Source organism: Streptomyces sp. NPDC005004 (assembly GCF_053600675.1).
Genome location: NZ_JBSGAH010000010.1, coordinates 113408 through 170403 on the forward strand (window position 1 = coordinate 113408; position 56996 = coordinate 170403).

The window sequence follows — 56996 nt, forward strand, 5'->3', positions numbered from 1 at the left end:
CACCGTCACCTGCTTCTTACCCTGCAAAGTAGCCTGCGAAGACACGCCGGCAACAACATGACGATGTGTGAGCCCAAGCTCGTCCGGCAACGCCGCACCGTACTTATTGTCACCCGTCACCATGTCATACGACACGATGAAAGAAACGTCGTTACTCACGGCTTTCTGCAATGTCTCAGCGAAAATTTCACGCGTGAGCCCTTTGAGATATCGGTGATCCGGGACGTCACTTGTTCCCTGATAAGGAGGATCCATATACACGAGATCATCGCGGGTCGCGCCTACCAGGGACTCCTCGTACGAGCCGGTGCTGATCTCTGCCGCACCCATAAGTCGCGAAGTAGCAAGAATGCGCGCCAGCATCACCTTCGGCCGGGCGCCCAGTCGTCGATGATCGGCCCCTTGGTTGAATGCTCCAGATTTACTGTATCGCACAGCCGCCTTGACGCATCGACAAAGGAGGTACAAGAGAAGGTCCGGCTGTTGCGTTTTGTTGAATTTTTCCCGGGCTTCCAGATAGTACGAACGCGGATCCTCCTGCTGCTCATGCCACATCTGCGTGTACGAAGCAATCAGCTCCTCCGGGTGCTCGGCAATCATCCGCCAAAGTCCCATTAGAGGTGCATTTACGTCAGAAATACTCACCCGGTCAGCAACACCGTAGTGACGAGCAGCCACCGAGATAGCAGCAGACCCAGCAAACGGCTCCACCAGTCGCCCAACTTTCCCGTCGGGGAAAAGCGAAAGAATCCGACTGGCCAAAATGCGCTTGCTTCCCTGATAGGGGAATGCCTGAGGTACGGTGCGCGGGCCATCCGTTTTCCAAGGTGCTTGCGGAGTATCCAGAGATGCCAGGGTCATGGACCGTAGTGTACCGTGCGGGCCTGGCCGGTTAAGACTAAACCGCTAAGGTCGCCAGCGCCCGCCCAATAACCAATCGGTTTGCGTCCAGCCTAAAAGAGCTGGACAGTCCCGGTCACCTGCTCAGCGCGACCGCATCGCCAAGCCGGTCCGGCTGGTGCGCAGTAACACCCAATTCGATTCAATTGATAACAGCTTGAGAGAATGTCCGCTAAACGCAAATACAACATTCTGCCCAAGTGAACCAAGTAGCTTTCCACTGGCGCATAGACACCGTTAGACCGTTAGACCGTGTCCTACTCGGTGATACGGACGAAGGGCTGTCCCGTCACTCCAGGCTACGGGGGTGTGGGGGCTGGCATGATGGCGGTCATGACCGCATACCGAAAGGCTGATGCCGCGTAGACGGCCTGGCGCCCTGCGCGCCGAGCGCAGGCGTTCCCGCCTCGGGGAGGGACCGCCGCCGGTGCGGATCCATGGGCTCTCGACTCGCACCAGCCTGGCGATAGCTTGCGTGGAGAGGCTCGGGGACGACTACTACGTCTACCCCGGTGCTACCGCACGCGCGTTGCGCAGATATCGCGAGTTCCTCGAACCACCAGGGCGTCGGCCCCTGTATCCCGAGGACTCCGAGTGTTCTTGCCGCGGCTGTTCCTTCGACGATGTGCGACACGCCCGCGACGTGCTGAAGGAAGTCCTGCAACGGTTGCCATACCGGGCTCGCGCTGAGCTGAAGCGTCAAGTGGTGTGCCTGGACGCCGTGTACCGCGCGCGCACTCTGCCTGATCCGTTTGCCGATCGTCGGCAGTGGCGGCCCGACCTGTGGTGGCACCGTCGTCTTGAGGGAGGCCACACGGCTGGGTGAAGGACGCTGCGATGGAGTGACTACGGCGTCGGAGCCGTCATGGATAGCTCCTTCAGCGGGTTGAGCCCGTGATGCTTCGGCAAGTTGGTCATGGCGCCGAGAGACGAACAAGCGGCACCACACCCGCCCGTGCTCGCCGCCTCCGAGAGGGTTACGGGTCAAGCCGGAGTCGCTTGTAGGGCAGCAGAGTGCTGCCCTGAGTCCGAGAAAGGCCAGGTTGTTGCACGGCTAGCGGAATGGCGTTGGTGCACGCCGTCACTTTTCAGTGTGCAGTGGCGGAAGACCTTCCGGCCTTTCATGCGGGCCAAGGGGTGCTTGAAACGGACTCTGACCTGCTTGTGCGAGCGGCTGCGTTCCCGCTTCTCGAAGTCTGCGGCGGACCCGGATCACCGACCAATCGTCCTTTCGATCACCCAGCGGTGGCGGCCTGATCGTTCGCTGCGGTGGGGCACGTCGTAAGCCTTGTCCGCATGGGTGGGCTGAGCCTTGAAGTGTCGGCAGCGACAGGGGTCGCTTCTCGTGTGGAGACCGGCCACCGTCGGCTTCAGACCCTGGCTGTCGTGCGGGTTCGCGGCGGAGACGCCGACGACCAGGGGCAGGCCGTTGGCGTCCGACAGGACGGGCATCTTGGAACCCGGTTTGCCTCGGTCCACAGGGTGGGCGGTCGACCTCGGTATCCCGAAGCAGGCGGGGAAGCTGGCATCAGGCACGACCGCTGACCGGCACGTAGATGATCTCGGCAAACAACGTCGCGTCAGGCGTGTCCTACGTCCCGCCGCCCTGCGGCCGCACCCGTGGGGGGGGGCAGAATCAACGATTTCGGACCAGGGCGTGTCAGGACTCTAGAAGAACTGATGCCTCGGCTAGCAGCCCGTTCTCCGCGGCTTGGACGGCTGCTTCGGGTCGCTGGCCGGGGATGTGGTCGTCCACCACCGGCTTGCCCATCGCCGCGGCGATGTGGTCCTGGAGCGCCTTGCGTCGTTCCTCGAAGAAGGCGTCGAAGTCGTCGGCCCGCATCAGGCTGGGATTCGCGAGGTGTGTCCGGACGCGCTGCTCGACACCTTCCGGGCTCGTCTCGGCCGCGTGGGCGAGCCGCTGCAGGTAGTCGGACGGTGCGTGCCCGCCAATGATCCGGTTGGTGCGTGCCGTCAACGGTGCCTTGTTGACGATGGAGTTGTAGACGGAGCGCTCATAGCCGTTCTTCTGGCACCAGGTTTGCGGGAAGATGTGATGGATGTCCATCGCCTCGTCGAAGTAGACGCTGACTTCCGCCTTCTCGCCTGTCCGCCAGTCCGCGGCGCCCGCCTTGAGCAGGAGCGCGTAGATGCCCTTGTACGCGGCACTCTGTCGGGTTCGCAGGGTCAGCAGGCGGCTCGCCGCGAACTGCGCCTGCGTGACCGTACGGGGTTCCTGTGCCGACCCGTGAATCCAGTCGACGACGTCGGGGAGGTCGAGGTTGAACCGGGTTTCGGTCGTGCCGCCGTACAGCTCACCGAAGACTCCGCACCAGTACCAGCGGGCCAGCTTCTCCTGGGCGCCCGCCGTCTCCGCGTCCTTGCCGGCGAGGGCGAAGATCGCGGCCAGCGGGATGAGTTGTGTGCCGTACGGAAGGAAACGCGTATCGAAAACGAACTGCTGCCGCAGGAATTTTGCGGCGGCCTTGAAGCCCGCGACGACGTCGGGGGCGTATCGCCGGTAGTCCTCCAGGCTCAGCGCGAGCATGTCTTTGCGCTTGCAGCCAATACGCGGCAGACGTTCCTCGTCCGTACCGGCCCTCTCTTCTCGGCGCCGCCGGTCGGCCGTGGCGAGTAGGGTGACCGCCTGAAGGAAGTCCGTGTTAGATACATCCCGCAGGATGGCGTATTCCGGCGCTTCCCAGGCGGAACGGCACTCGTGCCAGTGATGCCGCAGGTCGAATTCGTCAGCAGCGTACGTCGCTGTCAGCAACTCGAAGACGGTGAGAGTGACTCCCCCCGTGTTGACCTTCTCGAAGACCTGGCAGACTGCCTGCCGAGGGGTGTCCTTGCCGAGCTCGATGACCGGAAAGTGGTAGAGGTCGAACGACCGGATGAAGCCATCCCGGAAGCCGTACCAGAGCTCCATCGCATCCGGTGTGAAATCCCAGTGGCGGGCGAAGCCGTCGCCCCAGGAATTGTCGAAGAGACATCGCAGCGGGAAGACGCGGTGCTCGTACTCCAATTCCCGCGTCGAATAGTCCTCCAGCACCTCACCTCGGAAGTTGGCCACCTTCCGTGAGGGTGGGATGAATCGGATCGCGTCTTCACGGTCCTCGTTCTCGTCGAGTGCCTTGACCATGTCGACGTAGAACCAGCCGCTCACCCGGCGCTTGCGCTCGTCCTGGGTCTCCACCGGCTTGTCCATCGCAAGCGACTGGAACAGGGAAGTGAGCCGCTGCTGTCCGTCGAGGACCAGCGACTCCGGTCGTACCTGTCCGCTCGGCACTGCCCCTTCGATCGGACGGTACTTGAACCGGACGTCCCCGCCGCCCTGGAGCAGCATCACCGTCCCGATCGGGTAGTTCAGGGACACCGAGGCCAGCAGACTAGCGATGTTCGGCCAGGGCCAGACCCAGCCGCGCTGGAACTCGGGCAACTGAAGCTTCCCCGCCTCCACCTGCTGCAGCAGATCTCTCAAGGGCCGCTTGTCGATGCTGAACGTCTCGGTCGCCACGTCTCCTCCTTGTGCGGCACAACGCTTCCGTCGGTGCTGGTCACCGGGCCCGAACGGATGGACGCGGCTCCGACGCGCTGCCCGGCCTCGGGCGCCATAAAACTAGCAACCAGGCGTGATCCCTCCCGCCGGCGTCACTCGGTCTCATGCGCCGAAACACGCAAACGACGCCCACACCGAAGGCGCGACCCCGTCGGCATGTGCCCTCCCGATCGCCCGGCCCAGTGCTGCCGTGGCGGATGAGCCGACCAGCGCGCGGTGTGTGTCCGTCATCAGGTCAACCGTCGCCGGAGTGTCCGGCACGGGCCACAGGGCGCCGATGACCGAGCGCGCGCCGACCGCCAGCAAGGCGGCGGGGAAGCCCAGTTGTTCGTCTGGAAGGTCTCCTGTGATGCTGGCCAGTTCGCAGGCGGAGAGGATGACGGTGGCGCCGGGGTGGAGGTTGTCCTTCAAGATGGTGGTGAGGGGGAGAGGGGCGCCCAGGAGGAGGGCGGAGGACAAGGGGGCGTCGGAGCGGAGTTCGCCGTGGCAGGCCAGGTGGATGAGGGTGGCCTCGGACAGCCGGGCGGCGATCTCGGGGGCGGGGGTGGCATGTTCTGCGGGGGCTTTGCCGTTGGTCGTGCGGAGGGGATCGGCGCCTTCCCGGCTCTCCGGCTCATCCGCTGTTCGGAACAGCTTCGGCTCCACCCCGTGCACCGCCGCGATCGCCTGTGCTTCCGGCACCGTGCGTGGGATCGACTGGAAGCCGTCGCCGTCGTACCAGGGGTCCGCCGCCACCAGGGTCTTGCCGTTCGGCGCTGGTTGCCAGCCGGCGGAGAGGAGAAGGGCGCGGGCGGAGGGGGCGAGGGTCAGGTCCAGGGCCGCGCAGGCCGGGGTGTCGTCCACCAGGGCCGTGTAGAAGGGGAGCAGGGCTGCCTCGCCCAGGGGAATCAACGCGATCGGGGTCGTGCGGAGTTCGGGCCATGCCGCCAGCAGCGGGATCCAGAAGGCGGCCGTCACCTGGTCCAGGGCCTCGCGGATCAGGCGCGACAGGGCCTTGCGGCCGAGTTCGCCGCGAGCGGCTGCCGCGTAGGTGGTGCGTACGCGGTCGACCAGGGCGCGGACCGTGAGGAGGTCCAGTGCGGGGAGTTCGATGCTTTCGCATATCTCGCGGTCGCCGGGCGGGTAATTGAGGCGTATGGCCGTGGCGCTGTGGGGTGCGGGAGCCAGATAGATCAGAGTGCGGCCGCTGGCCAGGGCGGCACGGGCGGAGGCGACCGCGTTGGGGGACGTGGCCAGTCTGGTGGTGCCGTCCGCCGTGTCGTACGTGGCGAGGTCGGCGAGGAAGCGCTCCCTCGTGGCTTCCTGCAAGGAGGCGCCGGTCGCTTTCGGCCTGGTCGAAGACCGGCGAGCCGACCGCAGTTCCGCGGCGGCTGTCCGGCGCATCTCCGCCAACTGGTGTCGCAGAGTGGACATGCCGCCTTCGGTGGCGAGGGTGGCCGCCGTCTCACGGGTGATCATGCGGTCCCCGAGGGTCAGGGAGGTGATGGCTTCCGCAGTCATGACGCCGGCGAGGGGAACGCCGCAGCGGTGGGCGACGTAAGCGGAGCCGAGAGCCATGCCACGCATCTCGCGTAGCAGGGGTGCGGGCATGGGTTCGTCACGCGCATCGCTCACGGTGTCGAGGACGCAGCACGCGGTGGAGAAGGCGAGGGCGGACATCGTCGCGCGGGTCCAGTCCACGCCGGTGCCGAACTCGATGAAGAACGACAACCGGGCGGCCGAGAAGAGCGGGCCGGCCACCGCGGTGTGGCCCTTCACCACGTCGTCGAACAGCTTCAGTTGGAGTTCCCACACGTCGTCGCGGACGCTTTCCAGACTCGTGCGAGCCCGCATCGCGGCGTTGTAGCGGTCCTGGATGCTCTTGTACGCCTGCGCTGCTGCCCGATGCCGGTCGGCGGGCGAGGGCGAGCGGCCGAAGAGTTTCATCCTCCGTTTTCCTGGCCGGAGTTGACCGCGGAGTTCAGCAGCCGGGTGAGCAACTCGGCATCCACCTCTGCCGTTCCCCTGTGGGTGATCGCGACGGTGGTCTCGTCTCCGCCGGCCCGGACCGTCAGGTTCACTACTGTCTCGGCGGGACTCCCCGCCGTCCCGCGCCTGCCCGTCCAGCGCCTCACCTGTTCGACGAAGGAGGTGATGGCGTCCCGGCCGAGAAGCACGGTGACGAGATTGGCTCCCATGCCGAGCCCCTGGCCGGCCGTGGTGACGACCGCGTGCGCGACGTCGGCCCACTGGTCGGCTCCCCGAAAGGAATCCAGCGAGTCGAAGTCGGCCTCGTCGAGGCACTGCCAGAGATCTTCGGGGACCTGGACGTACATCTGCGTACCCACAAAAGGACAGTAACAGCGGGTATCGGCCGGATGAGGCGGTTCCGCCAATCCCGAGCTCCCGATCCGACGCGTCAGTCCGGCAGTTCGTGGAGTGTCTCCTCCGGCTCCTCGTTCGCCGCGTACGGATGCACCCGGCATTCCTCCGTGAAGGGGGTGAACCAGGATTCGGGGGATTCGGGGGTGGGGTGGGAGGTGGGGGTGTTCAGGGTGGTGGCGAAGTTTTCGAGGGCCCTGGCCACTTCGTCGGTCAGGAGGCCGTAGAGGTCGGCGGTGACCTCCGCCTGGGAGAGGAGGGAGCCCAGGAGGAGCTTCTCGGCTACGCAGGTCGGGGGGCCGAAGGGGGGCCTGGTGAGGCGGGAGGTCAACGTGATCGCCGTGACGGTGAGGCGGCGCGTGAAGAGGACCGTGTATTCGTCGGCCAGGTGCGGGGGGAGGTCGTCGAGGATCATGAAGGTGGCGTCGCTGCGGGCGACCGTGGGGCCGTCCTCCTCCAGGGCGGCCAGGTCGGTGAAGAGTTCGTCCACCAGCAGGTCGATCGCGTAGATCAGGGCGCCTGCGGCGATCTCCGCCGCCTCCTTGCTCACCGTTCGGGTCGCTTCGCCGGTCCGCGTTCGCGTCCCCTCGCCGTCCGTCGGCCCGGTTGGTCCGGTGCTCAGCAGCCCGACCGGCTCGCCGCTTCCGGCGCCGCCCCGCTCGGTCGGCTCGCCCTTTCCCGCTCCGGTCGGCTCGGGGTTCCCCGCCTCGACCGGTTCAGGGCTCCCGGTCGCAGCCGCCTCGCCGCTCGCCACCCCCATCGGCTCTCCGTTCCCGGCACCGCCCGCCCCGGTCGGCTGCCCGCCCGCCGGTCCGATCGGCTCGCCGCTTCGTACCCCGGTCCGCTCGCCGCTTCCCGCCCCGGTCGGCTTCCCGCTCGTCGCCCCTGTCGCCTCGTCAGCCGTCACGCCTATCGGCTCCTCCCCCGCGTAGCCGAAGGCCGTCGGTGGGAACGACGTCAGGAGCGGGGCCAGTTCGCGCAGGCGTATGCGCATCGCTTCCGATTCCGTGGGGGCCGGGGTTCCCCCGGGCAGGGGCTGCCCGGGGTCGCCTGCCGCGTGGCGGCGGGCTCGTTCCGCGGGGTCGGCCGGCGGGGCGTCGGGGCCGTCTGCGGCGTCCAGGCTTTCCTGGAGGAGTTCGGAGTTGAGCTCGACGGCACAGCGGGTTATCTGCCAGTCGGCGAGGTGTTCGGAGGTGTCGAGGAGTTCGGTCACCACCTCGCGGGCCGCCTCCTCGGCGAATTCCAGGGCGGGCGCGTCCACGAAGAGTTTCAGGAGGGCGCCGCCGGGGTGGACGGCGATGAGGTCGTCCATCAGGTCGACCTCCATACCGTCCGGTCCCTCGATGGCCTCCAGGGAGTCGAAGCCCTTGCGCAGCAGGAAGAGGACGCCCTCCCGTTGCAGCGCGTCCAGGTCCGGCGTGCCCTCGGGCGGCGTCATGGTCACGGTCACCACGTATGTCACACGTTCATCGTGCATGAGGGGAGCCAGGGAGGTAGCGGAATCGGGGGGAGTCCGCCCGGGGGGAGTCCGCCCGGGGAGGGAAGGTCACGTCGCTCGTCACGGCATGGCGCCATGCCATCGCACGGCGCCATGTCGTCGCACGCCGGTCAGCCAGGGCATGCCGCCCCCTCGCGGCACCGCGCCGCGGCAAGGCCCGCCGCCGCCTCGGGGCAACATCCCACCCCTCACGCCGACCGCTTCCGCGCCCCCGCCTTCTTCGCGGGCGTCTTCTTCGCAGCCGGCTTCTTCGCCGTGGCCGTGCTCTTCGTCGTCCCCCGCTTCCCGGACGGCTCCGTCGACTTGGACGTGGACTTGCGGGCGGCGGCCGTCTTCTTCGCCGGGGCCTTCTTCGTCCCGGCGGACGCCGTCGACTTCTTGCCGCCCGTCTCCTTGGGGGTGCTGCGGCCGCGTGGGAGGGTACGGACCTCCGCCCCCTCGCCCGGTTCCCCGGCGCCGCGCGACTCCCGCGCCTCCCGCACGCTCTTCTCCAGTGCCGCCATCAGGTCGAGCACCTTGCCGCCGGTGGCCGGGGCGGGGGCCTCGGGCGGGGCCTCGCCGGCCGCCTTGGCCGCGATGACCTCTTCGAGCGCCTCGCGGTACTCGTCGTGCAGGTCGGCGAGGTCGACCTCACCGAGGGTGTCCATGAGGGCGTCCGCGAGGTCGAGTTCCTTGTCGCGGACGGTGACGTCCACGTCGGGGGCCACGCCCTCGGGCGCGCGCACCTCGTCCGGCCACAGCAGGCCGTGCATGACGATGACGTCCCCCACCACGCGCAGCATCCCGAGCCGCTCGCGGCCGCGCAGGGCGAACTTGGCGACGGCGACCTTGTTGCTGCGCTTGAGCGCCTCGCGCAGCAGGGTGTACGGCTTGGCGGCGGTGGCTCCGGCGGCGGCGAGATAGTACGCGGCGTCCATCTGGAGCGGGTCGATGCGCTCGGCGGGCACGAAGGCGACGATGTCGATGGTGCGGGCGGTGGGCAGCGGCAGATGGGAGAGATCGTCGTCGGTGATCGGGATCATCTCGCCGTCCGGCGCCTCGTACGCCTTGCCGATCTCCGCCTGGTCGACCTCGCGGCCCTCCAGCTCGCACACCTTGCGGTAGCGGATGCGGCCGTTGTCCTCGGTGTGGACCTGACGGAAGGAGACCGCGTGGCTCTCGGTGGCGTTCACGACCTTGATCGGGATGCTGACCAGGCCGAACGAGATCGCGCCGTTCCATATGGATCGCACGTGCCGCGCCCCTTCCGTACGGTTCCAATGTGTCCCATTCGCCCCGTTTCTGGGATTGTCATCCTATGACGCCAGTGACGGAGGTGGCGGGGCGGCGGGTCACGCTCAGCAACCTGGACAAGGTGCTGTATCCGGAGAGCGGCTTCACCAAGGGCGAGCTGGTGCACTACTACGCCACCGCCGCGGACGTCCTGCTGCCGCATCTGCGCGACCGCGCGGTCTCCTTCCTGCGCTACCCCGACGGCCCCGGCGGCCAGGTCTTCTTCACCAAGAACGTGCCGCCCGGTACGCCCGACTGGGTCACGACCGCCGAGGTGCCCCGTTCGGAGGGTCCCGCCCGGATGGTGGTCGTGCAGGACCTCCCCTCACTGGTCTGGGCGGCGAACCTGGTCACCGAGTTCCACACCCACCAGTGGCTGGTCCAGACGCCGGACGAGGCCGACCGGCTCGTCCTCGACCTCGATCCCGGGGCACCCGCGACGGTCGTCCACTGCTGCGAGGTCGCCCTGTGGCTGCGCGAACGGCTCGCCGCCGACGGCATCGAGGCGTACGCCAAGACCGCCGGGTCGAAGGGGCTCCATCTGCTGGCCGCCGTACGCGGGGCCTCCCCCGAGGACACGAGCGCGTACGCCAAGGCGCTCGCGGTGGAGGCGGAGGAGGCGCTGCCGGGTCTCGTCACCCACCGCATGACCAAGAGCCTCAGGCCCGGCCGGATCTTCGTGGACTGGAGCCAGAACGCCGCCCGCAAGACCACCGCCGCCCCCTACACCCTGCGCGCCCGCCACGCCCCGCTCGTCTCCGCGCCGGTCACCTGGGACGAGGTCGAGGCGTGCCGCGTCCCGGCGGACCTGGAGTTCCTGGCCGACGACATCGCGCCCCGGGTCGAGGAACACGGTGACCTGATGGCAGGACTCCTGGACCCGGAGCGGGCCGCGGAGCTGCCGTAAGCCGAGCTGCCGTAAGCAGAGCTGCCGTAAGCCGAGCCGCGGCCGTGCTACAGCCCGAGCCACGTCCTCCGGTCCCGCGCCATCGCGTGCAACGCCTCCACGTCCCCCGGCTTCAGCCGCCCGCCGAGCCGCGCGAGCCCCGGCAGCTCCTCCTCCCGCAGAATCCGCACCGTCCGCGGCGCGGCAGTGATCAGCACCTCGGCCGGGCCCGCGACGGCGAGCACCGGGCGGACCTCGGCGGTCAGGGCGTACGCGGCCCGGTCGGCGTCGGCGCGCAGCCGTCGTAGCAGCGGCTCCGGGGCGCGGCGGCCCACGGCGACCATCGGGTCGGCGACCAGGACCCGCTGTCTGCGGGCGTGGAGGGAGCGGACGGCGAAGAGGCCCGCGGGGCCGATGAGCAGGTGGTGGATGCGGTCGCCGCCGGGGAGCGGTACCGAGTGCAGGGTGTGCCAGCCCGCGCCTTCGAGGGCGTCCAGGGCGGCGCCCACCGTCTCCTCGGCCAGCAGGGCGCGCCGGCGCGGGTCGGGGCGGAGCCGGCGGGCGGGCTCGCGGTCGAGGGCGACGAGCAGGGACTCGCCGGGGCGGTTGGGGGCGAGGTCGTCGTCGGGGTGGAGGGTGAGGCGGGCGAGTTCGGCGGGGGTGGGGGGCGGGGGCGGGCCCACGGTGACGGGGCCGGTAAGGAAGGGGCGCAGGACGGCGAGCACGTCCTGCCGACGGTCCTCGGCGAGGAGACTGATCCGGGCCGTCTCGCGGTCGTACCAGGCGACGTTGTGCCCGTCCGTACCGCAGACGTACAGCCGTTCGCGGCCGCGGAGCCGGGTCGGCACCACACGCAGTCCGCTCATCCGCCATCACCCCTCGACCATGGGACCAGGCGGGAGCACCCGGTGCAAGAAGTCCCGCCCGGGGACCGGTCTCCCCTGTCCGAAGGGGCACGACTGTCCGACGGGCACGACCCGGGGCTGACCATCGCGCGGGGGCAGGCCGAGGCGCTGGGCGCGCGGCCGGCGTTCGCGATCGCGGCGGACGGCGGCGCGGTGGCGGCGGACGGCGAGCAGCCGGCCGAACGGAACACGGAACACCTACGGCCCGGACCCGTACGGCCGAGCGCACCCCCGGCCCCCTGCCCCCCCAACGCCCCCGGCGACCCCGGCACCCCCCTCCCCGATGGCCCACTGCGGCGCGCAGCCGCCGGGGGGCGCTCCTAATGTGGCGATTAGTCAGTTGCACGCACCTTCGGAGGTGTTCCATGTCCCTGCGTTCCGCCCTCACCCGCGGTGTCGCCCTGGCGGCGGCGACGGGTGCCCTGCTCGCCGGTGCCGCGGCCGTCCCGGCCGGTGCCGACGACGGCAAGGGCGACGGCGCGTCCGTCGCCGCGCCGTCGAACGGCGGCCCCCATGGTCCGGGCGGCGGGCGGGGCGACCGTGACCCGCGCCGCTACCAGGGCGTCGTCAGGGCGCAGGACGGGCTGTGGCTGCGGGACCGCCCGGACCGGAGCACCCGCAAGGTCCGCTTCGCCGAGCACGGCGCGAAGGTCTCCGTCTACTGCAAGGTCAAGGGCTCCGCGGTGGGCGGCAACCCGCTGTGGTACCTGCTCACGGACGGCACCTGGGCGTGGGGGTCCGCGCGGTACATCGCCAACGTCGGGGCCGCGCCACGCTGGTGCTGACCTCCCGCGAGAGACCGCGTATTACCTCACTTATGTGTAGGTTCCGGACATGACCAAGGCCGGAATCGCGGTGGCCGCCTCACGGACACCGGCTTCCGCCGTGCCGCTCGCCCGGCGGCGCGGCGTCGAACTCGCCCTGCTGGTGCTCGCCGTGCCGCTGTGCGTGTTCGGCTACTGCGCGGTGGGCATCGCGCGCACGGGCGCCGTACCGCCGGGTGTCCTCGGTTACGGCGCCGGGCTCGGCGGGCTCGCCCTGGCCGCGCATCTGGCGGTGCGGCTGCGGGCGCCGTACGCCGATCCGCTGCCGCTGCCCATCGCGGTGCTGCTGAACGGGCTCGGTCTGGTGCTGATCTACCGGCTCGACCTCCAGACGCCGGGCGACCGGGCGGCCCCGGCCCAGCTCGTGTGGTCCACGCTCGGGGTGGCGCTGTTCATCGTGGTGGTCCTGCTGCTGCGCGACCACCGGGTGCTCCAGCGCTACTCCTACGTGTGCGTCGCCGCCGCCCTGGTGCTGCTGCTCGCCCCGATCCTGTTCCCGGCGGTCAACGGCGCCCGCATCTGGATCAGGTTCGCCGGGTTCTCCATCCAGCCGGGCGAGTTCGCCAAGGTGCTGCTCGCGGTGTTCTTCGCCGCCTATCTGGCCGCCAACCGCAACGCGCTCGCGTACACCGGGCGGCGGCTGTGGCGGGTGCAGTTGCCGACCGGGCGGGTGCTCGGGCCGATCGTGACGATCTGGCTGCTGAGCGTCGGGGTGCTGGTCCTGGAGCGGGACCTGGGCACCTCGCTGCTCTTCTTCGGGCTGTTCGTGGTGCTCCTGTACGTCGCCACCGGGCGCACCGGCTGGATCGCGGTCGGGCTGCTGCTCGCGGTGCTCGGTGCGATGGCGGTCGGCAGCCTGGAGCCGCACGTGGGCGGCCGGATCGAGGACTGGCTGCACCCGTTCGCCACCATCGAGGCCGGCGAGGGCCCCAACCAGCTCGCCCAGTCGCTGTTCGCCTTCGCGGCGGGCGGGATGCTCGGCACCGGGCTCGGGCTCGGCCACTCCCCGCTGATCGGGTTCGCCACCAAGTCGGACTTCATCCTGGCCACGGCCGGGGAGGAACTGGGCCTGGCGGGACTGGCCGCGCTCTTCCTGCTCTACGCGCTGCTGGTGGAGCGCGGTTACCGGGCGGGCCTGGCGCTGCGCGAGCCGTTCGGGCGGCTCCTCGCGGTGGGGCTCGCCTCGATCGTGGCGCTCCAGGTGTTCGTGATCGCGGGCGGGGTGACCGGGCTGATCCCGCTGACCGGCATGGCGATGCCGTTCCTCGCGCAGGGCGGCTCGTCGGTCGTCACCAACTGGGCCATCGTGGCGCTGCTGATCCGGGTCAGCGACTCCGCCCGCAGCCAGTACGACGGCAAGGAGGCGCCGTGAGCCAGGACGGGCGGGACTACGGTGGCGGGCTGCCGATGGCCAGGTACATCCGGCGCGCCTCGGCGCTGTGCGGTCTGCTGCTCGCGGCGCTGCTGGCCAACGCGGCCCGGGTGCAGGTCGTCCAGGCGGGCTCGTACAACGACAACCCGGCGAACCGGCGCGCCTCCATCGCCCGCTATCAGCAGCCGCGCGGAGACATCCTGGTGGGCGGCGCGCCGGTGACCGGTTCGGCGGACACGGGGGAGCAGTTGCGTTACGAACGCACCTACCGGGACGGCCCGTTGTACGCCCCGGTGACCGGCTTCGCCTCGCAGCTGTACGGCAGCACGTTCCTGGAGCACTCCGAGGACGCGCTGCTCTCGGGCACCGATCCGGCGCTGTCGTCGTTCACGCTGTGGCGGGACGTGGCCCGCAAGCCCGCTCCCGGCGGCGACGTCGTCACCACGCTGGACGAGAAGGCGCAGCGGGCGGCGTACCGGGGTCTGGCCGGGCGCAAGGGCGCGGTGGCCGCGATCGATCCGACGACCGGGCGGGTGCTGGCGCTGGTGTCCACCCCGTCGTACGACCCGGCCGTGCTGTCGGGCAACGGCAAGGCGGTGTCGGCGGCCTGGGCGCGGCTGAACGCCGATCCGGACAAGCCGATGCTCAACCGGGCGGTGCGGCAGACCTATCCGCCGGGGTCGACCTTCAAGGTGGTCACGGCGGCGGCCGCGCTGGACGCGGGGGTGATCACGGATGTGGACGAGCCGACGGACTCCCCCGATCCGTACCGGCTGCCGGGCACCACGACCTGGCTGACCAACGAGATCGACGGTTGCCGGGACGCCTCGCTGCGGCAGGCGTTCGCGTGGTCCTGCAACACCGTCTTCGCCAAGCTGGGCGTGGACGTGGGGCTGAGGAACATGGCGGCGACGGCAGAGGCGTTCGGCTTCAACGACACCTCGCTGCGCATCCCGTTCGCGGTGTCGCAGTCGACGTTCGACACGGTGGTGGACCGGGCGCAGCTCGCGCTGTCCTCGATCGGGCAGTACAACACGCGGGCCACTCCGCTCCAGATGGCGATGGTCGCGGCGGCCGTGGCGAACGGCGGTCAGACGCGGGCGCCGTATCTGGTGGAGCGCACCGCCCGGCCGGGCGGCGAGACGGTCCGGGGCGCGGACACGCATCCGCTGATCCAGGTGATGCGCCCCTCCACGGCGGTCCTGCTGCGCGAGCTGATGACGGACGCCGTGGAGCGGGGCACCGGCGGCAACGGCGCGATCCCGGGTGCCACGGTCGGCGGCAAGACCGGCACCGCGCAGCACGGCGTGGACAACTCCGGTGTGCCCTACGCCTGGTTCGTCTCCTGGGCGCAGGGCGACCACGCTCCGCAGCCCGGGGTCGCGGTGGCCGTGGTGGTGGAGGACGCCGCCGCCGACCGGGGCGAGGTCAGCGGCGGCGGCGACGCGGCACCGATCGCCCGTGAGGTGATGCGGGCGGTGCTGGGACGGTGAGGGGGGCTCAGCCCACCGGCCGGAGCATCTCGGCGCGGACCTTCAGGGTGTCGCGGGCGGCGGCGTCGAGGTCCACGTCGGCGGGGTCGGAGGCGGCCAGGCTCACCGCGGCGACGTCGGCACCGGTGTTTCCGTCGGCCCAGGCGCACACGGGGTAGATCAGCTCGACCGTCCCGGCCTTCTGCTTCAGCACCTCGCAGCTCACGGTGGTGTCCGCGCCGGCGGGGGTGACGTCCCGGGCGGGCTCGGCGATGGTCACTCCCTGGGCCTCGGTGGCGCCGCGGAGCATGTTGCGGCGCACTCCGGCGGCGTGTCCGAAGCGGCCGTACAGACCGGAGACCAGCAGGACGCCCTTGCTGCTGTCGCCGTCCTGGTCGTACTGGCCGACGACCGCGTGGATGCCCTTGACGTCCCAGGCGCCGTCGGCCTCGTCCTCTATCTTCTTGCCCTCGGTGCCGGAGAGGTCCTGGGCCAGCTCGTACTTGTCGTCCAGCAGGTGCCGAGGCAGCGTCAGCTTGTGCCTGGCCTCGGGGAGTCCGCTGTCGACGGCGGCCTTGCCGACCATGGCCAGTCCGACGACCGCGATGACGCCGAGCGCGAGGACACCGCCGACGATGCCGAGGATCAGTCCGGTCCGCCGCTTCGGGGGCGGGGGCATGAGCGGGGCACCCCAGGCGGGGTAGGGCTGCGGGGCTCCCGGGGGCGGCTGCTGCCCGTACGGGGCCGCGTACGGGCCGGGGTTGCCGTAGGGGCCGGGGGCACCCTGGGGTCCGGAGGCGCCGTAGGGACCGGGCGCGCCGTACGGGGGCTGGGAGGGCGGCTGGGACGGGGGCTGCGGAGGCATGGACACGCCAGCACGGTACTCCATTCGGACATCCCGGCCGTACGGCCAGAGATGCCGCCAAGGCGGCCGACGCTCCGTCAACAAGTCCCGCGCGGGGGATTGACGACCCTTGCTGACACGCAGTCTTATAAGAGGCGGACGACGTACCCCTGGGTGACGAGGTGAGTGAGCCATGACGACCGTGACCGAAGCGGACGCGCTCGAAGGGCTGCGCGACGCGCTGGGCCTGCTCAAGGACCGCGAGGAGGTGGCCGAGCGGCTGCTCGTCTCCTCCGCCAAGCACTCCTTCGACCCCGACAAGGAGCTGGACTGGGACGCGCCCTTCGAGGAGGGCAAGTGGTTCTGGCCGCCGGAGCTGGTCTCGCTCTACGGCACGCCGCTGTGGGAGAGGATGAGCGAGGAGCAGCGCATCGACCTCTCCCGGCACGAGGCCGCCGCGCTCGCCTCGCTGGGCATCTGGTTCGAGCTGATCCTCATGCAGCTGCTGGTCCGGCACATCTACGACAAGGCGGCGACGAGCGCGCACGTGCGGTACGCGCTCACCGAGATCGAGGACGAGTGCCGTCACTCGAAGATGTTCGCGCGCCTGATCTCGCGCGGCGACACGCCCTGGTACCCCGTCAGCCGGGCCCACCAGAACCTCGGCCGGCTGTTCAAGACCATCTCCACGACCCCGGGTTCCTTCACGGCGACCCTGCTCGGCGAGGAGGTCCTGGACTGGATGCAGCGGCTGACCTTCCCGGACGAGCGGGTCCAGCCGCTGATCCGGGGCGTCACGCGCATCCACGTCGTGGAGGAGGCCCGGCACGTGCGGTACGCCCGCGAGGAGCTGCGGCGCCAGATGGTGACCGCGCCCAAGTGGTCCCAGGAGTTCACCCGCGTCACCTCCGGCGAGTTCGCCCGCGTCTTCTCCGTCGCCTTCGTCAACCCCGAGGTCTACACCAACGTCGGCCTCGACAAGCGCGAGGCGATGGCCCAGGTGAAGGCGAGCGCCCACCGCCGCGAGATCATGCAGACCGGTGCGAAGCGGCTCACCGACTTCCTGGACGAGATCGGCGTACTGCGCGGCACGGGCCGACGCCTGTGGAAGTCGTCGGGACTGCTGGCGTAGGGGGCGCGGCGGGGGCGGTGCCGCCGGGTGCCGGAAGCCCCCGGTCCGGCGGGGTGCCGGGGCCGCAGGGATTACGCTGCCGGGCATGAGTCCGCAGGCCCCCTCTCCCGCCTATCGACGCCTGAGCGTGGAGCAGCGTCGCAGTCAGCTTCTCGACGCGGCACTGTCCCTCTTCGCGCACCGGGCGCCGGAGGACGTCTCGCTGGACGACGTGGCGGAGGCGGCGGGAGTGTCGCGGCCGCTGGTGTACCGCTACTTCCCCGGCGGCAAGCAGCAGCTCTACGAGGCCGCGCTCACCTCGGCGGCGGACGCGCTGCGCCAGTGCTTCGACGAGCCGCGCGAGGGCCCGCTGGTGCCCCGGCTGGGCCGCGCCCTGGACCGGTACCTGGCCTTCGTCGACCAGCACGACACCGGGTTCAGCGCCCTGCTCCAGGGCGGCAGCGTGGTGGAGACCTCCCGGACGACCGCCATCGTGGACGGGGTGCGCAGGGCCGCAGCCGAGCACCTCTTCCGTCACCTCGGAGTGGCCGAGCCGGGCCCCCGGCTGCGGATGACCGTACGGATGTGGATCGCGGCGGTCGAGGCGTCCTCCCTGATGTGGCTGGACGACGGCAAGCGGCCCCCGACGGACGAGCTGCGCGACTGGCTGGTGGAGCAGTTCACGGCCGTCCTCGCGGTGACCGCGACCCGCGACCCGCAGACGGCGGCGCTCCTCGGTGACCTCGCCGGGGATGACCGAGACTTGGGCGCGTGAAGAGTCAGGACACCCCCTTCGAGGGCGGCCCCATGGACGGCCGGGTGCTGCCCGTGCTGCTCGGCCCCACCGGGCACCCCCCGAAGACGTACCGCATCCCCGTCCCCGACGCGGCCGGCGGCCCGCCCACGGTGCTGTACTACCGCCGCGAACCGCTGGGTCACACCAAACGGCTGGGACTGGTGCGCGGCTGGAAGTACGTCCACGACCCCGAGGGCGAGCGGAGCGGGGACCGGCCGCGCTGGCCGTGGTCCAAGCCCCTCCGGCGGCCCACCGACGACACGGCGCCGGGCAACACGCCGGACGGCAAGCCGGACGACCCGACCGGGTGACAAGGTTGCGCCGGACCGAGCACGTCCGGCGCGCGCGTCTCGCGACAGGCACCCGATGCTCGCGGTACGGAGGAGGCGGGAGGTCCGCAGCTCCGCACCGGAGGTGATGGCGTGTCAGGAATGCTTCTGCGTCTGGCCTGTACGGCCGCGGTGGCCGCCCAGGCCACCCTCGCGGCCGCGCCCGCGGCGGCCGAACCGGTTCCGCCGCGCTCTGCTTCCCAGTTGCTGACGGATCTTCAGCGGCTGTACCGGCAGACCGAGCAGGCCACCGAGACCTACAACGGCACCTCGGAGAAGCTGACCCGGCAGCGCGCCGTGGTACGCCGCCTCGACGACGAACTGGCGCGCGCGAGGCTGGCGTTGAACGACAGCCGGGGCGACGCCGGACGGCTGGCCCGCGAGCAGTACCAGAACAGCTCGGGCTTCTCGCCCTACGTCCGGCTGCTCCTCGCGCGCGATCCGCAGCAGGCACTCGACGAGGGGCACGTCATCGGACGGCTGGCGAGCGCGCGCGCCCGGACGCTGGACCGGCTGACCGGCGCCGAGAAGCGGGCGGACACCGTGGCCCGGGCGGCGCGCAAGGCGCTGGACGCCCAGGAGACCCTGGCGGACAAGCAGAAGCGGGACCGGGACGGCGTGACGGCCCGGCTGCGGGACGTGGAGCGGATGCTCGCCGCCCTCACCCCGGCGCAGCTCACCCAGGTGAACCAACTGGAACAGGACGGAGTGACCGAGGCGCAGAATCGTCTCGCCTCCTCCGGCGCACTGGGTCCGAACCGGCCCGCGTCCACCGCGGGCACCCGCGCGCTCAGCTTCGCGATGGACCAGATCGGCAAACCGTACGAGTGGGGCGCCGAGGGCCCGTCCGCGTACGACTGCTCGGGGCTGACCTCCCGCGCCTGGGCCCGCGCGGGCACCCCCATCCCCCGCACCAGCCAGGAGCAGTGGGCCTCCCTGCGCCGCATCCCCCTGACCGAGCTGCGCCCCGGCGACCTGGTGATCTACTTCCCCGAGGCCACACACGTGGCGATGTACATCGGCAACGGCAGGGTCGTCCAGGCCCCCCGCACCGGCGACCACGTCAAGATCTCCCCCATCGCCGCCAACCCCATCCTGGGCGCCGTCCGCCCCGATGCGCCCCCTCGCCGCCTCTGAGCGCCGGAGCGAACCCGACTTCGCACGCCCGCCCTTGCGTCGAGCGCCGCCCCTTCGGCCATGGACGCCGGGGTCCGTTACCGGGAAGTCTGGGCCGCTCCGGACCGAATGGATGAAAGGCTGGAAATGCGAAAATTCCTGGCGCCCCTTGCGGCCGCCCTGCTCGCGGGGGCGGCCCTGACGACCTTCGCGTCCCCCGCCCAGGCCAGGCCCTACCGCGACTGCCCCTACCCCTACGTCTGCCTCTACGAGGGCGCGTTCTGGAACGGCGCCAAGCTCGTCCAGTACCGGGACACCTATCAGCAGAGCCTTCCCGCCAACCGCCGGGACAGGGCGGACTCGGTGGTCAACACCCGCAACGACGACTCGGTCCTGCTGATCGACAGCCGCGGCTCCGACAGCCGCTATCTGTGCGTCCCGGCCAACACCCGGGTGAACCTCGGCGACTACGCCCTCAGCGGCTGGCGCAAGAACACCTGGGCCAACGACGTGGACGCGATCCGCATCCGCGACGACAACGGGCTGTGCGACGGGACACGGCACGTGACCCAGGGCAAACTCCGCCCGGCGGGGTGACGACCTGGCCACAGTCGGTCTTCGCGACTCCGCAGCGCCCCGGACCAGGAACGCCGGCGGCCCCGGAGAAGAGCTCTCCGGGGCCGTCCGCGGGCCGGGAACGGCCGGTGGATCGCCGGCCGGAAGCAGGGTCAGGCTCCGGTGACCGAGCCCAGGTACGCCGCCGTCTTCTCCGGCTCGTAGAAGAAGTTCTCGAAGTCGGCCGGGTTGTCGAAGCCGTTGGCGAAGCGGTCCGCGACCGGCTGGAGCTGGCCGGCGGCGCCGATGAGGTTGAGGATGTGCTCCGGCGGCGGGGCGAGCATCGCGTTGGTCCACTTGGTGACGTGCTGGGCGGTGGCCCAGTAGCGGTCGAAGGTGGCCCGCATCCACTCCTCGTCGAAGGGCTCGTCACCGCGCTCCAGGATGGAGGCGAGGTAGGCGGCCGCGCACTTGGACGCGGAGTTGGAACCCTGGCCGGTGATCGGGTCGTTGGCGACGACCACGTCGGCCACGCCGAGCACCAGACCGCCGCCGGGGAGGCGGCCGACGGGGTTGCGGACGGTCGGCGCGTAACGGCCCGCGAGGGTGCCGCCGGCGTCGGTCAGCTCGACCTTGGTGGCGCGCGCGTACTCCCAGGGCAGGAACTTCTCCATCAGCTCCAGCGTCAGGGAGAGGTGCTCGGTCGGGTCCTTGATGCCGTTGAAGACGTCGAGCGGACCGCCGGGTATGCCCTCCCAGAACAGGATGTCGGCGCGGCCCGAGGTGGTCAGCGTCGGCATCACGAACATCTCACCGACGCCCGGCACCAGGTTGCAGCGCACGGCCTCGAAGTCCGGGTGCTCCGGACGCGGGCCGAGCCCGTGCACATACGCCACCGCGAGCGCGCGCTGCGCCTCGGTGTACGGCGAGCGCTCCGGGTCGCGGGCGAACATCGACACCAGCTCGCCCTTGCCGGCCGAGACCAGCACGAGGTCGTAGGTGCGGGAGAAGTAGTCGAGGTCGCCGACGGCCGCGCCGTGGATGACGAGCTGGCCGCCGCGCTGGGCGAAGGTCTCCATCCAGCCGGCCATCTTGACCCGCTGGTCGACCGACTGCGCGTACCCGTCCAGCTTGCCGACCCAGTCGATGGCCCGCTGGGAGGGGCCCGGGTCGAAGGAGCCGGGGGCCGCGACGGACACGCCGAGGCCCTCGATCTTCGGGGCCTGGGACTCCCAGAAGTTGAGCTTCAGGTCCCGCTCGTGCCCCAGCGCCGTGTCGAACATGCACTGCGTCGACATGACCCGGCCGGAGCGGATCTCGTCCGCGGTCCGGTTCGACATGAGCGTGACCTCGTAGCCGTGCGACTGGAGGCCGAGGGCGAGCTGGAGTCCGGACTGCCCGGCTCCGACGACGAGTATCTTGCGCATACGAGGGTGTCTCCTACGGGGGCTGGGACTACTCGGGGGTGACGTCCAGCGCGTGGCCCACCAGGGCCAGCAGCGTCTCGATGGCCGAGATCCGGCGCCGGGCGTCCATGATCATGACAGGGATGTGCGCCGGAATAGTCAGCGCCTCCCGCACGTCCTCCGGCTCGAAGATCTCCGTGCCGTCGAAGTGGTTCACCGCGACCACGTAGGGCAGGCCGCAGCTCTCGAAGTAGTCCAGCGCCGGGAAGCAGTCCTTGAGCCGCCGGGTGTCGGCCAGGACCACGGCGCCTATCGCGCCGCGCACCAGGTCGTCCCACATGAACCAGAACCGCTGCTGGCCCGGCGTGCCGAACAGGTAGAGCACCAGGTCGTCGTCGAGCGTGATGCGGCCGAAGTCCATCGCCACGGTGGTCGACGTCTTGCCCGGGGTGGCGGTGAGGTCGTCGGTGTCCTCGCTCGCCTGGGTCATCAGGGCCTCGGTCTGCAGCGGGGTGATCTCCGAGACCGCCGTGACCAGGGTGGTCTTGCCCACGCCGAAGCCGCCCGCCACCACGATCTTGGTGGCGACGGGGGCCCGGCTGCGGTCCTGCTGCCAGGACTGCAGGTTCTCGTCGGGATCGGGGGTCCCGGCGAGGGCGGAGACGGTGGAGACGTTCCCGACGGAGGCGGTGGCGTCAGAGACGACGGAGTCCACTCAGCACCCTTTCCAGCAGAGCGCGGTCCGGACGGCCGGTGCCGTGACCGGTTCCGGTGCCGTACACACGGATCTTTCCCTGGTCCGCGAGGTCGCTCAGGAGCACGCGGACCACGCCGAGCGGCATACTCAGCAGCGCGGCGATCTCGGCCACCGTGCGCATACGGCGGCACAGTTCGACGATGGCCAGCATCTCGGGCATGACCCGATTGCCGGAACCACCTCCCCCACCGCTCAACGCGTGGGTGGTTCCCCCGGTCAGTTCCTTGCGCTCCTCGGGGGCGTCGATGGCCGCCGTGGTGGCCACGAACGTCTCCACCAGGAGCACGTGGCCGAAGCGGGTGCGCCCGCCGGTGAGCGAATAGGGGCGTACGCGGGCGGCCTTGCGGTCGCCGCCGCGCACGGGAAGCTGCCCCTTCTTGGCCGTGTTCCTCGTCTCCGTCCTGCTCATCGGCCGCTCCCCGTCGTCTCGGACTCCAGCGATTTCCTCAGCTCGCTGCGGAGTTCGGGCGTGAGCACGTGTCCGGCACGGCCGACGAACAGGGCCATGTGGTACGCCACGACGCTCATGTCGCACTCGGCGGAGCCGTGCACGCCGAGCAGCGAACCGTCGCTGATCGACATGACGAACAGGCTCCCCTCGTCCATCGCGACCATCGTGTGCTTGACCCCGCCGGAGTCCATCAGCTTGGCGGCGCCGACGGTGAGGCTGCCGATGCCGGAGACGATGGTGGCGAGGTCGGCGGCGGAGCCGCGCGGACCCTTGGCAGGGCGTGCCTGCCGGGACTCCTCCGCCCGCTCGGGGTCGGAGGACAGGAGCAGCAGGCCGTCGGAGGAGACGACCGCCACGGACTGGATGCCGGGTACTTCCTCGACCAGGTTGGTCAGCAGCCAGTGCAGGTTGCGGGCTTCACTGCTCAGTCCGTAGGTACTGGGCGTGGTCAACTGCTTGCCTCCTCGGCTGGGCCCCCCGTGGCTTCTTCGACGTGTTCGCCGGTGGCGGGCCGCTCGTTCTGGCCCGTCTTGTCGGCGATCTCCGCTTCGACATCCCGGTAGCCGGCCTGGGCTCCGCGACGGAATCCGCCGAGCCTGCGGCGCAGGGCCTCGGCGTCGACGCTTCCGCCGCGCGGGGCCGCCGGCGCCTCGGGTGCGGTGATCTTGGGTGTGCGCTTGGGGAGGCCCTTGGCCGTCAGCCGGTCCTCCGTCTCCGTCTCGTCCGCCGCGCGGTCGTGAGCGGTCCCCTCCCCAGGGGCGTCACCGGACCTCGGGGCGGGGATACGGGCCCGCGTCGCGGGCTCCTCGCGTCCGCCGCTCCGCTCGTGCTCGCCGCCCGAGTCCCCGGCGCCGGACGACGCGGCGGCCGCGCCGGGCCAGTCGTCGTCCTGCCCGCGCCGGGCGTCGCGGACGGCGGAGGACGCGGCGGCGGTGCCGGACGGCTCGTCCGACGCGCCGGGCCAGTCGTCGTCCGGAGCGGACCGGGCCGGGCGCGGCACGGACGGCGCGGCGGCGGTGTCCGACCGCTCGTCCGACGCGCCGGGCCAGTCGTCGTCCTCGCCGGAACGCGCGGCGCGCGCGCCGGAGGGCTCGGTGGCGGCTCCGCCGGGCCAGTCGTCGGCGCGGGCGGCCCGGGCGGCGAGGCGCTGGGCGCGGGCGATGCGGCCGGAGCCCTCGCCCGGCGGCCTGGCTTCCTCGGCGGGCCGGCCGGCGTCGGCGTCGGTGGTTCCGGCATCAGCGGACGCGGCACCGGCACCGGAGTCCGAGACGCCGTCCTCGGTGTCCGTCTCCGGGAGCAGCAGCTCCATCGTGGTCTCGGTCACCAGCGGCGGCACGCGCCCGGCGGAGGTGTCCCGGACCTCGTCGTCCGGCGCCTCCTCACCCCGCTGCTCGTTCTCCCGTACCGCCTTCTCCGCGAGGGCGACCAGCGGGTCGGCGCCCTTGTCGCGCCCGCGCAGGACGTTGGAGTTGGCCTCCGCGTCGGCGCCGGGCAGCGAGAAGGACTGGGTGACGTCGCGCCGGGTGGAGGGGTGCGGGATCGCGGCGACCGGGGTCTCCGCGAGCAGCGCCTCGGGCAGGACGACGACCGCCGCCACTCCCCCCTGCTTCTGCTCGCGCAGCTTCACGCGGATGCCGTGCCGGTGGGCGAGCCGGGCCACCACGTACAGGCCGAGGCCGAGACCCTCGGCGCCCTCCTGCTCGTACGGCGACTCCGGGTCGAACTCCGCCAGGCGGGCGTTGAGCCGGTCCATGCGCTCGCTGGTCATGCCGATGCCCTCGTCCTGGACGGAGAGCATCACCTCGCCGGACTCCAGCATCCAGCCGGAGACCTCGACGGGCAGGTCCGGCGGGGAGAACGAGCTGGCGTTCTCCATGAGTTCGGCGAGCAGATGGGAGAGGTCGTCGGCGGCGAACCCGGCCACGTGGGCGTGCGGGGGCAGCGCGGCGATGCGGACGCGCTCGTAGCGCTCGATCTCGCTGACGGCCGCGCGGACCACGTCGACCAGCGGGACCGGGCCGGGGTGCGGCAGGACGTGCTCGGTGCCGGAGAGGACGAGCAGGTTCTCGCTGTGGCGGCGCATGACCGTGGCGAAGTGGTCCAGCTTGAACAGCGTGGCCAGCCGCTCGGGGTCCTGCTCGCGCTCCTCCAGGCCCTCGATGACCGAGAGCTGGCGCTCGACGAGGCCGAGGGTGCGCAGCGCGAGGTTGACGAAGGTGCCGCCGATGCTGGTCCGCAGCCGCTCCAGCTGGTCCGAGGACTCGGACAGTTCGGTGCGGAGCTGCTCGCGCGCGTCGGCCATCTTCTGCCGCTGGCCGACCAGGTGCTTGCGGTCGGTCTCCAGTGTGCCGACCCGCTCGTGCAGCGTGACGGCGTGCGCGTGCAGGGCGTTGACGGAGCGGACGACCTGGGCGAACTCGTCGTTGCGTCCGGTGAAGGCGATCGGCTGCTCGGTCGTCGGGTCCTCGGCGCCGGCCAGGCGGGCCGAGCCGCGGCGCAGCACGGACAGCGGGCGGGTCAGCGTGCGGGCCATGCCGGTGGCGATGCCGACGGCGACCAGCATCAGCACCCCGAGCACCGCGACGCGGAGCTCCAGCGCGCTGACGTCTTCGTCCCGCATCCGGGCGAGGTCCTTGGTGCGCCGGTCGTAGAGGGACTGCTCGGCGCCGCGCATCAGGTCGACGCGGGCGGAGAGCGTGGCGTCCAGCTTCTTGGGGCTGGTGTTCAGCTCGCTGTCGCCGAGGGTCGGCTGGTCGGTGAGGGCGGCGAGGTACTTCTCGGCGGAGTTGACCTCGGTGCCGGTCACCGTGGAGTCGAAGGAGGTGACCGCCTGCTTGGTGCCGGTGGCGCGGAAGTCCGCGAGGGAGGCGTCGGCGCGCACCCGGGCCTGCTGGGCGGCGGCGGTGAGGGCGTCGCGCTGCTTGCGGTCGGCGTCACTGGTGGTGCGGGTGGTGACGGGCAGACCGGTGACCGGGCTGATCACCGTGCGCGGGGTGGAGGGGACGCTGAGCGCGGCCAGCAGCAGGCCGCGGGCGGCGGCGGACTGCTGGACGGCGGTGTCCAGTTCGGCCAGCGCGTAGCTGCCGGTTCCCGCGCGCGGGGGCATCTTCTCGGCCAGCTCCGTGGCGAGCCGGTGGAGGTCCGCGATGGTGGCCGAATACGCCTGCTGGGTCTGGAGCGCGTCCGTCCTGCCCGTCAGCGCGGTGCGGCGGACCGCCGCTATCCCGTCGAGGTCGGCGCGCAGCCGGGAGGGGATGCCGGTGTCGGCGCGCAGGTCCTCGACCTGGCGGTCCACCCGGGCGCCGCGCTCCTCCGAGGGCGCCTTGGACCGGGGACGCCCGGCCGCCACGTAGGCGGTGACCTCGTCGCGCTCGTCGGCCAGGGAGTGCGCCAGCGCGAGGGCGTCCTGGGTACGGGCGGACAGGGTCGCCAGTTCCTGGGACTCGCTGAGGTCCTGGGACGCGCCGAGCAGCGCGGGCGCGCCTGCTCCGGCGATGGCCGCGGCCACAACCGCCACCGCGACGATCAGCCGGGTGCGCACATGAGTGGGGCGTCCGGCGCCCACGGGGGTCTGCTCGGCGGCCCCCTCGGGGGCCGTCTGCCTGCCTGTGCGCCGAGGCCGCTTCTTCTGCACCGGTGCTCGCAATCCTGAACTCGTCTACCGAAGGGCCCGGGTGGCGCCCCGCCGTCTCGGTGCCAAGTGGTGCGTACACCCGGTTCGTACGGTTCCCGACCCTCCCAGCGCCGGTGGGCAGTGGCCGCGCATCACCTGACCCGCCACCCGAAGGAGTGAACATCGGAGGGGAGTTGGCGGGCAAGTTCCGCCGGGCCGTCCGACACCCCTGCGCGGCGGGCCGGTTGGACGCACGCGGCAGCCTTTGGCAGTATTCGCCGCCACGTCTTGCCGTAGTACGTCAATTGCCCTCAAAGCAGGCGCCGATGTGAGCCTGAGGGCTCAAATGGGCCATGGTCGACGAGGTTTGGCGATTTCTGTGGAGGGTTCGTGCAGACTGGGCCGGTGCGCACCGAACTCGTCTCGGAACCCGGCGACCCGGACCGCCCCAACGAGGACTTCGCCGGGGTCGGACTACCCGCCTGCGGTCAGGGCGGTTGCGTGATCTTGCTCGACGGTGTGACGCCACCCCGCGACGGAACCGGCTGTGTGCACTCGGTCCCCTGGTTCACGGCACGGCTCGGCGGGGCGCTGACCGAACTGACCGTTTCCGACCGACATCTGACACTGCCGGAGATTCTCGCGCAGGCGATCGACCGGACCCGTTCCGCGCACTCCCAAACCTGTGACCTTTCTCACCCGCGAACGCCGCAGGCCACGGTCGTTCTGGCCCGCTGGTCGGCCGACCTGCTGGAGTACCTGGTCCTGTCCGACTCGGCGCTGCTGCTGCGCGGACCGGACGGGGCGGTCACCCCGGTCCTGGACGACCGTCTGGCCCGGCTCCCCCGCGAGGCGCTCGCCACCGACGCGCTGATCGACGCGAACCTGCGCAACAAGGAGGGCGGCTTCTTCACAGCCGCCGCCGACCCCTCGGTGGCCGCCCGCGCGGTCACCGGCAGCGTCCCGCGCGCGGGGGTCCGCGCCCTGGCCGCGCTGACCGACGGCGCCACCCGCTGGACGGAGAAGTTCCACGAGGGCGACTGGACGGCCCTGTTCGACCTGATCGCCGAACAGGGCGCCGACGCGCTGGTGGCCCGGGTGCGCGAACTGGAGGAGAAGGACCGCGAGGAGCGGACCTTCCTGCACCGCAGCAAGACCCACGACGACGCGTCGGTGGTCCACGTCGCCTTCTGAGCCGGGCTACTTCTCCGCGAGACCGTTCAACTGGTGCAGCAGCCGTGCCAGTTCGGCGACCTCGCGGCGGTCCCAGTGGGCGAGCTGGCTGACGTAACGGGCGCGGCGGGCCTCGCGCACGGTGCCGACCCGGCGGCGGCCCTCCTCGGTGAGGGTGACGAGCCAGGCGCGGCCGTCGGCGGGATCGGGCTCGCGGGCGATCAGCCCCAGCTCCTCCAGGGCCCGCAACTGGCGGGACATGGTGGCCTTGCCGACCCCGATGTACGCCGCCAGCTCGGTGGCCCGCCGGCCACCGCACTCGTCGAGCCGGATGAGCAGGCCGTACGCGGAGGACTCCAGGTCGGGGTGGACCTCGCGGGCCATCTCCCCCTGGCTGGCGCGGGCACGCCGCAGCAGCACGGTCAGCTCGCGTTCCAGCGCCAGGAACTCCTGGTCCGCGCAGCGCGGCACCTCCTGGCCGCCGGCGCCGTGCGCGCCGCCCATTCCGTCCTCGTGCACGTCAGCACCCCTGAATCGGTTTCGCGTCCTGAAATTTTCTGCCGAACCCCGTCATCACCGCAGCTCCGTCAGTATTTCGCAGGCGTAGACCAACGGCGGCATCGAAGCCCTCTTCCACGCGCTCATCTACGTGCGTAGCTTCAATGACCGGGCCCGACATGACAGACAGGCCCGACAGTTCCCGTGACATGACCACGATCCCCCCACTTCTCCTCGGATCGCCCAGGAGGTACGTCATGCCCGTGCACAGACCCGGCTCCCGCCGTCCCCGCTCCCCCGGTTCCCCCCCGGGGCTCGCCCTCGCCCTGCTGACGGCGCTCGCGCTCGCCGTCCTCTGCGCCGTACCCGCCGCCGCCCGCACCGCCGCCGCCCCCGCCCGGGGCTCCGCCCACCTCGGCATCGGCGTCCTCGCCCACGACGGCCGCTCCGGCACTCCCCCCACCGTCGCCGCCGCCGTCCAGACCGAGGGCGTCGACGTCTCCGGCCACCAGGGCAGCGTCGACTGGGCCACCCTCTGGAACAGCGGGGTCCGCTGGGCCTACACCAAGGCCACCGAAGGCACCTACTACACCAACCCGTCCTTCGCGCAGCAGTACAACGGCTCGTACAACGTCGGCATGATCCGCGGCGCGTACCACTTCGCCACCCCGGACACCACGACCGGCGCCACCCAGGCCAACTACTTCGTGGACCACGGCGGCGGCTGGTCCCGCGACGGCAGGACCCTGCCGGGCACGCTCGACATCGAGTGGAACCCGTACGGCGACGCCTGCTACGGCAAGACCCCGGCCGCGATGGTCTCCTGGATCGCGGACTTCCTGAACACCTACAGGGCCCGCACCGGCCGGGACGCCGTGATCTACACGGCCACGAGCTGGTGGACCCAGTGCACCGGGAACTCCGCCGCCTTCGCCGCGAACAACCCGCTGTGGATCGCCCGCTACGCCGCCGATCCGGGCACTCTCCCCGCGGGCTGGGGCTTCCAGACGATGTGGCAGTACACCTCGTCCGGCCCGACCGTCGGCGATCACGACAAGTTCAACGGCGCCCTGGACCGGGTGGTCGCGCTGGCCAACGGCTAGCCGCCGTCCCGCCCCCTTGCCGGACAACCCGAAGGCCCGGGTTCCCCGCGGGAACCCGGGCCTTCGTACGCCGCTTCGCGCGGCCGGTGCGAACGCCGCTCGGCGCGCGGCCGTCACGCGGCCACGGACACCTCGGGCGCCACCGCCCCCGCCGGGGCCAGCGCCAGCTCCAGCACCTGGCGCACGTCGGTGACGGCGTGGACGTCCAGCTTCTCCAGCACCTCGGCCGGGACGTCGTCCAGGTCGGCCTCGTTGCGCTTGGGGATGATCACGGTGGTCACCCCGGCGCGGTGCGCGGCGAGCAGCTTCTGCTTCACGCCGCCGATCGGCAGGACCCGGCCGGTCAGCGAGACCTCGCCGGTCATCGCCACGTCCGTGCGGACCAGCCGCCCGGAGAGCAGGGAGGCGAGAGCGGTCGTCATGGTGACGCCCGCGCTCGGCCCGTCCTTGGGGACCGCGCCCGCCGGGAAGTGGATGTGCACGCCCCGGTCCTTCAGGTCGGCCACCGGCAGCTCCAGCTCCGCGCCGTGACTGCGCAGGAAGCTCAGCGCGATCTGCGCCGACTCCTTCATCACGTCACCGAGCTGACCGGTGAGGGTGAGCCCCGCCGCGCCCGTCTCGGGGTCCGCGAGGGACGCCTCGACGAACAGCACGTCGCCGCCCGCGCCGGTGACCGCGAGTCCGGTCGCCACACCGGGCACCGCGGTACGGCGCTCGGCCGGGTCCTGGGCGGACTCGGGCACGTGGTGCGGCCGTCCGACCAGACCGCGCAGGTCCTCCTCGCGGACCGTGAACGGCAGCTCCCGCTCGCCGAGTTCGTGCTGGGCCGCGACCTTGCGCAGCAGCCGAGCCACGGTCCGCTCCAGGGTGCGCACGCCCGCCTCACGGGTGTATTCACCGGCGAGCTTGCGCAGCGCGCCCTCGTCGATCACGACCTCCTCGCCGGTCAGACCGGCGCGCTCCAGCTGGCGCGGGAGCAGGTGGTCGCGGGCGATGACGACCTTCTCGTCCTCGGTGTAGCCGTCCAGGCGGACGATCTCCATCCGGTCGGCCAGCGCCTCCGGGATCGCCTCCAGGACGTTGGCGGTGGCGAGGAACACCACGTCGGACAGGTCGAGTTCGACCTCCAGGTAGTGGTCCCGGAAGGTGTGGTTCTGCGCCGGGTCGAGCACTTCGAGGAGGGCGGCGGCCGGGTCGCCCCGGAAGTCCGAGCCCACCTTGTCGATCTCGTCCAGGAGCACGACCGGGTTCATCGACCCGGCCTCCTTGATCGCGCGGACCACGCGGCCGGGCAGCGCGCCGACGTAGGTGCGCCGGTGTCCCCGGATCTCCGCCTCGTCCCGCACACCGCCGAGCGCGACGCGGACGAACTTGCGGCCCATCGCGTGGGCCACGGATTCGCCGAGGCTCGTCTTTCCGACGCCGGGCGGCCCGACCAGCGCGAGCACGGCACCGCCGCGCCGCCCGCCGATCACACCGAGGCCGCGCTCACCGCGCCGCTTGCGCACGGCGAGGTACTCGGTGATGCGCTCCTTGACGTCGTCCAGACCGGCGTGCTCGGCGTCCAGGATCTCCTTGGCGCCCTGGATGTCGAACGCGTCCTCGGTCCGCTCGTTCCACGGCATCTCCAGGACGGTGTCCAGCCAGGTGCGGATCCAGGAGCCCTCGGGCGACTGGTCGGAGGAGCGCTCCAGCTTGTCGACCTCCTTGAGGGCGGCCTCGCGGACCTTCTCCGGGAGGTCGGCGGCCTCGACCCGGGCGCGGTAGTCGTCGGACTCCTCGGCGGAGTCGGCGCTGTCGCCGTTGAGCTGGCGCAGCTCCTTGCGGACCGCCTCCAGCTGGCGCCGCAGCAGGAACTCGCGCTGCTGCTTGTCGACGCCCTCCTGGACGTCCTTGGCGATGGTCTCGGCCACGTCCTGCTCGGCGAGGTGGTCGCGGAGCTGCTGGGTGGCGAGCTTCAGCCGGGCCACCGGGTCGGTGGTCTCCAGGAGCTGGATCTTCTGGTCGGTGGTCAGGAAGGGCGAGTAACCGGAGTTGTCGGCGAGCGCGGAGACGCCGTCGATGGCCTGGACCCGGTCCACGACCTGCCAGGCGCCCCGCTTCTTCAGCCAGGTGCTGGCCAGCGCCTTGTACTCCTTCACCAGCTCGGTCACCTGACCGGGCAGGGGGTCGGGCAGGGTCTCCTCGACCCGGGCGCCCTCGACCCACAGCGCGGCGCCCGGACCGGTCGTACCGGCGCCGATGCGCACGCGGTCGCGGCCCCGGATCAGCGCGCCGGGGTCGCCGTCGGCCAGCCGGCCGACCTGTTCGACGGTGCCGAGGACACCGGTCCTGGCGTAGGTGCCGTCGATGCGCGGCACCAGCAGCACCTTGGGCTTGCCGGACTCCGAGCGGGCGGCGGCCTGCGCGGCCTCCACGGCCGCCCGCACCTCGGCGTCACTCAGGTCCAGCGGTACGACCATCCCCGGCAGCACGACTTCACCGTCGAGCGGCAGCACGGGCAGGACGAGCGTGAACGCCGTGGACTCATCAGCCATGATCTCCCCTTTGACAGTCAACTTGAGTAACACTGACTCAATGCTCGTGAGCCCCGGAATGTTCCCCGCCCCTTGTTCACTCTGAGCGAACAAGAAGGGGCGATCGCGTCGCCGCAGCTGGGACCTGGTTCCGCGAAACCCGCGGGTTCCGTGAAACGCGTGGTCCGGTCCCGGCCGGTCCAGCAGGATGAACCGCATGACCACGACGCACGACAGCCCCGTAGTCCTGGACCGGCGCGACGGGCCGTACGGCGAGGTGGTCCTGCGCCGGCACGGCGGCCTGCTCCAGATCATCGCCAACGGGTGTTTCCTGATGGACACCTCGGACGGGCGCTCGGAGCGGCTGCTCGTGGACGCGGCGCGGGCCGCGCTCGACGGCCGCCCTTCGCCGGACGTGCTGATCGGCGGCCTGGGGGTCGGTTTCTCACTCGCCCACGCGGCGGCCGATCCGCACTGGGGCCGGATCGTCGTGGTGGAGCGGGAGCCCGCCGTGATCGGCTGGCACCGGGCCGGACCGCTCGGGGAACTGTCGGCGGAGGCGCTCGCGGACCCGCGCACGGCCGTGGTCGAGGACGATCTCGTCTCTTACGTCAATGAGACATCGGACACGTTCGACGCGCTGTGCCTCGACATCGACAACGGTCCCGGCTGGACCGTCACCGAGGACAACGACGGTCTGTACACGAAGCCCGGACTCGCCGCCTGCGCAAGGGTGTTGAGGCCGGGCGGAGTGCTGGCGGTGTGGTCGGCCCAGCCCTCTCCGGAATTTGAAGGAACCTTGCGGAATGCCGGGTTCCGGCAGGTGCGTACCGAAGAGGTGCCCGTTGCCCGTGGCGTTCCCGACGTGGTGCATCTCGCCGTCCGCCCTGGATAGCGACGGCGCGGCGTGTCCCCGTAATGTGCTGCCCTGGCGCCGATCATCGGCGTCGATCGCAGTCATGGGATCACCCCACGGATTCCGGAAAGCAGCAGGGGCGGGCGATGGAGCAGACACAGACCTCCCAGACCGGTGCGGCGAGCACGACCCAGGGCGCCCAGCGCCGGGTGCTGGTCGTCGAGGACGACCCCACGATCGTCGACGCCATCGCGGCCCGGCTGCGCGCGGAGGGTTTCCTCGTGCAGACCGCGAGCGACGGCCCGGCGGCCGTCGACACCGCCGAGGCATGGCAGCCCGACCTGCTGATCCTCGACATCATGCTCCCCGGCTTCGACGGCCTGGAGGTCTGCCGCCGGGTGCAGGCCGCCCGTCCGGTGCCGGTGCTGATGCTCACCGCGCGCGACGACGAGACCGACATGCTGGTCGGCCTGGGCGTCGGCGCCGACGACTACATGACCAAGCCGTTCTCGATGCGGGAGCTGGCGGCCCGGGTGCACGTCCTGCTGCGCCGCATGGAGCGCGCCGCCATCGCGGCCACCACGCCCCGCTCCGGGATACTGCGCCTCGGCGAGCTGGAGATCGACCACGCTCAGCGCCGGGTGCGGGTGAAGGCCGAGGACGTGCATCTGACGCCCACCGAGTTCGACCTGCTGGTGTGCCTGGCCAACACCCCGCGCGCGGTGCTCTCCCGTGAGCAGCTCCTGGCCGAGGTGTGGGACTGGGCGGACGCCTCCGGCACCCGGACCGTGGACAGCCACATCAAGGCCCTGCGGCGGAAGATCGGCGCCGAGCGCATCCGCACGGTGCACGGCGTCGGGTACGCGCTGGAGACGCCGACGCCGTGAGCGGGGGACGGGAGGCCGCACGGAAGGGCCCCGGGGAGGACCAGCCCTGGGGCGGCGTACGCCCGTTCTCGATCAAGACCAAGCTGGGTGCTCTGGTCGTCATCTCGGTGCTGATCACCACCGGTCTGTCGATGATCGCGGTGCACACCAAGACCGAGCTGCGCTTCATCACGGTCTTCTCGATGATCGCCACGCTGCTGATCACGCAGTTCGTGGCGCATTCGCTCACCGCCCCGCTGGACGAGATGAACGCGGTGGCCCGCTCCATCTCGCACGGCGACTACACCCGCCGGGTCAGCGAGGGCCGCCGCGACGAACTGGGCGACCTGGCCGTGACGATCAACGTCATGGCCGACGAGCTGGAGGCGCAGGACAGCCAGCGCAAGGAGCTGGTGGCGAATGTCTCGCACGAGCTGCGCACCCCAATCGCGGGATTGCGCGCGGTGCTGGAGAACATCGTCGACGGCGTCACCGAGGCCGACCCCGAGACCATGCGCACCGCCCTCCAGCAGACCGAGCGCCTCGGGCGGCTCGTGGAGACCCTGCTGGACCTCTCCCGGCTGGACAACGGCGTCGTACCGCTGAAGATGCGCCGCTTCGAGGTGTGGCCGTATCTGTCCGGGGTGCTGAAGGAGGCCAACATGGTCGCCTCCGCGCGCGCCGGCATCGCCTCGGGCTCGGGCACCCACACCCGGACCGACGTGCATCTGCACCTGGACGTCTCCCCGCCGGAACTGACCGCCCACGCGGACCCCGAGCGCATCCACCAGGTCGTCGCCAACCTGATCGACAACGCCGTCAAGCACAGCCCCGCCTACGGCCGGGTGACGGTGAAGGCGCGGCGCGGGGCGCAGCCGGAGTCGCTGGAGCTGGAGATCCAGGACGAGGGTCCGGGCATCCCCAGGTCGGAGTGGCACCGGGTCTTCGAGCGGTTCAACCGGGGCGCGGTGACACGCCCGCACGGTCCGGGCAGCGACGGCGGCACGGGGCTCGGCCTCGCGATCGCCCGCTGGGCGGTGGATCTGCACGGCGGCCGGATCGGCGTGGCCGAATCCGAGCGCGGCTGCCGGATCATCGTCACCCTTCCGGGGCTTTCCGCGTAGCCGAGTTGACGTAGAGTTCACTCCGGAAGACCAAGATCACCGATGATCCGCTCCGCCGGACCCGTGTGATCAGGTCCGGGCCCACGCAGGTCGACGAACGACCGCGTCCAGGGGCCTGGTTCCTCGCACCCTCACCCTCGCTCTGACGTGCGGAACCACGCTTGTTTCCCGCCATTTCCGGCCCCGAAACGCGGTTCCCGGTGTGACTTACGCGACGATGAACGGGCCCGACCTGACCTTCCCGCTCCGGGAGGCGTAGCCTTTATTCCCGCTGTCCATCACCTTGTGAAGCGGAAGAGGGCGGTTGCCGCCGTGTCGCCACAGTCCCCCAGTAACTCGAACCTTTCGACCGACGACCAAGCCGGGAAGAACCCCGCCGCGGCGTTCGGCCCGAACGAGTGGCTCGTCGACGAGATCTATCAGCAGTACCTCCAGGACCCGAATTCGGTTGACCGTGCCTGGTGGGACTTCTTCGCCGACTACAAGCCGGGGGCTCCTGCCGCCTCGGCTCCGGTGAGCGCCACGGCCGCGGGGGCCGCGGGGACCACCTCGGCCGCCCCGGCCCAGGCCGCGCCCGCCGCGCAGCCCCCGGCCGCCGCGAAGCCCGCCGCCGCTCCGGCCCAGGCCCCGGCTCCGGCCCCGGCGGCGAAGGCCGCCCCGGCCCCCGCCAAGCCCGCGCAGGCCCCGGCCGCCGCTCAGCCGAAGGCGGCCGCTGCGGCCGCCGAGGGCCCCGAGCTGATCACGCTGCGCGGCCCGGCCGCCGCCGTGGCCAAGAACATGAACGCCTCGCTGGAGCTGCCGACGGCCACCTCGGTCCGCGCGGTCCCGGTGAAGCTGCTGTTCGACAACCGCATCGTCATCAACAACCACCTGAAGCGCGCCCGGGGCGGGAAGATCTCCTTCACGCACCTGATCGGCTTCGCCATGGTGCAGGCCATCAAGGCCATGCCGTCCATGAACTGGTCGTTCGGCGAGAAGGACGGGAAGCCCACCCTCGTCAAGCCGCCGCACGTCAACCTCGGTCTCGCCATCGACCTGGTCAAGCCCAACGGCGACCGCCAGCTCGTCGTCGCGGCGATCAAGAAGGCCGAGACGCTGAACTTCTTCGAGTTCTGGCAGGCCTACGAGGACATCGTCCGCCGCGCCCGCGAGGGCAAGCTGACCATGGACGACTTCACCGGTGTCACGGTCTCCCTGACCAACCCCGGCGGCCTCGGCACCGTCCACTCGGTCCCGCGTCTGATGCCCGGACAGTCGGTCATCATGGGCGTCGGCTCCATGGACTACCCGGCGGAGTTCCAGGGCACCAGCCAGGACACCCTGAACAAGCTCGGCATCTCGAAGGTCATGACGCTCACGTCGACCTACGACCACCGGACGATCCAGGGCGCCGCCTCCGGCGAGTTCCTGCGCCAGGTCGCGAACCTCCTCCTCGGCGAGAACGGCTTCTACGACGACATCTTCGAGGCGCTGCGCATCCCCTACGAGCCGGTCCGCTGGCTCAAGGACATCGACGCCAGCCACGACGACGACGTCACCAAGGCCGCCCGGGTCTTCGAGCTGATCCACTCCTACCGGGTCCGCGGCCACGTCATGGCCGACACCGACCCGCTGGAGTACCAGCAGCGCAAGCACCCCGACCTGGACATCACCGAGCACGGCCTCACCCTCTGGGACCTGGAGCGCGAGTTCGCCGTCGGCGGCTTCGCCGGCAAGTCCCTGATGAAGCTGCGCGACATCCTCGGCGTGCTGCGCGACTCGTACTGCCGCACCATCGGCATCGAGTTCATGCACATCCAGGACCCCAAGCAGCGCAAGTGGATCCAGGACCGCGTCGAGCGCCCGCACTCCAAGCCGGAGCGCGAGGAGCAGCTGCGCATCCTGCGCCGCCTGAACGCGGCGGAAGCCTTCGAGACCTTCCTGCAGACGAAGTACGTCGGCCAGAAGCGCTTCTCCCTGGAGGGCGGCGAGTCCGTCATCCCGCTGCTCGACGCGGTGATCGACTCCGCCGCCGAGTCCCGCCTGGACGAGGTCGTCATCGGTATGGCCCACCGCGGCCGTCTGAACATCCTCGCCAACATCGTCGGCAAGTCGTACGCGCAGATCTTCCGGGAGTTCGAGGGCAACCTCGACCCGAAGTCGATGCACGGCTCCGGTGACGTGAAGTACCACCTGGGCGCCAAGGGCACCTTCACCGGCCTGGACGGCGAGCAGATCGCGGTCTCCCTGGTCGCCAACCCCTCGCACCTGGAGGCGGTCGACCCGGTCCTGGAGGGCGTCGCCCGCGCCAAGCAGGACATCATCAACAAGGGCGGCACGGACTTCACCGTCCTGCCGGTGGCGATCCACGGCGACGCGGCCTTCGCGGGCCAGGGCGTGGTGGCCGAGACCCTGAACATGTCGCAGCTGCGCGGCTACCGCACCGGCGGCACGGTCCACATCGTCATCAACAACCAGGTCGGCTTCACCGCCGCCCCGGAGTCCTCCCGCTCGTCCATGTACGCCACCGACGTGGCGCGCATGATCGAGGCCCCGATCTTCCACGTGAACGGCGACGACCCGGAGGCCGTGGTCCGCGTCGCGCGGCTCGCCTTCGAGTTCCGTCAGGCGTTCAACAAGGACGTGGTGATCGACCTCATCTGCTACCGCCGCCGCGGTCACAACGAGTCGGACAACCCGGCCTTCACCCAGCCGCTGATGTACGACCTGATCGACAAGAAGCGCTCGGTGCGCAAGCTCTACACCGAGTCCCTCATCGGTCGCGGCGACATCACCCTGGAAGAGGCCGAGCAGGCGCTCCAGGACTACCAGGGCCAGCTCGAGAAGGTCTTCACGGAGGTCCGCGAGGCCACCGCGCAGCCGGTCCAGGGCGAGTCCCAGGCGCCGAGCGACAACTTCCCGGTGGCGGTGCCGACCGCGATCTCCGCGGAGACCGTGAAGCGGATCGTCGAGTCCCAGATCGACATCCCCGACCACATCACCGCCCACCCGCGCCTGCTCCCGCAGCTCCAGCGCCGGGCGTCCATGGTCGAGGACGGCACGATCGACTGGGGCATGGGCGAGACCCTGGCCATCGGTTCGCTGCTCCTGGAGGGCACCCCGGTCCGCCTCGCGGGCCAGGACTCCCAGCGCGGCACCTTCGGCCAGCGCCACGCCGTGCTCATCGACCGGGAGACCGGCGAGGAGTACACCCCGCTCCAGTACCTCTCCGAGGACCAGGCGCGGCTGAACGTCTACAACTCCCTGCTGTCCGAGTACGCGGCGATGGGCTTCGAGTACGGCTACTCGCTGGCCCGCCCCGACGCGCTCGTGATGTGGGAGGCCCAGTTCGGTGACTTCGTCAACGGCGCGCAGACCGTCGTGGACGAGTTCATCTCCTCGGCCGAGCAGAAGTGGAACCAGACCTCCGGTGTGGTCCTGCTCCTCCCGCACGGCTACGAGGGCCAGGGCCCGGACCACTCCTCGGCCCGCCCGGAGCGGTTCCTGCAGCTCTGCGCGCAGAACAACATGACGGTCGCGATGCCCACGCTCCCGTCGAACTACTTCCACCTCCTGCGGTGGCAGGTCCACAACCCGGACCACAAGCCGCTGGTCGTCTTCACCCCGAAGTCGATGCTGCGCCTGAAGGCGGCGGCCTCGAAGGCGGAGGAGTTCACCACGGGTGAGTTCCGCCCGGTCATCGGCGACAGCACGGTCGACCCGGCCGCCGTCCGCAAGGTCGTCTTCTGCACGGGCAAGGTCTACTACGACCTGGAGGCCGAGCGGGTCAAGCGCGGCATCACGGACACGGCGATCATCCGCCTCGAGCGTCTGTACCCGCTGCCGGGTGCGGAGGTCCAGGCGGAGGTCAACAAGTACCCCAACGCCGAGAAGTACATCTGGGCGCAGGAGGAGCCGGCGAACCAGGGCGCGTGGCCCTTCATCGCCCTCAACCTGATCGACCACCTGGACCTGGCCGTCGGCGCCGACGTCCCGGCGGGCGAGCGCCTGCGCCGCATCTCCCGCCCGCACGGCTCCTCCCCGGCGGTCGGCTCCGCCAAGCGCCACCAGGCGGAGCAGGAGCAGTTGGTGCGCGAGGTGTTCGAGGCGTAGCCCCGCGCGGGCCGCGTTGAGCGGGGGCCCGGCTTCCGGATTCGTCCGGGGGCCGGGCCCTGCCTCGTTCGGCCCTGCCGCGTTCGGGCCGGTGGCGAGCGGGGTCGTCGAGACGACGCCCTGCGCGGGCCGCGTCCGACAGGACACGGCTTCCGAATTCGTCCAGGGGACGGGCCCTGCCTCGTTCGGCGCGCTCCGAGCGCGAGGTGTTCGAGACGACGCCCTGCGCGGGCCGCGTTGAGCGGGGGCCGGCTTGCGGACCAGTCCGGGCCTTGCCGCGTTCGGCCCGGTGGCGAGCGCCCGCACCGCGTCTCCCGCCCGCGGGGGTCCCCGTTCGACGAGGGGCCGGGCTCCGACTGCCTCCGGGGGCGGCCCCTTTCCCGTTCGGTCCGGCGGCTGCCTATCATTTTCCTGTCCCTTCGCACACCCACCGACGGAGCTCCAGCCATGTACTTCACCGACCGAGGCATCGAGGAACTGGAGAAGCGGCGCGGCGAGGAGGAGGTCTCCTTCGAGTGGCTCGCCGAGCAGCTCCGTACGTTCGTCGACCTGAACCCGGACTTCGAGGTCCCGGTGGAGCGGCTGGCGACGTGGCTGGCGCGGCTGGACGACGAGGACGACGAGTAGCCCCTCGGGAGATCAGACCCTTTCACCAGGCCCCTTCAGCAGGCCCGCGACGGACGGCACAGGCGTCCGCCGCGGGCCTGCTGTCGTGTACCGGGGCGGCCCGTCGCTCGCGAGTGCTCACGAAAGAGTGTCTTGACTTCCGACAGCCGCGATATATCGTGTCTCTCGTAGACGCGATATGGCGTGTCGTGTCGCGTGTCCTTGCCGAGGAGGCCCCATGTCCGAGTGGTCCGTCGCCGAGCCCCAGAAGCTCACCTTCGACGCCCCCGTGAGCGAACTGCACGTGCGCATCGTCAATGGTCTGGTGAACGTGGTGGGCACCGAGGAGAGTTCCGCCCGCCTGGAGGTCTCCGAGATCGAGGGCCCGCCCCTGATCGTCACCCAGCAGGGCGGCACGCTCACGGTGGCGTACGAGGACCTGCCCTGGAAGGGCTTTCTGAAGTGGCTCGACCGCAAGGGCTGGCGGCGCAGCGCGGTGGTCTCCCTCGCCGTGCCCGCGGACACCCGCGTGGAGGTGGGCGTGGTCGGCGCCGGGGCGGTCGTCTCGGGGCTGCGCGGGCCCGCGGTGGTCAAGGGCGTCACCGGCGACACCACGCTGGTCGGCGTCTCCGGCCCGGTCCGCGCGGACACCGTCTCCGGCAATCTGGAGGCCCAGACCGTCACCGGCGACCTGCGCTTCAACTCCGTCTCCGGCGACCTGACCGTGATGGACGGCTCCGGCCCCGCCGTCCGCGCCGACTCGGTGAGCGGCTCGATGATCGTCGATCTGGACCCGGCCGGCCCCACCGACGTCCGGCTGACCAGCGTCTCCGGCGAGATCGCCATCCGCCTGCCGCACCCCGCGGACACGGAGGTGGAGGCCAACACCGCGAGCGGCACGATCTCCAATGCCTTCGACGGCCTGCGGGTGTACGGCCAGTGGGGCGCCCACAAGATCGCCGGCCGGCTGGGCAGCGGCAAGGGCAGGCTGCGGGCCACCACGGTCTCCGGCTCCATCGCCCTGCTGCGCCGCCCGGCGGACGAGGACACGGGCGGGGCGAGCGGTCCGGCTGCCGCCCCGGGGGACAATTCCTTCACCGGCCGGGGCGACGACGACACCCGGAACCCCGCCGACGGCACGACCGACAAGAAGGTGCTCTGACATGCCTCCCGTCTTCGCCCACGGCCGCCTGCGCCTGTATCTGCTGAAGCTGCTCGACGAGGCGCCCCGCCACGGCTACGAGGTGATCCGGCTCCTCGAAGAGCGCTTCCAGGGGCTGTACGCCCCCTCGGCGGGCACGGTGTACCCCCGTCTGGCCAAGCTGGAGGCGGAGGGCCTGGTCACCCACACCACCGAGGGCGGCCGCAAGGTGTACTCGATCACCGACGCGGGCCGCGCCGAACTGGCCGACCGCAGCGGTGAACTGGCCGATCTGGAGCTGGAGATCCGTGACTCGGTCGCGGAGCTGGCCGCGGAGATCAAGGCCGACGTGCGCGGCGCGGCGGGCGACCTGCGCCGCGAGATGCGCGCGGCCGCGACCGAGGCCCGCCAGGGCAATCGCACCGGCTCCGCCCACGCCTACGGCGACCAGGGCGGCGACCCGGAGTCGTGGCGGGCCGCCAAGGAGGAGCTGCGCCGGGCCAAGCAGGAGTGGAAGGAGCAGGCCCGGCGGGCCAAGGACGAGAGCCGCCGGGCCCGTGAGGAGGCGCAGCGTGCCCGCCGCCAGGCCCAGGAGGCGCAGTCGCGGGCGCGGGCCCAGGCTCAGGAGGAGATGCAGCGCGTCGCCCGCCGGGTCCAGGAGCGGGTGCAGGACGCCTTCGGCCGGGGCGACTGGCCGACCGGGGTCCGCGAGGGCATCTCGGAACTGGCCCGGGAGTTCGGCGAGTTCGGCAAGAACTACGGCGACTACGGCAAGGAGCACGGCAAGACCGCCGCCCCCGGCCGGAATGCGACCCCCGCGAGCGGCCCCTTCACGGAGCCGGAGTTCTCCACCGTCCCGGAGGACTTCCCCGCCGAGTACGCGCCGGAGTGGGCCCACGAGGACCCCACCGGCGACCCGGCGCGCGATCTGGACCGCCTCCTCGACCGCTTCCGGGACGACATCCGAGACGCGGCCCGGGACCACGGCGTCACCGACGACCAGCTCCGGGAGGTCCGCCACCGCCTGGCGACGGCGGCGGCCCAGGTCGGCTCCGTGCTGCGCCGCCCGCGGGTCTGACCCGGCGGCACCGGCGCGGCCGGGTCAGGAGGTGAGCACGATCTTCCCGAACTGCCCGCCGGACTCCAGCCGTTCGAAGCCCTCGCGGGCGCGGTCCAACGGCAGCACCTCGTCGATGACGGGCCGCAGACCGGTGACGGCACAGAAGGACAGCAGGTCCTCCAGCTCGTCCTTGGTGCCCATGGTGGAGCCGACGACCTTCAGCTCCAGGAAGAAGATACGGGTCAGTTCGGCGTGCGAGGGCCGGTCACCGCTGGTCGCGCCGGAGATGACCAGCGTGCCGCCGGGCCGCAGCGACTTCACCGAGTGGGACCAGGTGGCCGCGCCCACGGTCTCGATCACGGCGTCCACCCGCTGTGGCAGCCGCGCCCCCGGCTCCACCGCCTCGACGGCGCCCAGCTCCAGGGCCCGCTTGCGCTTCGCCTCGTCCCGGCTCGTGGCGAAGACGCGCAGCCCGGCCGCCTTGCCGAGCATGATCGCGGCGGTGGCGACCCCGCCGCCCGCGCCCTGCACGAGGATCGAGTCGCCGGGCCGTACCCCGGCGTTGGTGAACAGCATCCGGTACGCGGTCAGCCAGGCCGTCGGCAGACAGGCGGCCTCGGCGAAGGACATGCCCTGCGGCTTGGGCAGCAGGTTCCAGGTGGGCACGGCGACCTGCTCGGCGAAGGTGCCCGGGTAGCGCTCGGTGAGGATCGAGCGGGGCTCGCGGGGCCCTACTCCGTGGCCGGTCTGCCCGATGACGGAGTGCAGGACGACCTCGTTGCCGTCCGCGTCGACCCCGGCGGCGTCGCAGCCGAGGATCATCGGCAACCGGTCCTCGGGGAGCCCGACGCCCCGCAGGGACCAGAGGTCGTGGTGGTTGAGGGAGGCGGCGCGGACATCGACGGTGCTCCAGCCCGGCCGGGCCTCGGGAGCCGGGCGCTCCCCCAACTCAAGGCCGGACAGCGGCTGGTCACGGTCGATCCGGGCGGCGTAGACAGCGAACATGGGCCCGACGATAGGTTCCGCCCGCCCCCGGACGGAACCGGCGGACGGTGTGACACACACCCTCTTGCCTCCGGCACCCGTGCGGCGCAACGCCCCGCGCGCACGGCGGCGGAACGCCGAACGGCCCCGCCCGCGAAGGGCAGGGCCGTTCGGCACAGGACGCGGTCACCGGCACGGCGCCAGCCCGGTCGCCGCCGCGCCCGAGGCGTCAGCGCCGGGCCACGCCCTCCGCGCGGGCGGCCGCGGCGACGGCGGCCGTCACGGCGGGGGCGACCCGCTCGTCGAAGGGCGAGGGGATCACGTAGTCGGGAGCGAGGTCGTCGCCCACGACGGCGGCCAGCGCCTCGGCGGCGGCGATCTTCATGCCCTCGGTGATCCGGCTCGCCCGCACCTGGAGCGCCCCGGCGAAGATGCCCGGGAAGGCGAGGACGTTGTTGATCTGGTTCGGGAAGTCGGAGCGCCCGGTCGCGACGACGGCCGCGTACTTGTGCGCCACCTCGGGGTGGACCTCCGGGTTCGGGTTGGCCATCGCGAACACGAAGGCGCCCTCGGCCATGGAGGCGACGGCCTCCTCGGGGACCGTACCGCCGGAGACGCCGATGAAGACGTCCGCGCCCACGAGGGCGTCCTCCAGCGAGCCGGTGATGCCCGCCTTGTTGGTGAAGGAGGCCACCTCCCGCTTCACATCGGTCAGATCGGTGCGCTCCGCCGAGACGACGCCCTTGCGGTCGGCGACCGCCACGTCCCCGATGCCGGCCTCGACCAGCATCCGGGCGATGGCGACCCCGGCCGCTCCGGCGCCGGAGATGACGGCGCGCAACTGGCCGATCTCCCGGCCGCTGAGCCGGGCCGCGTTCCGCAGGGCGGCGAGGGTCACGACGGCCGTGCCGTGCTGGTCGTCGTGGAAGACCGGGATGTCCAGCCGTTCCTGGAGGCGCCGTTCGATCTCGAAGCACCGGGGGGCCGAGATGTCCTCCAGGTTCACCCCGCCGAAGGAGGGGGCGAGCCGGACGACGGTCTCGACGATCTCGTCCACGTCGGTGCAGTCGAGCGCGATCGGCACCGCGTCGACCCCGCCGAACTGCTTGAACAGGATCGCCTTGCCCTCCATCACGGGCAGGGACGCCTCGGGACCGATGTCCCCGAGGCCGAGCACGGCGGTGCCGTCGGTGACGACGGCGACGACCGAGGACTTCCAGGTGTAGTCGTTGACGAGGTCGGGCTGTTGAGCGATCGCGGTGCACACGCGCGCCACACCGGGCGTGTACGCGAGGGAAAGGTCGTCCTTGTCGCGGATCGGCACGGTGGCCCGCACGGCCATCTTGCCGCCACGATGCAGCGCGAACGCGGGATCGAAGGTGTCCAGGGGCTCGGCCCCGCCCTCCGGTCCGGTACCGCTGTCGCTGCGAGGATTGACGATCTCCGCTGCCACTTTGTCTTACCCCTTAGGTATGCATGGTTTGAGGGTCGGCCGCTCCGGGTGAGGAGCGGGCGGGCACCGCGTACGGCTCGTCGACGGTGAAGCGGGAGCACATACGCGACGGGCGCGCCGCACACGCGCCCTGAGCCCCGGATGAGGGGTGTAAAGAACCTTCTTACCGGACGGACGGGCGGACCACGAGTCCATTGGGCGCAAGGTCACATGGCGTGGTCGCGCCAACCGCCCGGCGCGGAGCCCCTCCAGGCCGCGTCGACCACCCGGCGCGGGCCCGCTCCAGGCCCGCTCCAGGCCGGCTCACGACCGCTCCGGGCCGCCGCGACGGCCCCCGGGCACCCGCCCGGACCGCTCCTTCGCCAGATGCGCGAATGCCCCGAATGCACGCGCTCCGGCCATCCGAATCGTGAGACATGGCGCCGATTTTCCGGCCTCGGGAGTGAATTTCCGCAAATTATCCGGCGGGGGTACAGCGGGGTTGTACCGACCTGATGCGGTTCGGGATCACCCGTTATCCGATTTTGACATTGCGACGCCCCTGAATGGCCCAGTCCGAATGGCAGGATGCCGTAAACCCATGAGGTCGCGACACACGAAGGTGTGTGTTGTCGTCGTCCCATCGGACCTCTTCCCATCCGCCGGAGGAACCCACGATGACCGCAAGCTCCACCCGTCGCACGACCACGCGCACCCGCATTGCAGCGGGCGGTGCGATCGCGGTCGCGGGCACCCTGCTGCTCACCGGCTGCGGTGACCACACGGACAAGTCCGCCGGCTCCGGCACGTCGAACGCGTCCGCCCCGCTCGCCGACAAGCTCCCCGCCGACATCCGCAAGGCGGGCGTCGTCAAGGTGGGCTCCGACATCGCGTACCCGCCGGTCGAGTTCATGAAGGACGGCAAGGCGACCGGCATCGACCCGGACATCGCGGCCGCCCTCGGCAAGCAGCTCGGCGTGACCTTCGAGTTCCAGAACAACAAGTTCGACAACCTGATCGTGGGTCAGCAGGCCAAGCGCTTCCAGGTGATCATGTCGGCGATGAACGACACCAAGGACCGCCAGACCGGTGTCGACTCCAGCAACGGCAAGAAGGTCGGCAAGGGTGTCGACTTCGTCGACTACTTCACCGCCGGCACCTCGATCCTGGTCCAGAAGGGCAACCCGAAGGGCATCAAGTCGCTGGACGACCTGTGCGGCAAGGTCGTGGCGCTGCAGAAGGGCACCACCTCCGAGGGCATCGCCCGCGAGCAGATCAAGAAGTGCAAGAAGGACGGCAAGAAGCCGATCACCCTGCAGACCTACGACACCGACCCCGAGGCCCTGCTGCGCCTGAAGCAGGGCGCCTCCGTCGCGGACCTCAACGACTTCCCGGTGGCCGCGTACAACGCGAAGACGTCCGGCGGCGGCAAGGACTTCGAGGTCGTCGGCGACCAGATCGAGGCCGGGCCGTACGGCATCGCCGTCGCCAAGGAGAACACCCAGCTGCGCGACGCCCTGCAGGCCGCGCTGGACGCCATCATCAAGAACGGCGACTACGCGAAGATCCTGCAGAAGTGGAACGTCACGGACGGTGCGGTGACCGAGGCGAAGATCAACGGCGGCTCCTGAACCTCGCGCATCACGAAAGGCAGTCGCTGTGACTGACACGGTCGACAAGGCTCCGGCGCCCTCGGTGCCGCCGGAGCAGATCAAGGCCATCCCGGTACGTCACTGGGGGCGCTGGGTCTCCGGCGTCGTGGTCGTCGCCATCCTGGCGATGATCGGGATCGCCTTCTCCAACGCGAAGATCAACTACGGCGTCATCCCGGACTACCTCTTCGACCCGGACATCATCTCGGGCGCCTGGACGACGCTGTACATATCCGTGCTGGCCATGGTGCTCGGCGTCGTCCTCGGCGTGGTGCTCGCCGTGATGCGGCTGTCGTCCAACCCGGTCACCAGCACGGTGTCCTGGTTCTACATCTGGCTCTTCCGCGGTACGCCGGTCCTGGTCCAGCTGCTGCTCTGGTACAACATCTCGCTCGTCTTCCCGGTCCTCAACCTGGGGTTCTACAAGAACGAGATGAACGACGTCATGACGCCGGTCCTGACCGCCCTGCTGGGTCTCGGTCTGAACGAGGCCGCTTACATGTCGGAGATCGTCCGCGCCGGCATCCAGTCCGTCGACGAGGGCCAGACCGAGGCGTCGCACGCGCTGGGCATGACCCAGGGCAAGACGCTGCGCCGGGTGATCCTGCCGCAGGCGATGCGGGTCATCGTGCCGCCGACCGGCAACGAGTTCATCAACATGCTGAAGACCTCGTCGCTGGCCTACGCCGTGCAGCTGCCCGAGCTGATCAAGAACGCCCAGGACATCTCCAGCACCTCGCTCGCGGTGGTCGAGATGTACTTCGTCGCCTGCATCTGGTACCTGTTCCTGACCACGATCTTCAGCATCGTGCAGTACTACGTCGAACGGCGCTTCGCCCGGGGTTCGACGCGGAACCTCCCGCCGACGCCGCTGGAGCGGCTGCGGAAGAACCTCCGCCTGTTCACCTCCTTCCGCCGCCCGGAGGTGGCCCGATGAGCAAGCTCTCCAAGGACGTCGTGCCGAGCACGAGCGGCGCCCCGATGGTCAGGGCCGAGGGCGTGCACAAGTCCTTCGGACCCGCGCACATCCTCAAGGGCATCGACCTGGAGGTGAACCCGCGCGAGGTGTTCTGTCTGATCGGCCCGTCCGGTTCCGGCAAGTCCACCTTCCTGCGGTGCATCAACCACCTGGAGAAGATCACCGCCGGACGGCTGTACGTCGACGGCCAGTTGGTCGGCTACCGCCAGAAGGGCGACAAGCTCTACGAGCTGAAGGAGAAGGAGGTCGCGGCGCAGCGACGGGAGATCGGCATGGTCTTCCAGCGCTTCAACCTCTTCCCGCACATGACGGCGCTGGAGAACGTCATGGAGGCGCCGCTCCAGGTCAAGCGCGAGAGCAAGGCCGCGGCCCGGGAGCGGGCCGAGCAGCTCCTCGACCGCGTGGGGCTCGGCAGCCGCAAGGGCCACTACCCGGCCCAGCTCTCCGGCGGTCAGCAGCAGCGCGTCGCCATCGCCCGCGCGCTGGCGATGCAGCCCAAGCTGATGCTCTTCGACGAGCCCACCTCGGCGCTCGACCCGGAGCTGGTCGGTGAGGTCCTCGACGTGATGCGCGACCTCGCGGAGGACGGCATGACGATGATCGTCGTCACGCACGAGATGGGCTTCGCCCGCGAGGTCGGCGATTCGCTGGTCTTCATGGACGACGGCGTCGTGGTCGAGGCGGGGCACCCGCGCGAGGTGCTGACGAATCCGCAGCACGACCGGACGAAGTCGTTCCTTTCGAAGGTTCTCTGAGGTACTCCGGGGTTCCCCCGGGTCCTTCTCCGGAAAACAGCGAACGGCGGAAACGGCAGAACGGCGGACGGTGTCCCCGAATTCACGCGATGCGCGCGAAGCGGGGACACCGTCCGCCGTTTCCGGCGCCTCCGGGAATTGGTCCGGCAATTAAGTCTGACTATTTCAGCGCGAGGAGCAGACTGTCCGACGGCGAGCACCACACCGGCCGGGCCTCCGCGAACCCCTTTTCCCGCAGGGCCGCCGCGTGCCAGGCGGCGGACGGGGTCTCGCCGTCGGCGTGCTCGCCGTAGATCTCGAAGCGCCGGGCGGTGGGCTCGGCGAGCACCGGGTCCGCGGCGGCGAGCCGCCACCAGTCGGCCCAGTCCAGGGCGCCCGCCCGCCGCGCCTCCTCCATGCGGACGTGCCGCTGGTCGCGCTCGGCCGCGTTCATGCGGGGCGTGGTCTCGTCGGGCATGTGGTCGGCGTTCATGAAGACACCGCCGTCGCGGGTCAGCTTCGCGAGCCGGCCGTACAGATCGGTGAGGTCGTCGAGGTGCAGCCAGTGCAGGGCGGTGGCGGTGAGGACGGCGTCGTACGAGTCGTACGGCAGCTCGGCCGTCCATGCCGGGTCCTTCAGGTCGGCCTCCACGAGCGTGACCCGGTCGTCGCCCTCGAAGGTGCCGCGGGCGATGGCGAGCAGGGCCGGGTCGAGGTCGACGCCGGTGCTGGTGGCGCCGGGGAGCCGGTCGAGCAGCCGGGCGGTGATGGTGCCGGTGCCGCACGCGAGGTCGAGCACGCGGGGAGTCGGCCCCGCGAACGCCTCGACCATGTCGAGCATGATCCGGAACCGTTCCTCGCGGTCCGGCAGGTACCACTCCTGCTGCCGGTCCCAGCTCTCCTGCCAGGCCGCCCAGTCCGTGCCGATGCCGCTGGTCATGATTCCCCGCCCCTCCCACATCAGACGTAATACCCTGGATGGGCGAACGTCTGTTACCCGCCCGCCGACACGACCATAGAGCGCCCGCGTAAGGATTACTAGTGGAACTGGCCTATTACTCGGACTACGCCGTACGCCTCGTCAACAGCGAGGAGCCGGCGCGGGGCAAGGACTCCCTGACCTCCGTCGAGGCCGTCCGCGACCTCTTCGGCGCGGGCTCCCAGGCGGCCCGGCGCGCCACCGACGCCGACGTGACCCGCTTCCGCTCGGTGCGGGGCAGGCTGCGCGGGGTCTTCGAGGCGGCCGACCAGAACGACGAGACCCTCGCCGTCGACCTGCTGAACTCACTGCTCCTGGAGTTCCCGGTCAGCCCGCAGATCTCCGGTCACGACCACCGCGACGAGGACGGCCGCCCGCTGTGGCACATGCACCTGGCCGACCACCCCTCCAACGCGACCGCGGGCTACGCCGCCATCGCCGCGATGGGCCTCGCCTTCCACCTCACCGAGTACGGCGTGGACCGCCTCGGCCTGTGCCAGGCCGCGCCCTGCCGCAACGCCTACCTGGACACCTCGACCAACCGCTCCCGGCGCTACTGCTCCGACCGCTGCGCGACCCGCGCCAACGTCGCCGCCTACCGCGCCCGCAAGCGCCTGGCGGCCGACCGGTCCGACAGCAGCGGCCTGGCGGCCGAGAACAGCCAGCGGGCGAGCGCGAGCGGCGAGCGCTGACCGCCGAGCGGGCGGTAGCGCAGCCAGGCCCGGCCGAGGATGAGTTCCTCTGGCACGACGCCGTAGTCGGTGCTGTCGCCGCCCGCGTAGGGGTTGTCGCCCAGCACCCACCAGCCGCCCTCGCGCCGCTCGGCGGCCCGCTTGACGACCAGCAGGTCCTGCTGGAAGGGGTGGCGCAGGACGACCACGTCACCGGGCCTGACCTGGACGCCGTACCGCAGCAGCAGCCGGTCCCCGTGGCGCAGCGTGGGCACCATGGACGGCCCCGTGACCTCGGCCAGCCCGAAGGGCGGCAGCACCCTGCCCCGCTCGGTCTCCTGCGACAGCTCCGGCATCCCCGGCACCTCCCCGGTCCGTTCCTCCACAGTCTCAGTGTGACCGTTCCTGGAAGCTGAGTGGGAGGGAGTCCTGTTGCCAGGTCTCGTCCTCAGCCATGTGCCCCGAACGGTGTTGGGCACGCTGGTCGCCCGCGTTCGCTCGGCGCCCGGCGCGCACGGATCGTGTCCGTGGTCCGGGAACACGGGGGCGGGGTCCCTCACGCCCCGGGGCGCCTGGTCCGGCCTGGACGGTCCGATGCCCCTGCCCATCACTCCGGTGGGCAGAGGGCGGTGCCGTCCGTCGCCGGATCGGGTGCCCCAGAGCGCGTCGTCCGATCGCCACCGATGCCGCGTGGTGGCGAGTGGGTGTGCGATGGGCGCTGGTGAGAGGCTTCTGCCAGTGTTGGGCACCCCACCTGCTGGTGTAGGCGGGGTCGACGGCGATCAGGGGGACGTCGTGTTCGGCTGCCATGCCGACGAGCCGGGCCCGCAGCCTGGATGTCGGCATACCGGAGACCAGCCGACGGAACCGCTTCTGGCGCCCGTGCTTCTCGCGGGTGGTCTCGGCGGTGAAGTCGAGATCCTCGACCGCGATCGCCAGACCGTGGCGTTCGGCCCAGTGCACCAGCCGGATCAGGGCGTGACGCATCTGTGCATCACGGTGGGAGGCAGTGCCGGACAGGTCGTAGGCAAAAGTACGCGGCTCCCCCACCGGATTGCCGTGGACGTCGAGGCGCCAGGTGGCAAGGTGGTCGGCGTTCATGTCGACGCCGATCAGCCCGTGTGCGCGAGCGGCGGTCAGCGGCAGCACCGTCACCGGAGGCAGGGTCCAGGAGGCGGTGAGATACCAGCGACCGCGAACGGTGTCCTCGTGAATGCGGTAGGCGACCGCCCGATTCGCAGTGACACGGTCACGCCACTGCTCGCCCCGGTGCGCGAACGCGACCCGCGCACTCAGGACATACCGGCCGCGCGGAACGTTCGCCAGATGCGCGAGCGGCGCGGGGAGCTTGATGCTGACCTCACCGTCCGGGCTGACCCTGATCGTCTCGTTCCCGTACCGCTTCCCCGACTCCCCATCGGCGGCGAGAAACCGGCGTGCGGCCCGCCACCGCTCCCGCCACTGTTCTTCGGTCAGACCGGCCGCGTCGAGGTGGTGGCGGGAGTTCAACAGCCGCTTGCCGCCCCGCACCACCCGCACCACACCCGCCTCCCAGTCCGCGCGCGCCGACCGCAACCGGTCCTCCAGCACCCGCAGACGACGAGACTTGGCAAACCATTCCCGCCGCGAACGGTAACCACCCGGCGCCCGCTTACCGCCCTTCTGCCCGACCGGCAGGGACAGTCGGTGGACGATCAAACGCACCGCCGCCTCCAGCCCCCGCACATGCGCAAGCTGCGCCCGCCGGGCCAAACCCCACTGATCATGCGTGGCCTTGGTGAGCGACCCCGCCCACCGCGACGACGACTCCACCGTGAGCACGCGCTTGCGCTCGGCCCACTGACCGTTGTCGTGGTCCAACCCGGATTCGCAGCGTGCCTTCAGGTCACGTGAGGCAAGGCTGCCGAGGTGGTCACCGACCAGCCGCAGCACCCGTTCGTCCTCCACGCTCAGATGCTTGAGCCGGTCCCGGACCGCGACACCGGAGGGGCCGGGCACCACGAAGGGCACCGAGATCGCCCGCTGACTACCCACCCCACCCCTCCCTCCGGGCGTCAGGCCACCATCAACCCATCCAACGACCTACTCCCCGGAAAGGTCACTCATTCGGCACGCGAACCCCTGTTCTCCGCGCAACCACCCGGCAGACCTCGGCCATCCGTCCCCGCCAGACCGCACTGCACCTTGTTGCACAACAAGCAGCCGGCACCCCGGACTTTTGTCCTAAGCCCTGGGGGGCACTCGGGAAAACCAGTGCCTCAGGGAGTAATGTCCCACCTGAGAAGACGATCACGAGGAAGGAACGCTCCATGCTTTCCCGCCTGTTTGCCCCCACGGTCACGGTGAGCGCTCACTGCGATCTGCCCTGCGGCGTGTACGACCCGGCTCAGGCCCGCATCGAGGCGGAGTCGGTGAAGGCCATCCAGGAGAAGATGGCCGCCAACGACGACCCCCACTTCCAGATCCGCGCGACGGTGATCAAGGAGCAGCGCGCCGAGCTGGCGAAGCACCACCTGGACGTGCTCTGGAGCGACTACTTCAAGCCGCCGCACTTCGACAGCTACCCCGAGCTGCAGAACCTCCTCAACGAGGCCGTGAAGTCCCTGTCCGCCGCCAAGGCCTCCGTCGACCCGGCGACGGGCCAGAAGGCGCTGGACTACATCGACCAGGTCGCCAAGATCTTCTGGGAGACCAAGAAGGCGTGACCTTCGCTGGGCTCTTTGACCCGCGCTCGCGCGGGTCGTATCGCCTAGCCGCCCGCACCCGGACCGCGGACCGCCGACCACGGCGTCCCTGACGGTCCGGGTGCGGCTTTTTTTCATGGCTGACGGGGCTTCAGCGGCGCGGTTCCACGTGGGCGTCGTCGAAGCCGGGGAAGTCCCGTGCGGAGGAGAGCAGGGAGCGCGGGGGCGGCGCGAAGGCTCCGCCCGCCGCAGCCGTGTGCCCGGGAGGCGGCAGCCGGTCCGTGCGGCGCCTGCTCAGGCGTGGGGGTCCAGCAATCGATCCAGGGCTCGGCGGGCCCGGGTGCCTGCCGCCGGGTTGGCGAAGAGCTGTATCTCCTGGTTGAGGGCCAGGTAGAGGCCGATCAGTTCGAAGACGAGTTGGTCGGGGTCCGTGTCCGGAGGGAGGTCGCCGGAGGTCACCGCTGTCCGGATCTCGGTGGTGAGGCGGCGGCGCCAGAGGAGGGAGAGGCGGGTGACGGTGTTGCGGACGGGGCCGGTCCGGCCGTCGAACTCGATGGAGGCCATGGTGAAGAAGCAGCCGCCGGGGAAGATGTCGCCGGCGGTTTCGAGGTAGGTCACCCAGGCTTCACAGATCGTGCGGAGGCGGGGCAGGCCCGGGACTTCGGAGGCGGCGGGTTCCCAGACCAGACGGGAGAACTCCGCGGCCGCGCCCTCCAGCGTGGCCAGTTGCAGGGCTTCCTTCGTGCCGAAGTGGCCGAGGATGCCCGCCTTGCTCATCTCCAGGTCGGTGGCGAGGCGGCCGATGGTGAGTCCTTCGAGGCCGTCCACCGAGGCGAGGGCGATGCCGCGTTGGACGATGCGCTGCCGGGTTCGGCGTGCTTCGGCGGCGGACTTGCGAGGGCTCATGGCGCCCATCGTAGCGAGGTTCGCTCCTTTAACTTCCGACCGATCGGTTGCTATATTCCGGCGACATCGACGCCGAGCCGAGGAGATCACCTGTGCCCGTCACCGCCGCACCGGGAAGCCGCGTCACCGCGCTGGGTCACTACCAGCCCGCACACGTCCTGACCAACGACGACCTGGCCGCCATGGTCGACACCGACGACGAGTGGATCCGGCGCCGTACCGGTATCGCGACCCGCCGTATCGCCGCCGAGGACGAGTCGGTGACCGACATGGCCACCGCAGCCGCGGGCAAGGCGCTGGCCGCGTCCGGGCTCGAACCCGCCGACATCGGGATGATCACCGTGGCGACGTGCAGCGCGATCGACCGGTGCCCCTCCATCGCCGCTCAGGTCGCCGGACGGCTCGGGCTGTCTTCCCCCGTCGCCTTCGACCTCAACAACGGCTGCGCCGGGTTCTGCACCGCCCTCGCCTGCGCCGACCACTCCCTGCGCGCGGGTGCCGCCAGGAACGCCCTGGTCATCGGCGTCGAGAAGATGTCCGACGTCACCGACTGGACCGACCGCCGCACCTGCGTCCTGCTCGGCGACGGTGCGGGCGCCGCCGTACTGAGCGTCGCCGACGAGGCCGGGATCGGGCCGGTCGTCTGGGGCTCCGACCCCCGTCGGGGCGACGCCGTCCGACTGGTCGGCGACTGGCACCCGCGCTTCGCCCAGGACGGCCAGACCGTCTTCCGCTGGGCCACGACCGAACTGCCCGCCATCGCCCGCGAGGCCTGCGCGCGGGCCGGGCTCGCCCCGTCCGACCTGGCCGGGGTCGTCACCCACCAGGCGAACCTGCGCATCATCGACGCCGTCCTGCGCCAACTCGACCTGCCCGACAGCGTGGTGATCGCGCAGGACGTCGTGGAGTCCGGCAACACCTCCGCCGCCTCCGTACCGCTCGCTCTGTCCAAGCTCACCGAGCGGCGTGAACTGCCGAGCGGCGCCCCGGTCCTGCTGCTCGCCTTCGGCGGCGGGCTCTCCTGGGCGGGGCAGGTCGTCACCTGCCCCTGAGGGACCTCCACAGGCACCCGCACGGGCACTCGCGCGGGCACCGGCACGGCCGGAGCCCCCGGCGACCGTGCGAGGTCAGGGAACGCACGGGGTCGGGGGCTCCGGAGTAGGGGGCGGCGGGGTCAGTTGGTGCGGCGGGTGACGAATTCCGCCAGGGCCAGCAGGCCGCCCGCCGCCTCCGGGGCGGGTACCGCGCGGGAGAGTTCCTGCACGGCGCGTGCCATGCGGTCGGCGGCCTCGGCCTGGGCCCAGTCGCGGCCGCCCGCCTGTTCCACGGCCAGGGCCGTGCGGGCGATCTCGCCGTCGTCGTCCGCATGCGGGCGGGCGTACAGCGCGGCCAGTTCGGCGGCCGCCGGGGTGCCGGAGGTGAGCGCGGCGACGACCGGCAGGGACTTCTTGCGGACGACGAGATCCGCGCCGGCCGGCTTGCCGGTGCGCCGTGGATCGCCCCATATGCCGATGACGTCGTCGATCAGCTGGAAGGCGAGGCCCGCCTGTCGGCCGAAGCCGTCCAGCGCCGCCACCTCCTCGGGGTCCGCGCCCGCGTACAGCGCGCCGAGGGCGCAGGCGCAGCCGAGGAGGGCGCCGGTCTTCGCCTCGGCCATGGTGAGCACCTCGGCCAGTCCGACCTCGGTGGGGGCGCGTTGCTCCAGGGCCGAGTCGGTGTGCTGCCCCGCGCACAGTTCGATGACGCACTCCGTGAGGCGGAGCACCGCCGGTACGGCCGCCGGGTGCGGATCGTCGGCGAGCAGGCGCAGGGCGAGGGCCTGGACGGCGTCTCCGGCGAGGATCGCGTCGGCGTCGCCGAAGACGGTCCAGGCGGTGGGGCGGTGCCGGCGCGTGGTGTCGCGGTCCATCACGTCGTCGTGCAACAGCGTGAAGTTGTGGACCAGTTCGACCGCGGCGGCGGCCCGCACCGCCGCCGCCCGGGCGGCCGGGCCGCCCAGCGCGGACGCCGCCGCGAGGACGAGGGCCGGCCGGATCGCCTTGCCCGCGTTGCCCGCCGCCGGGCTGCCGTCCGCGTGCTGCCAGCCGAAGTGGTAGAGCGCGATACGCCGCAGAGGCGCGGGCAACGACTCGATCGCGGCGCGCAGCTCCGGGTCCACCAGCTCCCGGGTCCGCTCCAGCAGGACCGTCGCCTCCGCGCCGGCATCCTCCGCCGCACCGTGTTCGTCGAACCTCCGGGCCTGCCCCGCCCGTTCCGGCCTGTCGAGCGCCCCGGTGTCCTCCACCGGTTCTCGCTGCCCCGGCGGGCGCGGCGGCGTGACCGCACTCCCCGCTCCCGCCTTGCCCCCGCCCGTTCCGCCCGTGCCCGGCGGACGCTGCTCCGCCTGCGTCATGAACTCGGTCATGGCTGCCCCTCCCGACGTGCGAGCACGCGGCCCCGTCCGGCACGGCGCCGGGTGGGTCCTCCCCCCGAAGGGGTTCCCGCCCGGCGGGGCGGGAACCCGGGCACGCGGTGGCGCGAGGTCACCGCCACCGGCCGATCTCGACGTTCTCCAGCACGCCGAGCGCGTCCGGCACCAGGACGGCCGCCGAGTAGTAGGCGGTGACCAGGTAGTTGATGACGGCCTGCTCGTTGATGCCCATGAAGCGGACGGACAGGCTCGGTTCGATCTCGTCCGGGATGCCGGACTGGCGCAGGCCGATGACACCCTGGTCGGCCTCGCCGGTGCGCAGGGCGATGATCGAGGTCGTACGGGCGTCGCTGACCGGGATCTTGTTGCACGGGTAGATCGGCACGCCCCGCCAGGTGGGGATGCGGTTGCCGCCGATGTCGATGGTCTCCGGGACCAGTCCGCGCTTGTTCAGCTCGCGCCCGATCGCGGCGATGGCGCGCGGGTGGGCGAGGAGGAACTTGGTGCCCCGGCGGCGGCTGAGCAGCTCGTCCAGGTCGTCCGGGCCGGGGACGCCGTCGTGCGGCTGGATGCGCTGGTCGTATTCGCAGGCGTGGAGGAGGCCGAACTCCCGGTTGTTGACCAGCTCGTGCTCCTGACGCTCCTTCAGCGCCTCGACCGTGAGCCGCAACTGCTGCTCGGTCTGGTTCATCGGCTGGTTGTAGAGGTCGGCGACGCGGGTGTGGATGCGCAGCACGGTCTGGGCGATGCTGAGTTCGTACTCGCGCGGACGCGCCTCGTAGTCCACGAAGGTGTGCGGGATGTCGGGCTCGCCGGAGTGGCCGGCCGCCAGCTCGACCTCCTTCTCGCCGTACTTGTTGGTCCGCTGGTCCGGGATCGCGCGCAACTGCTGGAGGTGGCCGCGCAGCGAGTCGGCGCGCTCGGCGACCTGCTCGAAGTCCTGGCGGCTGAGGATCAGGACGGTGCAGGCGGTGTCCGCTCGGGCGGTGTACTCCCAGATGGCGTCAGGGTCGAGCAGGGACTGCTCGCCGAAGTAGGAGCCGTCGGCGAGGACGCCGAGCACCGCGTCGTCGCCGTACGGACCGGTGCCGATCTTCTCGACCCTGCCGTGGGCCAGCAGATACACCTCGTCGGACTGGCTGCCGAAGGAGGCGATCACCTCGCCGGGCGCGAACTCCCGCTGGCGGCAGCGGCGGGCCAGCTCGGTCAGCACCTCCTCGTCCTCGTAGTCGCGCAGGGCGGGCAGCTCACCCAGCTCGGCCGGGATGACCTCGACCTGGTCGCCCGTCTTCACGAAGGTGACGCGGCCGTCCCCGACGGTGTACGTCAGCCGCCGGTTGACCCGGTACGCGCCGCCCTTCACGTCGACCCAGGGCAGACTGCGCAGCAGCCAGCGGGAGCTGATCTCCTGCATCTGCGGTGCGGACTTGGTGGTGGTGGCCAGGTTCCGCGCGGCCGCCGTGCCGAGGGACTGCTGCGGCTTGGCCTGCTCGGTGCGGACCTCTTCGCCTACCGACATAAGGAAATGCCCTCCCATGTATGCCCGGTGCCCGATCTCGCGGGGCACCGGTCCCACAACCGAGCCTTCCATCACGCAACGTGCTCGCACCATTACCCGAAAGGAGGGGAATGGATCATCCGACTCATGGGCATTCGGCGCGACTTCGCGCAGGTCGCGGCAGCACGGCGGCCGGGCCGTGAAGACCGTCCCCCCGTTCCCGCCCCAAGTTGTCCGAATCGGCTCGCACACCGTGCGAACGATGTGATCCCGACCCCGGGCATCGGTAGAAGCACCGATAAGAACGGGCCGCCTCCCGCGGCCCCGCACGGCACGAAGGAGGCGGTCATGTCCTCACCCATGTCCGCGAGCGCGTTTCTGGCTGCCCTCAAGCAGGAGGGGCTCACGGTCGTCGGCGTCGACGACTGGCGGCACCACAGCCGCAACCACAAGGGGCCGTGGGGCCCGGTCCACGGCGTGGTCATCCACCACACGGCGACCAGGGGCAGCGAACGCACGGTGGAGCTGTGCCGAACCGGCCACGACGACCTGCCCGGACCGCTCTGCCACGGCGTGATCACCAAGGACGGCACGGTCCACCTGGTCGGCTACGGCCGCGTCAACCACGCCGGTCTCGGCGACGACGACGTGCTGCGCGCGGTGATCGCGGAGAAGGGGCTGCCGCCGGACAACGAGGCCAACACCGACGGCAACCGGTACTTCTACGGCTTCGAGTGCGAGAACCTCGGCGACGGCGAGGACCCCTGGCCGGACGAGCAACTGGACGCGATCGTGCGAGCCGCCGCGGCCGTCTGCCGCCACCACGGCTGGACGGAACGGTCGGTCATCGGCCACCTGGAGTGGCAGCCGGGCAAGGTGGACCCGCGCGGCTTCACGATGAAGTGGCTGCGGGCGCGGATCAAGGAGCAGCTCAAGGGCTGACCCGCCGGGCCACCACCAGGAGCAGCCCCGCCCGCCGTGCCGCTCGCCCCGGGCGACAATGAC

Annotated in this window: 48 protein-coding genes and 1 pseudogene (1 of these 49 cut by a window edge); 25 read left to right on the forward strand and 24 right to left on the reverse strand. The window is 71.0% G+C overall.

Translation table 11 applies throughout. The annotated features are described in order from the left end of the window. From ACWEEU_RS16495 to ku, 7 genes and pseudogenes are all read right to left on the reverse strand, one after another. Nucleotides 1-861, reverse strand: partial view of a DNA adenine methylase gene (locus ACWEEU_RS16495; RefSeq protein ID WP_385742295.1) — the 5' portion only. It extends 105 nt beyond the left edge of the window; 861 of the gene's 966 nt are visible here — the first part of the coding sequence; its start codon is at nucleotides 859-861; the stop codon falls past the left edge of the window. 1260 nt (nucleotides 862-2121) lie between these two features. Then, nucleotides 2122-2530: pseudogene (locus tag ACWEEU_RS16500) on the reverse strand (transposase); the annotation flags it as partial. 30 nt (nucleotides 2531-2560) lie between these two features. After that, nucleotides 2561-4417, reverse strand: a complete 1857-nt coding sequence (locus ACWEEU_RS16505) for a GmrSD restriction endonuclease domain-containing protein (protein WP_451732931.1) — start codon at nucleotides 4415-4417, stop codon at nucleotides 2561-2563. 144 nt (nucleotides 4418-4561) lie between these two features. Beyond that, the gene (locus ACWEEU_RS16510) at nucleotides 4562-6385 is read right to left on the reverse strand and encodes a CHAT domain-containing protein (RefSeq protein ID WP_451732933.1); all 1824 of its coding nucleotides are present in this window, start codon (nucleotides 6383-6385) and stop codon (nucleotides 4562-4564) included. Further along, nucleotides 6382-6786 carry a hypothetical protein gene (locus ACWEEU_RS16515; protein WP_451732936.1) on the reverse strand — a complete coding sequence of 135 codons (405 nt, stop codon included), beginning with the start codon at nucleotides 6784-6786 and terminating at the stop codon, nucleotides 6382-6384. The genes ACWEEU_RS16510 and ACWEEU_RS16515 overlap by 4 nt, the downstream gene beginning before the upstream one ends. 71 nt (nucleotides 6787-6857) lie before the next feature. Continuing rightward, complete coding sequence (locus ACWEEU_RS16520) at nucleotides 6858-8282, reverse strand: hypothetical protein (RefSeq protein ID WP_451732939.1); 1425 nt, start codon at nucleotides 8280-8282, stop codon at nucleotides 6858-6860. A 224-nt stretch (nucleotides 8283-8506) separates the two neighbouring features. Continuing rightward, complete coding sequence (ku, locus tag ACWEEU_RS16525; protein WP_385742285.1) at nucleotides 8507-9550, reverse strand: non-homologous end joining protein Ku; 1044 nt, start codon at nucleotides 9548-9550, stop codon at nucleotides 8507-8509. Nucleotides 9551-9615: 65 nt separating this feature from the next. Between ku and ligD the strand changes: the two genes are divergently transcribed. Then, nucleotides 9616-10497, forward strand: a complete 882-nt coding sequence (gene ligD / locus ACWEEU_RS16530) for a non-homologous end-joining DNA ligase (protein WP_451732942.1) — start codon at nucleotides 9616-9618, stop codon at nucleotides 10495-10497. 47 nt (nucleotides 10498-10544) lie between these two features. Here the strand turns inward: ligD and ACWEEU_RS16535 are convergent, their stop codons facing one another. Then, the gene (locus ACWEEU_RS16535; RefSeq protein WP_451732945.1) at nucleotides 10545-11342 is read right to left on the reverse strand and encodes a nuclease-related domain-containing protein; all 798 of its coding nucleotides are present in this window, start codon (nucleotides 11340-11342) and stop codon (nucleotides 10545-10547) included. A gap of 404 nt (nucleotides 11343-11746) precedes the next feature. On the opposite strand from ACWEEU_RS16535, the gene ACWEEU_RS16540 reads away from it, so the two are divergent. From ACWEEU_RS16540 to ACWEEU_RS16550, 3 genes are read left to right on the forward strand one after another with little or no spacing between them, the layout of a single operon-like run. Beyond that, nucleotides 11747-12166 carry an SH3 domain-containing protein gene (locus tag ACWEEU_RS16540; protein WP_451732948.1) on the forward strand — a complete coding sequence of 140 codons (420 nt, stop codon included), beginning with the start codon at nucleotides 11747-11749 and terminating at the stop codon, nucleotides 12164-12166. A 49-nt stretch (nucleotides 12167-12215) separates the two neighbouring features. Further along, the gene (locus ACWEEU_RS16545) at nucleotides 12216-13577 is read left to right on the forward strand and encodes an FtsW/RodA/SpoVE family cell cycle protein (protein ID WP_385742277.1); all 1362 of its coding nucleotides are present in this window, start codon (nucleotides 12216-12218) and stop codon (nucleotides 13575-13577) included. A 35-nt stretch (nucleotides 13578-13612) separates the two neighbouring features. Then, complete coding sequence (locus ACWEEU_RS16550; protein ID WP_451733148.1) at nucleotides 13613-15070, forward strand: penicillin-binding transpeptidase domain-containing protein; 1458 nt, start codon at nucleotides 13613-13615, stop codon at nucleotides 15068-15070. A gap of 7 nt (nucleotides 15071-15077) precedes the next feature. On the opposite strand, the gene ACWEEU_RS16555 is transcribed toward ACWEEU_RS16550, so the two are convergent. Beyond that, nucleotides 15078-15914 (reverse strand): hypothetical protein, encoded by an 837-nt coding sequence (locus tag ACWEEU_RS16555; RefSeq protein WP_451733151.1) that lies wholly within the window; start codon nucleotides 15912-15914, stop codon nucleotides 15078-15080. A gap of 172 nt (nucleotides 15915-16086) precedes the next feature. Between ACWEEU_RS16555 and ACWEEU_RS16560 the strand changes: the two genes are divergently transcribed. The 5 genes from ACWEEU_RS16560 to ACWEEU_RS16580 all read left to right on the forward strand — a co-directional run bounded on the left by ACWEEU_RS16560 (nucleotide 16087) and on the right by ACWEEU_RS16580 (nucleotide 19842). Further along, entirely contained in the window at nucleotides 16087-17025 is a 939-nt protein-coding gene (locus ACWEEU_RS16560) for an AurF N-oxygenase family protein (protein WP_385742276.1), read from the forward strand. 85 nt (nucleotides 17026-17110) lie between these two features. Next, nucleotides 17111-17779 (forward strand): TetR/AcrR family transcriptional regulator, encoded by a 669-nt coding sequence (locus tag ACWEEU_RS16565; protein WP_451732952.1) that lies wholly within the window; start codon nucleotides 17111-17113, stop codon nucleotides 17777-17779. Then, nucleotides 17776-18111, forward strand: coding sequence for a hypothetical protein (locus ACWEEU_RS16570; RefSeq protein WP_451732955.1), 336 nt, complete (start codon nucleotides 17776-17778; stop codon nucleotides 18109-18111). The genes ACWEEU_RS16565 and ACWEEU_RS16570 overlap by 4 nt, the downstream gene beginning before the upstream one ends. A 111-nt stretch (nucleotides 18112-18222) precedes the next feature. Further along, nucleotides 18223-19266: an NlpC/P60 family protein gene (locus ACWEEU_RS16575; RefSeq protein ID WP_451732958.1), complete on the forward strand. Its 1044-nt coding sequence runs from the start codon at nucleotides 18223-18225 to the stop codon at nucleotides 19264-19266. Nucleotides 19267-19392: 126 nt separating this feature from the next. Next, nucleotides 19393-19842 (forward strand): peptidase inhibitor family I36 protein, encoded by a 450-nt coding sequence (locus tag ACWEEU_RS16580; RefSeq protein ID WP_451732961.1) that lies wholly within the window; start codon nucleotides 19393-19395, stop codon nucleotides 19840-19842. 131 nt (nucleotides 19843-19973) lie between these two features. Here ACWEEU_RS16580 and ACWEEU_RS16585 read toward each other — a convergent pair whose 3' ends face one another. From ACWEEU_RS16585 to ACWEEU_RS16605, 5 genes are read right to left on the reverse strand one after another with little or no spacing between them, the layout of a single operon-like run. After that, nucleotides 19974-21227, reverse strand: a complete 1254-nt coding sequence (locus ACWEEU_RS16585) for a styrene monooxygenase/indole monooxygenase family protein (protein ID WP_385742266.1) — start codon at nucleotides 21225-21227, stop codon at nucleotides 19974-19976. Nucleotides 21228-21255: 28 nt separating this feature from the next. Next, entirely contained in the window at nucleotides 21256-21921 is a 666-nt protein-coding gene (locus ACWEEU_RS16590) for a GTP-binding protein (protein WP_385742264.1), read from the reverse strand. Then, the gene (locus tag ACWEEU_RS16595) at nucleotides 21902-22372 is read right to left on the reverse strand and encodes a DUF742 domain-containing protein (protein ID WP_385742262.1); all 471 of its coding nucleotides are present in this window, start codon (nucleotides 22370-22372) and stop codon (nucleotides 21902-21904) included. The genes ACWEEU_RS16590 and ACWEEU_RS16595 overlap by 20 nt, the downstream gene beginning before the upstream one ends. Further along, nucleotides 22369-22866, reverse strand: a complete 498-nt coding sequence (locus ACWEEU_RS16600) for a roadblock/LC7 domain-containing protein (protein WP_385742260.1) — start codon at nucleotides 22864-22866, stop codon at nucleotides 22369-22371. Before ACWEEU_RS16600 ends, ACWEEU_RS16595 begins: the two co-directional genes overlap by 4 nt. Then, a complete protein-coding gene (locus ACWEEU_RS16605) occupies nucleotides 22863-25979 on the reverse strand; it encodes a sensor histidine kinase (RefSeq protein WP_451733154.1) in 3117 nt (1038 codons plus the stop codon). Before ACWEEU_RS16605 ends, ACWEEU_RS16600 begins: the two co-directional genes overlap by 4 nt. Nucleotides 25980-26432: 453 nt before the next feature. Here ACWEEU_RS16605 and ACWEEU_RS16610 point away from each other — a divergent pair, with 453 nt between their 5' ends. Continuing rightward, on the forward strand, nucleotides 26433-27221 hold the full coding sequence (locus ACWEEU_RS16610) for a hypothetical protein (protein ID WP_451733157.1): 789 nt from the start codon (nucleotides 26433-26435) through the stop codon (nucleotides 27219-27221). 6 nt (nucleotides 27222-27227) lie between these two features. Here the strand turns inward: ACWEEU_RS16610 and ACWEEU_RS16615 are convergent, their stop codons facing one another. Beyond that, nucleotides 27228-27719, reverse strand: a complete 492-nt coding sequence (locus ACWEEU_RS16615) for a MarR family winged helix-turn-helix transcriptional regulator (RefSeq protein ID WP_199584932.1) — start codon at nucleotides 27717-27719, stop codon at nucleotides 27228-27230. A gap of 236 nt (nucleotides 27720-27955) precedes the next feature. On the opposite strand from ACWEEU_RS16615, the gene ACWEEU_RS16620 reads away from it, so the two are divergent. Next, complete coding sequence (locus tag ACWEEU_RS16620) at nucleotides 27956-28801, forward strand: lysozyme (RefSeq protein ID WP_451732967.1); 846 nt, start codon at nucleotides 27956-27958, stop codon at nucleotides 28799-28801. 113 nt (nucleotides 28802-28914) lie between these two features. On the opposite strand, the gene lon is transcribed toward ACWEEU_RS16620, so the two are convergent. Continuing rightward, on the reverse strand, nucleotides 28915-31338 hold the full coding sequence (gene lon / locus ACWEEU_RS16625; RefSeq protein ID WP_385742253.1) for an endopeptidase La: 2424 nt from the start codon (nucleotides 31336-31338) through the stop codon (nucleotides 28915-28917). A 196-nt stretch (nucleotides 31339-31534) separates the two neighbouring features. On the opposite strand from lon, the gene ACWEEU_RS16630 reads away from it, so the two are divergent. From ACWEEU_RS16630 to ACWEEU_RS16660, 7 genes are all read left to right on the forward strand, one after another. Then, entirely contained in the window at nucleotides 31535-32212 is a 678-nt protein-coding gene (locus tag ACWEEU_RS16630; protein ID WP_451732971.1) for a spermine/spermidine synthase domain-containing protein, read from the forward strand. A gap of 107 nt (nucleotides 32213-32319) precedes the next feature. Further along, on the forward strand, nucleotides 32320-33060 hold the full coding sequence (locus ACWEEU_RS16635; RefSeq protein ID WP_385742249.1) for a response regulator transcription factor: 741 nt from the start codon (nucleotides 32320-32322) through the stop codon (nucleotides 33058-33060). Next, nucleotides 33057-34163, forward strand: coding sequence for a sensor histidine kinase (locus ACWEEU_RS16640; protein ID WP_385742247.1), 1107 nt, complete (start codon nucleotides 33057-33059; stop codon nucleotides 34161-34163). The genes ACWEEU_RS16635 and ACWEEU_RS16640 overlap by 4 nt, the downstream gene beginning before the upstream one ends. Before the next feature lie 312 nt (nucleotides 34164-34475). Beyond that, nucleotides 34476-38255 carry a multifunctional oxoglutarate decarboxylase/oxoglutarate dehydrogenase thiamine pyrophosphate-binding subunit/dihydrolipoyllysine-residue succinyltransferase subunit gene (locus ACWEEU_RS16645; protein ID WP_451732976.1) on the forward strand — a complete coding sequence of 1260 codons (3780 nt, stop codon included), beginning with the start codon at nucleotides 34476-34478 and terminating at the stop codon, nucleotides 38253-38255. A gap of 447 nt (nucleotides 38256-38702) precedes the next feature. Beyond that, complete coding sequence (locus tag ACWEEU_RS16650) at nucleotides 38703-38882, forward strand: DUF6104 family protein (RefSeq protein WP_018544467.1); 180 nt, start codon at nucleotides 38703-38705, stop codon at nucleotides 38880-38882. 217 nt (nucleotides 38883-39099) lie between these two features. After that, on the forward strand, nucleotides 39100-40023 hold the full coding sequence (locus ACWEEU_RS16655; protein ID WP_385742243.1) for a DUF4097 family beta strand repeat-containing protein: 924 nt from the start codon (nucleotides 39100-39102) through the stop codon (nucleotides 40021-40023). 1 nt (nucleotide 40024) lies between these two features. Then, nucleotides 40025-41080 carry a PadR family transcriptional regulator gene (locus ACWEEU_RS16660; RefSeq protein WP_385742241.1) on the forward strand — a complete coding sequence of 352 codons (1056 nt, stop codon included), beginning with the start codon at nucleotides 40025-40027 and terminating at the stop codon, nucleotides 41078-41080. A 24-nt stretch (nucleotides 41081-41104) separates the two neighbouring features. On the opposite strand, the gene ACWEEU_RS16665 is transcribed toward ACWEEU_RS16660, so the two are convergent. Continuing rightward, nucleotides 41105-42067, reverse strand: a complete 963-nt coding sequence (locus tag ACWEEU_RS16665; RefSeq protein WP_451732981.1) for a zinc-binding dehydrogenase — start codon at nucleotides 42065-42067, stop codon at nucleotides 41105-41107. 208 nt (nucleotides 42068-42275) lie between these two features. Further along, nucleotides 42276-43499 (reverse strand): NAD(P)-dependent malic enzyme, encoded by a 1224-nt coding sequence (locus ACWEEU_RS16670; RefSeq protein ID WP_356095712.1) that lies wholly within the window; start codon nucleotides 43497-43499, stop codon nucleotides 42276-42278. Between the two features lie 656 nt (nucleotides 43500-44155). Between ACWEEU_RS16670 and ACWEEU_RS16675 the strand changes: the two genes are divergently transcribed. From ACWEEU_RS16675 to ACWEEU_RS16685, 3 genes are read left to right on the forward strand one after another with little or no spacing between them, the layout of a single operon-like run. Beyond that, complete coding sequence (locus ACWEEU_RS16675; protein WP_385742235.1) at nucleotides 44156-45109, forward strand: ABC transporter substrate-binding protein; 954 nt, start codon at nucleotides 44156-44158, stop codon at nucleotides 45107-45109. 28 nt (nucleotides 45110-45137) lie between these two features. After that, nucleotides 45138-46067: an amino acid ABC transporter permease gene (locus tag ACWEEU_RS16680; protein WP_385742233.1), complete on the forward strand. Its 930-nt coding sequence runs from the start codon at nucleotides 45138-45140 to the stop codon at nucleotides 46065-46067. Then, nucleotides 46064-46864, forward strand: a complete 801-nt coding sequence (locus ACWEEU_RS16685; protein ID WP_385742231.1) for an amino acid ABC transporter ATP-binding protein — start codon at nucleotides 46064-46066, stop codon at nucleotides 46862-46864. The genes ACWEEU_RS16680 and ACWEEU_RS16685 overlap by 4 nt, the downstream gene beginning before the upstream one ends. Before the next feature lie 160 nt (nucleotides 46865-47024). Here ACWEEU_RS16685 and ACWEEU_RS16690 read toward each other — a convergent pair whose 3' ends face one another. Further along, nucleotides 47025-47783: a class I SAM-dependent methyltransferase gene (locus ACWEEU_RS16690; RefSeq protein WP_451732987.1), complete on the reverse strand. Its 759-nt coding sequence runs from the start codon at nucleotides 47781-47783 to the stop codon at nucleotides 47025-47027. A gap of 101 nt (nucleotides 47784-47884) precedes the next feature. Here ACWEEU_RS16690 and ACWEEU_RS16695 point away from each other — a divergent pair, with 101 nt between their 5' ends. Next, nucleotides 47885-48514, forward strand: a complete 630-nt coding sequence (locus ACWEEU_RS16695) for a CGNR zinc finger domain-containing protein (RefSeq protein ID WP_385750202.1) — start codon at nucleotides 47885-47887, stop codon at nucleotides 48512-48514. Here the strand turns inward: ACWEEU_RS16695 and sodX are convergent. After that, the gene (gene sodX, locus ACWEEU_RS16700; RefSeq protein ID WP_385750226.1) at nucleotides 48418-48849 is read right to left on the reverse strand and encodes a nickel-type superoxide dismutase maturation protease; all 432 of its coding nucleotides are present in this window, start codon (nucleotides 48847-48849) and stop codon (nucleotides 48418-48420) included. The genes ACWEEU_RS16695 and sodX overlap by 97 nt on opposite strands. Nucleotides 48850-48883: 34 nt before the next feature. Next, nucleotides 48884-50527, reverse strand: a complete 1644-nt coding sequence (locus ACWEEU_RS16705; protein ID WP_451732991.1) for an IS200/IS605 family accessory protein TnpB-related protein — start codon at nucleotides 50525-50527, stop codon at nucleotides 48884-48886. Nucleotides 50528-50802: 275 nt separating this feature from the next. Here ACWEEU_RS16705 and sodN point away from each other — a divergent pair, with 275 nt between their 5' ends. Further along, nucleotides 50803-51198, forward strand: a complete 396-nt coding sequence (sodN, locus tag ACWEEU_RS16710; protein WP_199584948.1) for a superoxide dismutase, Ni — start codon at nucleotides 50803-50805, stop codon at nucleotides 51196-51198. 273 nt (nucleotides 51199-51471) lie between these two features. On the opposite strand, the gene ACWEEU_RS16715 is transcribed toward sodN, so the two are convergent. Beyond that, nucleotides 51472-52083: a TetR/AcrR family transcriptional regulator gene (locus ACWEEU_RS16715; protein ID WP_451732995.1), complete on the reverse strand. Its 612-nt coding sequence runs from the start codon at nucleotides 52081-52083 to the stop codon at nucleotides 51472-51474. A gap of 92 nt (nucleotides 52084-52175) precedes the next feature. Here ACWEEU_RS16715 and ACWEEU_RS16720 point away from each other — a divergent pair, with 92 nt between their 5' ends. After that, a complete protein-coding gene (locus ACWEEU_RS16720; RefSeq protein WP_451732998.1) occupies nucleotides 52176-53135 on the forward strand; it encodes a beta-ketoacyl-ACP synthase III in 960 nt (319 codons plus the stop codon). Between the two features lie 122 nt (nucleotides 53136-53257). Here the strand turns inward: ACWEEU_RS16720 and ACWEEU_RS16725 are convergent, their stop codons facing one another. Together ACWEEU_RS16725 and ACWEEU_RS16730 are read right to left on the reverse strand one after the other, a co-directional pair. Continuing rightward, nucleotides 53258-54487: a family 2 encapsulin nanocompartment cargo protein polyprenyl transferase gene (locus tag ACWEEU_RS16725; RefSeq protein WP_451733001.1), complete on the reverse strand. Its 1230-nt coding sequence runs from the start codon at nucleotides 54485-54487 to the stop codon at nucleotides 53258-53260. Nucleotides 54488-54605: 118 nt separating this feature from the next. Further along, complete coding sequence (locus ACWEEU_RS16730; RefSeq protein WP_385750213.1) at nucleotides 54606-56012, reverse strand: family 2B encapsulin nanocompartment shell protein; 1407 nt, start codon at nucleotides 56010-56012, stop codon at nucleotides 54606-54608. Nucleotides 56013-56339: 327 nt separating this feature from the next. Between ACWEEU_RS16730 and ACWEEU_RS16735 the strand changes: the two genes are divergently transcribed. Continuing rightward, the gene (locus ACWEEU_RS16735) at nucleotides 56340-56933 is read left to right on the forward strand and encodes an N-acetylmuramoyl-L-alanine amidase (protein WP_385750216.1); all 594 of its coding nucleotides are present in this window, start codon (nucleotides 56340-56342) and stop codon (nucleotides 56931-56933) included. Nucleotides 56934-56996: the final 63 nt, after the last annotated feature.

Excerpts from the sequence above, each read along its gene's own strand:
- ACWEEU_RS16510 (WP_451732933.1), bottom strand. The coding sequence starts at position 6,385 with ATGAAACTCTTCGGCCGCTCGCCCTCGCCCGCCGACCGGCATCGGGCA.
- ligD (WP_451732942.1), top strand. The coding sequence starts at position 9,616 with ATGACGCCAGTGACGGAGGTGGCGGGGCGGCGGGTCACGCTCAGCAAC.
- ACWEEU_RS16535 (WP_451732945.1), bottom strand. The coding sequence starts at position 11,342 with ATGAGCGGACTGCGTGTGGTGCCGACCCGGCTCCGCGGCCGCGAACGG.
- ACWEEU_RS16540 (WP_451732948.1), top strand. The coding sequence starts at position 11,747 with ATGTCCCTGCGTTCCGCCCTCACCCGCGGTGTCGCCCTGGCGGCGGCG.
- ACWEEU_RS16545 (WP_385742277.1), top strand. The coding sequence starts at position 12,216 with ATGACCAAGGCCGGAATCGCGGTGGCCGCCTCACGGACACCGGCTTCC.
- ACWEEU_RS16550 (WP_451733148.1), top strand. The coding sequence starts at position 13,613 with ATGGCCAGGTACATCCGGCGCGCCTCGGCGCTGTGCGGTCTGCTGCTC.
- ACWEEU_RS16555 (WP_451733151.1), bottom strand. The coding sequence starts at position 15,914 with ATGCCTCCGCAGCCCCCGTCCCAGCCGCCCTCCCAGCCCCCGTACGGC.
- ACWEEU_RS16560 (WP_385742276.1), top strand. The coding sequence starts at position 16,087 with ATGACGACCGTGACCGAAGCGGACGCGCTCGAAGGGCTGCGCGACGCG.
- ACWEEU_RS16565 (WP_451732952.1), top strand. The coding sequence starts at position 17,111 with ATGAGTCCGCAGGCCCCCTCTCCCGCCTATCGACGCCTGAGCGTGGAG.
- ACWEEU_RS16580 (WP_451732961.1), top strand. The coding sequence starts at position 19,393 with ATGCGAAAATTCCTGGCGCCCCTTGCGGCCGCCCTGCTCGCGGGGGCG.
- ACWEEU_RS16585 (WP_385742266.1), bottom strand. The coding sequence starts at position 21,227 with ATGCGCAAGATACTCGTCGTCGGAGCCGGGCAGTCCGGACTCCAGCTC.
- ACWEEU_RS16595 (WP_385742262.1), bottom strand. The coding sequence starts at position 22,372 with ATGAGCAGGACGGAGACGAGGAACACGGCCAAGAAGGGGCAGCTTCCC.
- ACWEEU_RS16620 (WP_451732967.1), top strand. The coding sequence starts at position 27,956 with ATGCCCGTGCACAGACCCGGCTCCCGCCGTCCCCGCTCCCCCGGTTCC.
- lon (WP_385742253.1), bottom strand. The coding sequence starts at position 31,338 with ATGGCTGATGAGTCCACGGCGTTCACGCTCGTCCTGCCCGTGCTGCCG.
- ACWEEU_RS16630 (WP_451732971.1), top strand. The coding sequence starts at position 31,535 with ATGACCACGACGCACGACAGCCCCGTAGTCCTGGACCGGCGCGACGGG.
- ACWEEU_RS16635 (WP_385742249.1), top strand. The coding sequence starts at position 32,320 with ATGGAGCAGACACAGACCTCCCAGACCGGTGCGGCGAGCACGACCCAG.
- ACWEEU_RS16650 (WP_018544467.1), top strand. The coding sequence starts at position 38,703 with ATGTACTTCACCGACCGAGGCATCGAGGAACTGGAGAAGCGGCGCGGC.
- ACWEEU_RS16655 (WP_385742243.1), top strand. The coding sequence starts at position 39,100 with ATGTCCGAGTGGTCCGTCGCCGAGCCCCAGAAGCTCACCTTCGACGCC.
- ACWEEU_RS16660 (WP_385742241.1), top strand. The coding sequence starts at position 40,025 with ATGCCTCCCGTCTTCGCCCACGGCCGCCTGCGCCTGTATCTGCTGAAG.
- ACWEEU_RS16665 (WP_451732981.1), bottom strand. The coding sequence starts at position 42,067 with ATGTTCGCTGTCTACGCCGCCCGGATCGACCGTGACCAGCCGCTGTCC.
- ACWEEU_RS16675 (WP_385742235.1), top strand. The coding sequence starts at position 44,156 with ATGACCGCAAGCTCCACCCGTCGCACGACCACGCGCACCCGCATTGCA.
- ACWEEU_RS16685 (WP_385742231.1), top strand. The coding sequence starts at position 46,064 with ATGAGCAAGCTCTCCAAGGACGTCGTGCCGAGCACGAGCGGCGCCCCG.
- ACWEEU_RS16690 (WP_451732987.1), bottom strand. The coding sequence starts at position 47,783 with ATGACCAGCGGCATCGGCACGGACTGGGCGGCCTGGCAGGAGAGCTGG.
- sodX (WP_385750226.1), bottom strand. The coding sequence starts at position 48,849 with ATGCCGGAGCTGTCGCAGGAGACCGAGCGGGGCAGGGTGCTGCCGCCC.
- sodN (WP_199584948.1), top strand. The coding sequence starts at position 50,803 with ATGCTTTCCCGCCTGTTTGCCCCCACGGTCACGGTGAGCGCTCACTGC.
- ACWEEU_RS16715 (WP_451732995.1), bottom strand. The coding sequence starts at position 52,083 with ATGAGCCCTCGCAAGTCCGCCGCCGAAGCACGCCGAACCCGGCAGCGC.
- ACWEEU_RS16725 (WP_451733001.1), bottom strand. The coding sequence starts at position 54,487 with ATGACCGAGTTCATGACGCAGGCGGAGCAGCGTCCGCCGGGCACGGGC.
- ACWEEU_RS16730 (WP_385750213.1), bottom strand. The coding sequence starts at position 56,012 with ATGTCGGTAGGCGAAGAGGTCCGCACCGAGCAGGCCAAGCCGCAGCAG.
- ACWEEU_RS16735 (WP_385750216.1), top strand. The coding sequence starts at position 56,340 with ATGTCCTCACCCATGTCCGCGAGCGCGTTTCTGGCTGCCCTCAAGCAG.